This window comes from Mesorhizobium sp. CA10 (genome assembly GCF_020165285.1).
Classification (GTDB): domain Bacteria; phylum Pseudomonadota; class Alphaproteobacteria; order Rhizobiales; family Rhizobiaceae; genus Mesorhizobium.
The window spans coordinates 338449-394491 of sequence record NZ_JAIUHV010000003.1 but is presented as its reverse complement, the minus strand read 5'-3'; the positions used below and the strand labels follow the sequence as shown (position 1 = coordinate 394491).

Below are 56043 nucleotides of genomic sequence, written 5' to 3'. Positions count from 1 at the left end.
CGGCCGGCGAGAATATAAGACAGCGTCGACTTGCCCGAACCGTTCGGCCCCATGATGGCGGCGACCTCGCCGGCTTTCACCGAGAGATTCAGCCCACGAATGATCTCGGTGCCATCATCGACGATGCGGGCGTGCAAATTCTTGATCTCAAGCATGATTTCTTCCTGAATGTCTTTTGCGGTCAGCCGACCGAACCCTCTAGGCTGATTCCGATCAGCTTCTGCGCCTCGACGGCGAACTCCATCGGCAGCTGCTGGATGACGTCCTTGACGAAGCCGTTGACGATCAGCGCGATCGCCTCTTCCTCGGGGATGCCGCGCTGCATGACGTAGAACTTCTGGTCCTCGGAGATCTTCGAGGTCGTCGCCTCGTGCTCGAACTGCGCCGTCGAATTCTTGGCTTCCATGTAAGGCACGGTGTGCGCGCCACACTGGTCGCCGATCAGCAGCGAATCGCAATTGGTGAAGTTGCGCGCGTTGGTCGCCTTGCGATGCGCCGAGACCTGGCCGCGATAGGTGTTCTGCGAGAAGCCGGCGGCAATGCCCTTGGAGATGATGCGGCTCGACGTGTTCTTGCCGAGATGGATCATCTTGGTGCCGCTATCGACCTGCTGATAACCGTTCGACACCGCGATCGAATAGAATTCGCCGCTGGAATCGTCGCCGCGCAGGATGCAACTCGGATATTTCCAGGTGATCGCCGAACCGGTCTCGACCTGCGTCCACGAGATCTTCGAGCGGTCGCCGCGGCAGTCGCCGCGCTTGGTGACGAAATTGTAGATGCCGCCCTTGCCCTCGGCGTCGCCGGGGTACCAGTTCTGCACCGTCGAATATTTGATCTCGGCATCGTCGAGCGCGATCAGCTCGACCACCGCGGCGTGCAGCTGGTTCTCGTCGCGCTGCGGCGCCGTGCAGCCTTCGAGATAGGAGACATAGGCCCCCTCCTCGGCGATGATCAGCGTGCGCTCGAACTGGCCGGTGTTCTTCTCGTTGATGCGGAAATAGGTCGACAGCTCCATCGGGCAGCGAACGCCCTTGGGCACGAAGACGAACGAGCCGTCGGTGAACACTGCCGAATTCAGCGTCGCGTAGAAATTATCGGAGGTCGGCACGACCGAGCCGAGATATTTTTTCACCAGCTCCGGATGCTCGCGGATCGCTTCCGAGATCGAGCAGAAGATGACGCCCGCCTGCGCCAGTTCCTTCTTGAAGGTGGTGACCACCGAAACGGAATCGAACACGGCGTCGACCGCGACGCGGCCCGATTTGTAGACGTTGTCGCTGGCTTCCTCGAGCTCCGAGGCATCGGTCTTCTGCACGCCGGCCAGGATTTCCTGCTCCTTGAGCGGAATGCCGAGCTTCTCGTAGACCTTGAGCAATTCGGGGTCGACCTCGCTCAGCGACTTCGGCCCCGGCGTGCTCTTCGGCGCGGCGTAGTAGTGGATGTCCTGGAAATCGATCTTCGGATAGTGGACGCGCGCCCAGGTCGGCTCTTCCAGCGTCAGCCAACGGCGATACGCCCCCAGACGCCATTCCAGCATCCAGTCCGGCTCATCCTTCTTGGCCGAGATGAAGCGAATGATGTCCTCGCTCAGGCCCTTGGGGGCCTTGTCCATCTCGATCTCTGTCTGGAATCCGTATTTATACTGGTCGACGTCGATCTTTCGAACCCGATCGATCGTCTCCTGCACAGCAGGCATAAGCGTTCTCCATCCACGCCGGGGTCAAGGCCCGGCAGTTTTCAAACTATGGCACCGCCGAAATCGCGTCCCAGGGAGGGACTCGCGGCGGAGTAAGCTCCATATAGTGCGTGTCCGCCGGAAATTCACCCGGCCAGGACAAAACGCACTGCTCTACCAGGCTCTAAAGCCTGAATTCTTGTTCAGGCAGCGGAAATCCGAGAACCGCAAGGCGTTTCTCGCTCCGATGCTCCGCCGTCAGGCGGCTTCTTCCTTGCCCGCGCGGCGGGCGACGATGCCGGCCAGTGCCGCCCGGAACGCCGCTATATCGTCGGCGCCGGTCGCACGGCCGATCGAGACGCGCAAGGCGCCCAGGCTGTCGCCATGCCCCATCGCCTTCAGCACATGGCTTGGCCCGACCTTTCCCGACGAGCAGGCTGAACCCGCAGACAGCGCGACGCCGGCGAGATCGAAAGCGATCTGCGCCGTTTCGGCCTTGACGCCGGGAATAGCGAAGAATGTCGTGTTGGCAAGCCTGGGAGCGCCATTTCCGAAAATTTCCGCGTCTGGCGCGAGGTCGCGCACGATCGCCTCGACCTCGTCGCGCCGGCTCGCGATGGCGTCCATGTCGGCGAGACCGGCCAGCGCGGCACGCGCCGCAGCGCCGAAACCGGCGATCCCGGCGACGTTTTCCGTGCCGGCGCGGTGGCTCTTCTCCTGGCCGCCGCCATTGATCAGCGGGCGCGGCATCATCAGGTCGGATGCGGCCACGATCGCGCCGACGCCCTTCGCGCCGCCGATCTTGTGCGAGGACAGGATCAGATAATCGGCATAAGGAATTGACACATCGAGCGGAATCCGCCCGGCAGCCTGCACGGCGTCGACGACCAGCACCCCGCCGGCGGCCTTGACGATCTCGCCGATGCGCCCGATCGGCTGGATAACGCCGGTCTCGTTGTTGGCGGCGTGGATCGCCACCAGCGGCAGGCCAGCGGATTTGTCACGCGCGCCGAGCGCGGCGGCCAGCGCCTCGATATCGGCAATGCCGTGCCGATCGACGCCGATCTTCGTCACCTGCGCCGGCGCGAAGCGTCCACCATTCAGTATGCAGGGATGGTCGGCTTCGGAGACGAAGAGATGGCTCATGCGGATCGATCCGCGCCCCATCTGCCAGTCGGACGTAAGCAGCGTCGAGGCGGCTTCGGTGGCGCCGGAGGTGAAGACGATATGTTCAGGCTTGGCGTTGACCAGCCGCGCCACGTCGCGGCGCGCGTCCTCGACCAGCCGGCGCGAGGCGCGCCCTTCCGTGTGGACCGATGACGGGTTGGCGGCATCGAGCGCGGCGACCATCGCTGCCCGCGCTTCCGCAATGAGCGGCGCGCTGGCATTGTAGTCGAGATAGGCGCGGGCTGCGGCCATTTTCGCTCAGTTCGTCCTTCCGCCGGCTATCCCGCCAGGATAGCGCGTTATTTCCTTGAAATTGCAAGGCAAGCCGTCCTATTTACCCGGCTTGCGGCGCGGGCGGCCGGACCATAGGGTTTCGGCCTCCCAGTTTTGAACAATTCTAAACTAGCTTCTAGGAACACGCTCGCCCGGCGTCAAGGCCACAGAAGATGTGGGGCCGCGGGTGAGTCGGGATCAGGAAAGTTCCGGGCGAGCGCATTCATATGCCACGTGGAGTATTTTATGCCTGAGGTCATTTTCGCCGGTCCGGCTGGTCGCCTGGAGGGACGTTATCAGCCCTCGAAGGAAAAGAGCGCCCCGATCGCCATCGTGCTGCATCCGCACCCGCAATTCGGCGGCACGATGAACAACAAGATCGTCTACGACCTCTTCTACATGTTCCAGAAGCGCGATTTCACCACGCTGCGTTTCAATTTCCGCGGCATCGGCCGCAGCCAGGGCGAGTTCGATCATGGCACCGGCGAATTGTCGGACGCGGCCGCCGCGCTCGACTGGGTGCAGTCTCTGCATCCGGATTCGAAGAGCTGCTGGGTCGCCGGCTATTCCTTCGGCGCATGGATCGGCATGCAGCTCCTGATGCGCCGGCCCGAGATCGAGGGTTTTATTTCGGTCGCGCCGCAGCCCAACACCTACGACTTCTCGTTCCTGGCGCCCTGTCCGTCGTCCGGCCTCATCATCCATGGCGATGCCGATAAGGTGGCGCCGCCGAAGGATGTGCAGGGCCTGGTCGACAAGCTGCACACGCAAAAGGGCATCACCATCACGCAGAAGACGATCCCAGGCGCCAACCATTTCTTCGCCAACGATTCCGAACTGCTGATCCAGGAGTGCGCCGACTATCTCGACCGTCGCCTGGCGGGCGAGCTGGCCGATCCGAGGCCGAAGCGGCTGCGCTAAGCGCGGAAGGCCGCCAGTCAGGGCGTCTTAAGGAATCTGGGTTTGATCGACTCCGGCCTCGACCGTATCGGCTGTCGAAGCCCTGCCTCTTGGCGCGCGGGACGGTACCAACCGGAACGTCCGCTTGCGCACCGGCAGCTTCGAACCGGCCTGGCCGAAGATGAAGCCGAGCCGGGCAAACACCAGCCCCGATAGCACCGCGAACGCCAGCCCGAGCCCGAAGCCCGCGACCGTGTCGCTGGGATAGTGCGCGCCGACGAAGATGCGTGTCGAAGCGATGCAGGCCGTGACCGCCAGCGCGATATACCAGCGCCGCGGGAACAACAGCAGCAGGATGCCGAAAACGGCGCCCATCGTCGTGGCATGGCCGGACGGGAAACCGGCAAAGCGCGCGTCCATGGCGAAAGGATGCAGCGACAGGACGCCAAAGCTGTCGAAATAAAGCGGCCGGGCGCGGCCGATTCCGTATTTCAGCACGTTGACCGCAAGACCGGAAAGGCCGACGGCGCATAGCACCAGGAACGCGAAACACGTCCAGTTGTAGACGATCATCCGGCCATGCCGGGACAGGCCGCGCCAATCCGTCAGATTGGCGGCGACGAGGCAGAGTGCCGCTGGAATGAGATACCAGCCGCCGAGGCCGAATTGCGTGAAGAAATCGGTGAAGCGCGCAAATCCGGAGGACCATTCGCCGCGCATCTCGCCCGCTCCGGCGTCGAGGCGCAGGAAGATCGCCACGGTGAGCAGCGCCCAGGCCATGAGCCAGACGCTCCACAGAATTCTCGGATAGCGCGCCGGCCGCACGGCAAAGCGTCGCCTCACGATCGACATCGTGTCGCGGAAATTGCCGAGCGAGCGGCGGTAGAGGGCAAGGGGCGGCGCGGCGGACATGGCTGGGCGCTTATAGGGACATTCGACGCCCGACGCTATTCATCACGGCGCCACCCGGTAAAGCCCGAGCGACAGCTTGTCTCCCGACGAATAGTTGATGCCGTCGATCTCGGTCAGTCGCTTTGCCGACTTGCCTTGAGCGGTCAGCACATCGGTAAGCTTCTGCTCGTCCTTGATCGGCGCCAGCCCAAGCGCGCAGGATGGATCGGCGAGCAGATGTTGCCCCACGCCCTCGATGTCGGTCAGCACGGTCCTGGTGCCGACCAGGAAGACCAGGCTTGGCTCCTGGAACTTCGCCGAGGCAAGCACCGTGGTGTCGCAAGGGCGGTTGGCGTCGACAGCGGCCTTGACGGCGGGGCTCAGCCAGATCGGTTTCAGCGACGGCGCGATCACCCCGAACAGCAGGCTGAAGGTGATGCCGGCGCCGACCGCGATGGCCGCGATGCGCGGCAGCGGCACCTGCAACTGCCTGGGGAAGGCAAGATAGCCGGTAACCAGAGCGGCGATCCCCGCCGGTATGCTCCACCAGGAGAAGGTCTTGGCGAGGTAAAGCGGCGCGGCGACGCAGACGACGGCAAGGCCGATCGCCACCACGGCAAGGCCGAAGGCTGTCGCCCACCACAGCCATGTCTGCCAGCGCTTCAGCGGCGCGTTGGCCTTGTCCGCCGGCAAGGTGAGCAGCCAGCCGACCAGAAGCGCCATGCCCGGATAGGCCGGCATCACATAATGCGGCAGCTTGGTCGGGATCGCCTCGAAAACCAGCCAGAACGGGATGTACCAGGCCAGGCAGAAGCGCAGGCGCGGATCGTCCCAAAACCGGTTGATGGCTTGGAGCCCGGCGCCGACCGCGATCAGCCCGAAGGGCCACACGAACAGCGAATAAGTCAGCATGTAGAAGCCGGGCGGCAGGCCGTGCGATTCCTCGCCCTGCGCCACCTTGTTCAGCATGTCCTTGCCGACCGCTTCCTGGAAGAAGGCCCCGCCGCTCTTCCAGGTGATGAGGATCAGCCACGGCAGCACGATCGCCAGCACGATCAGGACGCCGCGCACCAGCTTCATCTTGAGGAGCCAGCGCCAGTCGCGGTCGAAGGCAAAGAGTGCGCCGGCGGTCAGCAGCGACAAAAGCGGTGAAACCGGGCCCTTGATGAGTATGCCGAAGCCTTGCGCGATCCAGAAGATCCACGGCAGATGCCCGGGAACCGGTTCGTTGCGCTTCGAAACCCAATAGACCTGCGCCAGCGCGCCTTGCGCTATCACGCAGCAGGCGAGAAGCATGGCATCGGTCTTGGCGTCGCGCCCCTCGAAGGCGGTGGCGAAGATCGCCGCCATCATCAGGCCGGCGGCCAGCCCGGCACTGGCGCCGAAGAGTTTCGTCCCGGTCCAGCCGATGCCGACGACAGCGAGCGCGATGCCCAGCATCGAGACCAGGCGATAGACCCAGATCGGCGCCGCAGCCCCCTCGCCGCTCAACGCCACGGCGGCCGACTGCAGCCAGTAGATGCCGATCGGCTTCTTGTAGCGCGTGACATCCTGCAGGCGGATATCGACATAGTCGCCGGTCTCGACCATCTGCTTGGTCGACTGGACGAAACGGGATTCATCGCGGTCGACCGGCGGCAGGCTTGCCAGCCCGCTGACGGTCATGACGATGCTGAACAGAAAGAGGATGAGGGTGTTCCTGTTCATCGCGGGAGCTTTTCCGATCTGAAACTGCGGGATGGCCCCGTCGCGGTGCATGGCGCCGTGTCTTTGCGCGGCGCCTCATTACGCCAGCAAAAAGGGCGAAGCAAGGACGCGCCGCGCCGTATGCGATTCCAAGCAAAACCGGAAACCACTTTTGCTGATCGCGTGTTTGTTGGTTGAAGCGCGATCGGACGCAAAACCGGAAACCACTTTTGCTGATCGCGCTTGGATGCTAAACGCGCGCCTTCATATCAAGCATGGCCAAGCGCCCGGCGACCTCCAGGAAGAAAAAATGTCCGCCTTCAAATCCGATTTCCTGCGCATCATGAGCGAGCGCGGCTTCATCCATCAGATTTCGGATGAATCCGCCCTCGACCAGCTCTTCGCCAAGGAAACGGTGAGCGCCTATATCGGCTTCGACGCCACCGCCAAAAGCCTGCACGCAGGATCGCTGATCCAGATCATGATGCTGCATTGGCTGCAGCAGACCGGCCATCGGCCGATCGCGCTGATGGGCGGCGGCACCTCGATGATCGGCGACCCGTCCTTCAAGGACGAGGCGCGCAAGCTGCTCACCCCGCAGGACATCGACGACAATCTCGTCGGCATCCGCCGCAATTTCGCGCCTTACCTGAAATTCGGCAGCGGCCCGGGCGACGCGGTCATGGTCAACAACGCCGACTGGCTGATGCAGATCAACTACGTCAATTTCCTGCGCGATGTCGGCCGGCATTTCTCTGTCAACCGCATGCTTGCCTTCGATAGCGTGAAGCTGAGGCTCGACCGCGAGCAGTCGCTGTCCTTCCTCGAATTCAACTACATGATCCTGCAGGCCTACGACTTCGTCGAGCTCTACAAACGCGTCGGATGCCGGCTGCAGATGGGCGGTTCGGACCAGTGGGGCAATATCGTCAACGGCATCGATCTCGGCCACCGCATGGAGGGCGTGCAGCTCTTCGCCATGACCACGCCGCTGCTCACCACCTCCTCCGGCGCCAAGATGGGCAAGTCCGCCTCGGGCGCGGTCTGGCTCGATGGCGACATGCTCTCGCCTTACGAATTCTGGCAGTACTGGCGCAACACCGAGGACGCCGATGTCGGGCGCTTCCTGAAGCTCTACACGACCCTGCCGCTCGACGAGGTGGCGCGCCTTGAAAAGCTCGGCGGCTCGGAGATCAACGAGGCGAAGAAGATCCTCGCCACCGAGATCACCGCCATGCTGCACGGCCGCGATGCGGCCGAGACCGCAAGCGAGACGGCGCGCAAGACTTTCGAGGAAGGCGCGCTCGCAGACACTCTGCCCAGCATCGAAGTAGCCAAATCGGACCTCGAAGCCGGCATCGGCATCCTGGCGCTGTTCGTAAGCGCTGGTCTGGCCGGCTCGAACGGCGAAGCGCGTCGGCATGTCCAAGGCGGCGCCGTACGCGTCAACGACCAGCCGCTGACCGACGACCGTCGCGTCGTCACGCTTCAGGATCTCGGCCCGGAAGGCCTCGTGAAGCTTTCGCTCGGCAAGAAGAAGCACGTGCTGGTGCGGCCGAACTGATCGGCCGAACCTTACTGCGCAGTTTGGGACGGTTGCTGCCTGTACTCGAAGATCGAGCGGAATATGCCCGGCGCCACCACCGATAGCGGATTGATGTTGAGCGTCGGCTTGTTGGCATTGCCGCGCAGCCGGTAGGTGACGCCGATCAGTCCGCGGTCGCGTCCGTTGCCCAGCAACGGCCCGAACAGCGGCAGTTCGCCGAAGATGCGGTTGAGGCCATAGACCGGCATGAAGGTGCCGGTCATGTCCATGTTGTTGTTTGGATCGTAAAGCGTGCCCTGGAAGGTCGTACCGATGCGCGGGCCGCGCAGCAGGCCGTTCGCCAGTTTCAGATAGCCGGAGCCCTTGTCGATCTCGGCAAAGCCACGCTCGAACTGCACCCTGGACGTGTCGATGTTGCTTTTGACGGCTTGGTTCAGGCTGCGTGTATCGCCAGCCGGCGTCGTCGACACGATCGAGGCCAGCTTGGGCTCGTTGACGACATAGAAGTTGCGGGCATCCACCTGTCCCTTCATCGGCCCGTCGCCGGCGCCCGAGAGCGACAGCGTGATCGCGCCGCCTTCCATATGCTCGTAGACATTGAGGAAACGCAGGATCGCGCCGGCATCGGCAGACTTCACCCTGAGCACGCGGCCGCCTTCGCTGGTGGTGTTGTTGATCGTGATCGCGGCGCCCGAGCTTGCCGCGGCGGTGACGTTTAGCCCATTCACCCGCGATCCGGCGGCGCTGTATTCGAGCTTGAGATTGGAAAGCACCTCGTCATGAAAACCGGTCAGCGATGCCACATCGGCGCTCACCGAGATCGCGTCGCTGCCGGCGCCCTTCGTGGCTGTATCGACATCCGAGGTGAACTGCTTGATCAGCGAGCGGGCGTCGAGCGACGCGCCGCTGACATCGACAGCGTAGCTCTTGCCGGAACGCTTGACCGAAACGGCGATGTCGTCGCCTCTGTTCAACGCGACTTTGCTGAAGCGGGCCGCGGACAGCGAGCCGTTGACCAGCGTCACATTGCCGTCGATCGAGAAGCTTTTTCCGTCGAGAGCGAAATCGGTCAATGTGGTGGTGCTGCCGGACTTCGCCATGTCGAAAGCGACCTTGGCGGGAATGCCGGCGCCCTTGCTCCAGCCTGCCCACGGAATGTCGAGCCTGGCATTGGTCAGGTCCGCCGAAACCTGCTGGGCGCCCTCGCCGCTCTTGTCGATCGCCACCTTGATGGTTCCCGAAAGCAGGGCCGACAGTCCAGGCATGCTGGCGTTGCGCGTCTTGTCGTCGAGGACCAGCGTAACCTTGCGGCTTCGCGCCGGCCCGTCGTCGGCGAGCGGCTCGACGAGATCGAGCTCGGCCGGAATGCCGTTGAGCTTGGCCTCGGCGGAAATCACCGCCTGCTTTGGCCCGACGGTGATCGAGCCATCGGCCTCGGTCACGGTCTGGTCCTCGAAAGGCTTCGCCAGCGACAGGTCCCGGCAGTCGAGCGAAACCAGCCAATCGAGCTTCGAGGTGTCCATTCCCTTGGTCAGCGGAATGTCCGCCCTGACATGGCCGGTGACGGTGCCTGACAGGTCTTCCGGTGCCAGTCCGACATGGCGCATGGCATTGATCGGCTCATAGGAGGCCAGCTCGGCGATCGCCGGCGCCTCGCCCGCCACGTCGATGTCGAGCCCCCCGATGACAATCGGTCGGTTTGCATTCTTGACCGTCAGCGTGCCGCCGCTTGCCGCCACGGTGCGGCCGCTCGGCATATAGACGCTGCCCGAGGAGAGCGCGATATCGACATCGTTGCCATGGAACGCAACCGCGCCGACGGCGTCGCGGACCGGCGGGATGCGCCCGGCGGTATCGAAGCGCGATCCTTCGATCTGGAAACGGCCGAACACTTCGTCACCGGTAAGCGGCACGCCGTTGCCGAGGCGCCCCGGCGCGACCTGGAACTGCAGATTGGCGTCGGTCACCGTGCCGCCGAACAGGTTGCCTAGCACCCAGAGCCGCGCGTTGCGGGCCGAGAACCACGGCCACAATTGCTTGACATGCGAGACCGGCATGTCGTGCACGTTGAGCGACAGCGATACCCCTGGCGGGCCGTTGTCGATGAAGGCGACGGTGGCCGCGCCCAGTACCTCGCCCGGTCCGCCCGAGCGCACGCCGATCTGCTCGGCAACGAGCTTGCGGCTCTTCGGTTGGTAGACCCCGGCGATACGGGCCAGGAACTGAAGCGCCGGTTCCGGCGATTCCGAAGGCGCCAGCGTCGAGCCGTCGCTGGTGAGATCATAGCGGTAGGCGGGCTCCTCCCCCGCAGCTGCCGGCTTCGGCCCGATCGATCCGGCAAAGTTGAAGCTGGAGCGGCTGCTCCTGATCAGCAGCCGGTCGACCGAGATCTTGTTCGAACCGGCGACCAGCGTGGCATCGGCATCGACATCGGTCGGCAGCAGCCCGCGCTCGTCCAGGTCGAGCACCGAACCGTTGAGGGAGAGCGAAGCCGCGAGGCGCGACGGGTTGTCGCCCGACGCTTCCGAGCCCGAAAGCTTCAATGCGATCGAACCCAGCTTGGCGCCATCGGCCGGGGCGGCCTCGGTCGAACTGCCCTTGCCGGGGGCGCCTTCTATCTCGAGATTGGCGTCCAGCGACGAAATGCGCCTTGCCGTCGCATCGCGCGTCGCCGAGGCGGTCAAAGTCGCGTGCCGGCCATCGACATCGGCATCGTAGGAAACCTGCATGCGTCCCGCGCCTGTCTGCGCGACGGTCGCCGAGGCGATGGTCACGCGCTTGACCGGTCCGGCGTCCGGCAGCTTGAACTCGACATTGCGCAGATCGATCTGTCGCATCGAGTCCTCGCGCACGGCATCAAGCGCGTCGTTGACGCCTGAAAACACTGCCGCCGACACTTTCTCCGGGTCGACAAGGCCATCCGCGTTGCGCAGCGCCGCCGTCCAGTCGCTGCCGCCGGAGGGCATGGCGGCCACCACGATATGGGCATCGGAAAATCTGGCGCTCGTCAGCCGGACGTCGCCCGAAAGCAGCGGCAGAAGGCGCATGCCGAAACGCACGCGCCCGATATCGGCCATCGGCTTGCCGTCGGCCGTCTTCAGGCTGACATCGTTCACCTGCAGGGCGACGAAGCTCGACCCGTCGAGCGTCAGCCGAGCCGCGCCGACGGCGACGTCGACATCGATGCCGGCCAGCTTCTCGATGGCTGTCTCCGCCTCGGTCCGCAGGCGCTCCGTGCCGATGCCGGAGGCGCCGAGGACATAGACACCCGCCGCCGCCAGGAGCATGAGCGCGCAAAACCCGGCAAACACTCGGCCGAGGACGCGGAAACGCCGCCGCACTGCTGCCCGGCCGAGCGGCGGCACGCTGCACGCGGACGGAAGCCTCGCCAGGTCGGTGATCTCGTCACGCCTGAACCTGATCTTCTCGTGCTGCGGTTCTTCCTGATCCAAGCAATATTCCGTTGTGACGAACTCGTCGTGGACGAATCCCCGCCTCACGTTATATCGATGATTTCCCGCGCGTAACCGCAAACAAGGGCATCGATATGGCTGACCTCGAGGTGGGCGACGCAGCGCCGCAATTCGATCTTCCGCGTGACGGCGGCGGCTCTCTCAGCCTCGCGGCGTTCCTGGGCAAGCCAGTTGTACTCTACTTCTATCCGCAGGACGACACCACAAGTTGCACCGCCGAGGCCATCAGCTTCTCGCAGTTGAAGCCGGAGTTCGAGAAGGCCGGTGCCGTGGTGATCGGGCTGTCGCCTGATAGCGCGAAGAAACACGACAAATTCAAGGCGAAGCACGATCTCACGGTCGATCTCATCGCCGACGAGGAGCGCAAAGTGATCGAGGCCTATCATTTGTGGGTCGAGAAGACGATGTACGGGCGCAAATATATGGGCGTCGAGCGCGCCACCTTCCTGATCGGCAAGGACGGGCGGATCGCCCGCGTCTGGCGCAAGGTTCGCGTCAAAGGCCATGCCGAGGCCGTGCTGGAAGCCGTTCGCGCGCTCTGAGCGTCGCCAAAGCCCGTTCAAGCAATCGACAACTACTCGTCAGATGCCTCGGTCTTCGGCTGCCGCCGCGTCCTCCAGGATTTCGAAACATGGCTCACTTGATCGGCCAGCGCGGCAAGATGGCCACGCAAGCCGCGCGCGCCCATCATGGACGACAGCGTGACTGATTGCGTGGCAAAGCGCCGCTTGAAATCCTCGCCGCCGCAGAGAAAATCAATCGTGGCAAGGCCGCGGTCGAACGACCATTGGATATAGTCCATCATCAGTACCATACCCGGCGAGGCGCGCTCGTATTCGGGATCATAGGTGGTGACGAAAGCCATCATCGTGCCGTGCTGCTCGAAATTGATCGAGACGGCGACGATCGTGTCGTCAAGCTCCAGCACGAAGATGCGCAACAGCCCGAGGTCGGCCAGCACCGAAATAAGCGCGGCGAGAACCGGCGAGCCCTTGTCGAACAGATCCGAGGCACGACCATGGCGAGCGAGCCAGAGGCGCTTCAACGTCGCGACGCGCTCGAGCACCGGTTCGCGCGGGTCCTCCGCATCCAGCAGCCGGAAACGCAATGCACCGCTTTCTTCCATGAACTTGCGGCCGCGACGATAATTCTGCCGGCCCTTCTTGGACAACGTCTCGAACCATTCCGCCCCATCCTGCCAGGAGCCAGCGACACGATAGCTAAGTTCAGTGCGGTGGTTGGGCCGAAGCGCCTTGCCATGAGCCGGTTCCAGCAGGGCATGAACACCGGCATCCGGTAGCAGACGGTTGAGATAGATCAGGTCGAAGCCACCCTGGTCAAAAACATACTGCCAGAGGCGGAAGATCGCCCGCGGGTCGCTGTCAGGTGCAACCAGCGCGTCGCCATAGTCACTGTGATCCTTCGCCGCCCATTCGAGTACGCGGACGCCGGAACGCCTGAAGGTCGCGAGCGCTATCACGCCATCGAGCCGGTCGCCGTTCCAGGCAAGCCCAATCCTGAGCGCGCGCCGCTCCTGCTGCGGGGTGGTGCGCCACCAGGCCGCGATCCAATCCGGGTGCTGGAAGACAAGCCCGCCAGCCCGCTGCCAGAGCGCGCTCCAGGCCGGTGCGATCTCGGCAAGGCGCGCCGCCGTTGTCACAACTTCGAAGGTGCGTGTCCGCGGGATTGCGAGAACAACGGGAGCGTTCATGGCCGTGTCCCCTCCGAGGCTCGCGAGGTGCGTGACCGTGGCTTTCCGGGCCGGATGCGCCTGGCAATATGTCCCCACATCCGCCTCAGCGGCATGACATAAAGGCCTGCGAGCGACTGATAGTCGCGCACATCGCGGTCGACCAGTCCGAACTTGAAGTCCTCGTCAGGCCTCGGCACACACAATGTTCCGAAGAGCCGGTCCCAGAACGAGAAGAGCAGCCCGAAGTTCTTGTCGTAGTGGCGCGGATCGACGCTGTGATGCAACTGATGCCAATGAGGACACAGGATCAAATTGTTGAGCGGGCCGAACGAGATCTTGAAATGCGTGTGCCGGACGAAATCCATCATCAGGATGTTACGCATGACATAGACGTTGACGCCAAAAACGGTCAGTTCGACAAGGTTCAGCGAAATCAGCGACCAGATGCCGAAGCAGAGCCCCACGACGATGCCGTCCCAAGCTCGGTTCATCAACTCGTCGAGCGGATGGACCCGGTCCTTGGTGATCCCGACCATCACCTCGGCCGAGTGATGCACCTTGTGCAGTTCCCAAAGCAGCGGATAGCGATGCTGGGCGACGTGATAGAGGTAATAGGAAATGTCGTAGGCCAGGAGCATGCTGACGGTGAAGATCAGAACCGTCACCGGCCCTGCCGGCCCCTCGGTCAGAGGCGGCTGGAAGTGGAACAGTGTCGAAAACAGCCAGTTGGTCCCGTACCCCACCACCGTGACGAAGACGATTCCGGCGGGCAGCATCAGGAAAGGCATCAGGGCCTTCTTCGTGATCCAGAACAGCAGGTCGGCCTTCGCGGAAGGATGGGTGATGACCTCACGCGGGATGGCGAACTCGAAAAACTCCTTCCAGCTCTTCTCCTCGACCGCGCGCCAATAGGCCACAAGCGCGCTGACAAAGGCAGTCAGCAGCAAAAGCCCGGTCGCCAGCAGACTGGTGCCCGAAATCTTGTCGAGGATCTTGCCAACCAGATCGCCCAGCATTCCCACCGCCACGTTGAATCCCAAATACCAACACGCCTTTACTCTAAAAACGTCAACTAAACGCAATCGAAGACAGTTAAGAAACCCGAGCCTTGCTCTGCGAGCTCCAGGCTGCTCCTGGCAGAACTTTGGTGCTCATCGCCAACGCGACATGGCGTCCGCGTCCTGAAGATTTTCGCGCAACCTCGTGCCCGCACTGCGTGCATCCGGCGTCGCGCGGTCGACACGGCAAGCCTTTGTTAACCCTAATAATGTGTAATCAGGCTTGTCGTTGGTCCGTAACGAAAGCTTGGTCCCCGTGAAACCAACCGGTCAGTCAGCTGTCTTCGGCAGGCGTAAGGAACCGCACACGGTCATCATCGCCCGGGGCGACGAGATCAGGCATTTCACCATCCGCCCCTGGCTCGCCGCCTTCATCGGCTCGGCTCTGGCGGCGATCGCCATCGGCTATCTGCTCGCGACTTCCTATCTGGTGCTGCGCGACGACCTGATCGGCGCCACGACGGCAAGGCAGGCGCGCATGCAGCAGGCCTATGAGGACCGCATCTCGGCCCTTCGTGCCCAGGTCGACCGCATCACCAGCCGCCAGCTTCTCGATCAGCAGCTGATGGAGACCAAGGTCAGCGAGCTGCTGGCCAGGCAGACCCAGCTCAGCGAGCGGCACGGACGGCTTGGGCCGATCCTCGAGCGCGCCGAGAACGAGGTCGGTGACGCACCTGCAACGGGCGCAACGGCACCCAAGCCCGACGAGCACGCCGAGGTCACCGGCAGCCTTTCGCAGGCGTCGACCTATTCCGTCGCATCCTTGGACGCCGGCGATACAAGGCCCTTCTCGCTCTGGTCGACACGGTCCGATCCGCTTGACGGCGAAACGGCGGCCGATCGCGCCGACAAGCTGTTCGTCTCGATCAATGCTTCGTTGAAGGCCATCGAGGGCCAGCAGCTTTCGCGCATCGCCACGCTTGCCGACAACGCCTACAAGAATGCCGATGCCATAGCGCAGGCACTGGAAGCGGCCGGCCTGCCGGTCGACGGCGAACTGAACAAGAGCGATGTCGGCGGCCCGCTGGTTCCGCTTGATCCCACCATGGGTTTCGACAGCAAGGTCAAGGAGTTGGACGAGGCGCTCGATGCGCTCGACCAGATCAAGAAAGAGGCGCGCAAGCTGCCGCTCGCCAATCCCGCCCCGGGTCGCACGGTGACCAGCCCCTTCGGCGTGCGCACCGATCCGATCCTGGGCAGCGCCGCCCTGCATACGGGAATGGATTTCAGGGCGCCGATCGGCATGCCGGCCAAGGTCACCGCCGCCGGCGTAGTCACAAGAGCCGGCTGGGCCGGCGGCTACGGCCGCATGGTCGAGGTCGACCACGGCAACGGCTTTGCCACACGCTACGGACATCTGAGCGAGATCGATGTGAGTGTCGGCCAGAAGCTCGCCGCCGGCGACGTCATCGGCAAGACCGGCAGCAGCGGCCGCTCGACGGGTCCGCACCTGCACTATGAAGTCCGCCACGATGGCGAAGCGGTCGACCCGCTGCGCTTCCTCACCGTTGGCAAGAAGGTCGCGCAGTACCTTTGACCGGCTGATCCAAACCGGCGCCGTGCCCGATCTCGATCATCCGATCGACAATCCCGGCGTCGATATCGGCCGCGGCTCGCGCCGGCCAGTCAGGCTTTGACATGGATATCCCGCGGGAATCTCGTCAGCGTCTCGTTGCCGGCATCGGTCACCAGAATGGTTTCGCTGATCTCGATGCCCCAGCCGTCCATCCACATGCCCAGGATGGAATGAACGACATTGCCGGGCTGGAGCACCGTCTTGTCGCCCGGTCTCAGGCTGATCGTATGCTCGCCCCAATCCGGCGGATAGGCGACGCCGATGGAATAGCCGATGCGCGATTCCTTCTTCAGCCCGTGGCGCTCTATGACCTTGCGCCAGGCAGCTTCGACCGCCTCAGCGGTCGTTCCCGGACGTGCGGTTTCGAGCACCGCATCCATGCCCTCGATCACCGCCTTTGCCGTGTCTGCGACGCGGGTCGGCATCCTGCCGAGCTGCATGGTCCTGGCGAGCCCGGCGGCGTAGCGGCGGCAGACGCCGGCCAGCTCGAGCGCGATCGTTTCGTCCTTTCCGAACCGCCTGTCGCTCCACATGATGTGCGGTGCGGACGCGTTTTCGCCGCCGAGGATCGTCGGCGGCAGCGCCGTGATGTCGCCAGCGAAATCCTGGCTGCCGGCAATCTGCGCTGCCTGGATGGCGGCGATTGCATCGCATTCGCGCACGCCCGGCGCGATGACTTCGTAGGCTCGCGCGACCGCCGCCTCGGCCAGCCTCGAAGCCTTGCGCAGATAGGCGATTTCCGGCGCCGACTTCACCGCGCGGATCCAGTTCACGAGCAGATCGGCATCGTGCCATTTTGCATTGGCCAATCCGGCGATGAGCCGTGCATGGGCCTTCGGCGAGAAATAATAGGCTTCGAGCTCGATGCCGATGTTGCGGCTTCCCCATCCCTTGGCGACGATCCAGGCAGCGATCCAGTCCATGGGATGACGATCGGCGCGCTGAACATGGTCCTCCGGGAAGCCGACGACGTTTTCCGGCTTCATCCAGGCCGTCAGCAAGCCGCCCGCCGCATCCATGGCGCGGCCTATCCAGACAGGCTCGGCATCCTCGATGGGAACAAGCACGACCTGCGGCGTGTAGAACGACCAGCCGTCATAACCGGTGATGTAATGCTGGTTGGCGACGTCGTTAACGATCAGGAGTTCGATGCCGCGCCTGGCCATCTCGGCGCGGATTTTTCCGAGCCGCTGCTGGTACTCTTCGCGGGCAAAGGGCAGTTCAATCATCTTTTCTCCTCACCGGATCGATCTGGTCGGCACGAAGCCCTGTCGTCCACCATTGCGGTGGATTTGACCGGCGACAATCGGCCAGGACGATGCATGGGCAGGGCCTAGCCGAACGGGGAGCCATTGACTCGAAGCAAGTTGTAGGATGATATGTATCACCCGATATCCAGACATGGACCTTCATGACCGTTCATCGCCTCTCGCCGGAAATCCTCAGCGCCATGGAAGGTGCCGTCGGACAAGACGGTATTGCCGTCGAGCCGGCTGGAATGGCGAAATACCTGGGCGACTGGGCCGGCGACTATCGGGGTGACGCTCTTGCCGTGCTGCGACCTGGTTCGGTAGCCGAGGTGCAGGCGCTGATGCGCCTGTGCAATGAGCTCGGACTCGGCGTCGTTCCACAGGGCGGCAACACCGGCCTGGTGTCAGGCGCGATCGACAGCAAAGGCGGCGGCCTGGTTGTCTTAAGCCTGGAGCGGCTGAACGCCATCCGGCAGATCGATGCGGATAATTTCACGCTGCGTGCTGATGCAGGCTGCGTGCTGCAGACGATCAAGGACGCCTGCGAGGCGCGGGATTGCCTTTTCCCGCTCGCGCTCGGTGCGCAAGGCAGCTGCCAGATCGGCGGCAATGCGGCCACCAACGCCGGCGGCGTCAACGTGCTGCGCTACGGCATGGCGCGCGACCTGATCCTGGGCCTCGAAGTGGTGCTGGCGGATGGCGAGCTGTGGAACGGCTTCTCCGGTCTGCGCAAGAACAACAGCGGCTATGATTTGAAGCAGCTTTTCATCGGCTCGGAAGGCACGCTGGGGATCATCACCGGTGTCGAGGTCAAGCTGTTTCCGAAGCCGGCCAAGACAGAGACCGCCTATCTCGGCCTGGCCTCGTTCGAAGCGGCCGTCACGCTCTTCAACCGGGCACGCCGCGACTGTTCGGACCTGATCTCCGCTTTCGAGATCATCGGCGCCGAATGCATCGAGCTTGCCCGGCTGGTCGACCCCACGACGAGAGCGCCGGTCCCGGCACCCGTCCAGGTGCTGATCGAATTGTCGTCCAGCGCCGCCATCGATCTCAACGGCCTGCTGGCCGGGTTCCTCGGCGATGCGGTGGAGAGCGGCCTAGTGACCGACGCGGTTCTCGCCGCGAGCACCGCGCAGGCCAGGAGATTTTGGGCGGTCCGCGAAGGCCTGGTCGAAGGCCAGGCCAAGCGCGGCTATCATGTGCGCACCGATCTGTCGGTGAAGATTTCCGATATCCCGGCCCTGATCAAGCAGGCCCGCCGCTTCGTCGCAAACGATCATCCCGGCTGGCTTCCCCTCGCCTACGGCCACGCCGGCGACGGCAACATCCATTTCAACGTGCTGCCGCCGGCCGAACTTGCCGAGCACGAGGCTCGTGCGCGTGGTGCCGAGGTCGTCGCCGGGCTCTATGAAATCGCCGCCGGCCTCGGCGGCTCGATTAGCGCGGAGCACGGCATCGGCCGCAGCCGCCGCAAGGAGTTCTGGGCCGGACTATCGCCGACGCATCGCCGCATGGTCGCGGCGCTGAAGAATGCCCTCGACCCCAAGGGCCTGATGAATCCCGGCTGTCTGTTGCCCGCGACGGAGACTTTTCCATGAAGCAGAGACTGGCCGCCATCGGCACCGTCGAGACATTGCCGCATCGGGTAGCGGCCTTCCTCAGCCGCGAGATCGAATCCGGCGAATTGAACCCCGGCGCGCGCCTGCCGACCGAGCAGGAACTGTCCGAAAAATTCGGCGTCAGCCGCAACGTGGTGCGTGAGGCGATCGCCCAGCTCAGGGCCGACGGTATGATCGAGGCGCGGCAAGGCATCGGCGCTTTCGTGCTGGCGCCCGAGCAGCGAGCGGCGATCCGCATCGACCGCGAGGCGCTCAAGGACACGCACAACATGGAGCGGCTGTTCGAGCTGCGCTGCATCCTCGAGGCCGAATCGGCAGCGCTTGCCGCGGCGCGGCGCAATCAGGGCCATCTCGATTCGATCAAGGCTGCGCTCGACCGCATGGGCGGCGAGGAGCGTTGGGAAGAAGGCAGCATCGACGCCGATCTGCTCTTCCACCGTGAGATCGCGCGCGCCACCGGCAACAGCTACATCCACACCTTCATCTCGTTCGTCTGCGAGCAGATCCGCCACTCGATCCACTACGCGCGCATGACCAATCCGCTGCACGATCTCGTCGAGATCAATGTCGGCGAGCATGTGCGTATCTATGAGGCTCTGGTGGCGGGCGATCCGGCGGCGGCGGAAGCGGCGATGCGGGCGCACATCGTCGGCGCCGCCAACCGCGTCGGCGTCAAGCTGCCGCTCTCGAAAGCCAACAGAGCGAAATAGCCATGCCGGCGAGCATTACCCGCATCTCCGATGTCTGCCTTATGGTCGAAAACATCGAAAGGACGGTCGACTTCTACGTTGGAAAGCTCGGCTTCCGCCTGCGCCGCCGCGCCGAAGGCTTTGCCGATTTCCATGGCGAGGGCGTGACGCTCGCCGCTTGGGAGCTCGACCACATCAACCGGCATACCGGCGTGTCCAACCTGAGATCGCCGCGCCACGCGCACAAGATCTGCGTCGCCGTGCAGCTCGACACGCCGGTCGATATCGACCGGCTGTATGGCGAACTTAGCGCCAAGGGCGTGCCCTTCTACGGCCCGCCCGAAAACTACGTCTGGAACGCGCGCTGCGCCTATTTCACGGACCCGGACGACACGCTTTGGGAGCTTTACGCCTGGCTCGACGGCGGCCCTGGCGACTACCACGACGAACAGCCGTAGACGACGCCGAGCCGAAGGGAACGGCGCCTGGAGAAGAGACGAGAAAAGTCTGCAACAGGAGCGAAAAATGAGTGGGAACAGGGACTTCGAATTGAATCGCCGCGCTTTCGTGAAAGGCGGCATGGCTGCCGTGGCGGCCGTATCTGCCGGCATGCAGCTGGTGCTGACGCCCGGCGCCAAGGCCGCCGGCAAGGTCGTCATCCAGTATGACTGGCTGATGTCCAACGGCCAGATCGGCGACATCACGGCCGTCGCCAATGGCTACTTCAAGGACGCCGGGCTCGAGGTCGAGTTCAGCCCCGGCGGTCCGAATGCGTCGACCGTGCCGCCGGTGATCTCGGGCGCCGCGCAGCTTGGCCAGTTCTCGGAAACGCCGCAGCTCTATTCGGCCCGCGCCAGCGGCGTGCCGATCAAGATCATCGCCTGCGGCTTCCGCACCGGTCCTTATGCATTGACGTCCAAGCCCGCAAAACCGATCCGCGGCGTGGCCGATCTCAAGGGCAAGAAGATCGGCATCCAGCCGACGGCGCGCTTCGTCATCGACGAGATCCTGGCCAAGAACGGCATCGATCCGTCGGAGGTGACCATCGTCAATGTCGGCTTCGACAAGGCGCCGCTGGTTCGCGGCGATGTCGACGCGATCGGCGGCTGGATTACCAACACGCAGGCGCTCAGCGTCGTCGGCGACGACCGCATCGACCTCTTGACGCGTGACCTCGGGCTGAGCTCCTACGCCGATGTCTATTTCGCGACCGACGCGGCAATCGAAAAGGATCCTGAGACGCTGGCGAAGTTCATCGGCGCCGTCGGCAAAGGCTGGGGCTGGGTCCACGCCAATCCGCAGGAAGCGGTCAAGAAGATGGTCGCCGCTTATCCCGAAATGGATCTCGGCTGGGAGGAAAAGACCGTCAATCTGGTGCTGAAACTCTCCTTCGACGGCGCAACCGCCAAGGATGGCTGGGGTACGTTCGACCCGGCCTCGATCGAGGAGCAATTGGCGCTGCTCGACAAGGTTGGCCAATATCCGAACGGCCGCCCGGCGACCGCCGATGTCTACACCACCAAGATACTCGAACTCTCGGCCGCCGACCGGCCCAAGCTCGACGCGCCCGCCGCGTGATGCCGGACGCGATCGAAGCGCGACAGCTGGATGTCGGCTATGGCGGCGGCCGGAAGACAGCCGTCAAAGTGCTCGCCGGCCTCGACCTCACCGTCGCGGCCGGTTCCTTCCTGTCGATCCTGGGGCCGTCCGGCTGCGGCAAGTCGACCTTGCTCAGAGTGGTGGCCGACCTGCTCGACCCGCTTGGCGGCTCGATCAGCGTGCTGGGCGAAACGCCGCATACGGTGCGCTCGCGCCGCGATGTCGGCTTCGTGTTCCAGGATTCGACCCTCCTTCCCTGGCGCACGGTGCGCGACAATGTGCGCCTGCCGCTCGGCGTCGGTCAGGGCAGCCTGACGCGCAAGATCGAGGATCGCAGCACGGAACTGCTGGAATTGATGGGGCTCGGCGGCCTCAGTGAGCGCCTGCCGCATCAGCTCTCCGGCGGCCAGCGCCAACGCGTGGCAATCGCGCGTGCCTTGCTCGGCGAGCCCAAATTGCTTTTGATGGACGAACCCTTCGGCGCGCTCGACGAGATCACGCGCGACCGGTTGAACGACGAACTGCTGTCCCTTTGGCGGCGCAGCGGCACAACTATCCTTTTTGTCACCCATTCGATTGCCGAAGCCGCCTATCTTGGTGAGCGCGTCATCGTGCTGGCCGCCAATCCTGGGCGCGTGGTCAAGGACCTCGACATGCGGCCCTTCAAGCAGGAGGGCAACCGCTGCAAGCGCGAGGATCCGGCGATCGTCGCCGCCATGGCCGACCTGCGCGTGGCGCTGGAGCGCGCATCGTGAGACAGGCGCCGCTCTCCCCGCAAATGACGGTCGCGCTTCCCATCCTGGGCGCGGCTTCGATCCTGCTTGCCTGGCAATATCTTTTGCCGTTGCTCGGCGTGCCGGCCTATATCGTGCCGACGCCGACAGCGATCTTCGGCGTGTTCCAAAAGAATTTTGCGCTCCTCATCGACAATCTGAGGCCGACGCTGATCGAGGCGCTGGCCGGCTTCGTCATCGGCAATCTCGCCGCCGTGCTGCTCGCCGTGCTCTTCGTCCACAGCCGCGTCCTGCAAGCCGCCTATTTCCCGATCGTGCTCTTCTTCAACACCATTCCGATCCTGGCGCTGTCGCCGATCATCATCCTGATCTTCGGACTCGGCATGACGCCGAAGATCGTGATTGCCGCGGTAATCTGCTTCTTCCCGACGCTGGTGAACATGATCCGCGGCCTCGATTCGGCGAGCGACAACGAGCACGAGCTGTTCCGCGTGCTGTCAGCGACACACTCGGAGATTTTCTGGAGCCTGCGTCTGCCCCGTGCCCTGCCGATGCTGTTCTCTTCGCTGAGGATCGCGTCGGCCACCGCCGTGATCGGCGCCATCGTCGGCGAGTGGATCGGCTCGGACAAAGGGCTCGGCGCGCTGATCATCCAGGCGACCTTCAACTATCAGTCCGATCGACTTTATGCGGCGATCGTGCTGTCGTCGTCGCTGTCGATCGCGTTGTTTTGCCTCGTCGTCCTGATCGAGCGGCGAATCATCAAATATTGAGCAAGACGGCGGCCCACGCGCCGTGTGCTCACGCATCGAGATAGGAACATCCTCCCGAGCAGGCATTCATCGCGCATTTATTCGGCCTGCGGTAGGATGCCGGCGTGCAACCAAACCGGGAGACAATTCGTGTCAAAAGCTTTTCACGTCTCGATCCGAACGATGCTGGCGTTCATATGTCTGGCCGGGCTGGTCGCCGTGGCGTCCGCCCTTTTCCCCGCCTCCGCCTCGGCGCAGCAACTGCGGCGATGCGCGAATGAGGGCGGCATATGCCGCTTGCCCTACCCCACCCAAGTGATCTACGGCGCCCGAGGCCGAACCACCGCACGGTTTTTCGACCGTCGGGCTGTGCCCTGCTCGAACCGCCTGTTTGGCGACCCCGCCCCCGGCCGCGAAAAGGCCTGTTATTTCGTGGCGCGCGGTGGCGGCGGCTATGGCGATGACGACGACTACGGGGACGACGATTACGGCTCACGCCCCTACCGTGGCGAATGGGTCGCCTGCGCCAGGGAGGGTGAGTTCTGCGATTTCAGCGGCCGCGCGATGGTCAGATACGGCGCACGCGGCCAGTACACGCAGGATGTTTTCAGGAACGGCGTCAGATGCGGCAACGACGCCTTTGGCGATGACCCCGCTCCTGGCGCTCACAAGCGCTGCTACGTCAGGCAGTAGCCGTGCCTGAACCCGGCGCGCAATAAGGTGGCGGCCCCAGCAAGGGCCGTCGCCGCATTCTGCTTCAGCTTGTCCGGCAGGCTGGTGGGCGATGACGGGCTCGAACCGCCGACATCTTCGGTGTAAACGAAGCGCTCTACCAACTGAGCTAATCGCCCGCTTGAGCGCGGACCTTTAAGCAGTTAGGGCCGCATTCGCAAGGCTAAATGAACAGACGGCGCACCCGTCGGGGCGCGGATTTCCCCAGCCTCGGCGCCGCTGTCAAAAAACCTTCTCCTGATTGCTGTAATGCTTGAATGCCGCGCTTGACACCCGCAGGCGAACCCCTTATCCACCGCCCCAACGACGAACACGCCTGACACGTGCTCGTCAAGTGCGCGGGTGTAGCTCAGTCGGTTAGAGTGCCGGCCTGTCACGCCGGAGGTCGCGGGTTCGAGCCCCGTCACTCGCGCCATTTAACTTCCTGACACAGGTATATTTTTCTGAAGTGGCTCTCCTGACACTTGGGGGAAGCGTCGGACCGTGTCGGCGCATCTTGCCGGCAGCCGAATGAGAGTGCTTCGCCGTCTCTCCTTGGTCTTTATATCAGCATCTGCTAAAATTTATTTTCGCAGGTGCCGTAATGCGAGCCAACGTTCCGCGCTTTCCCGGCAGTGATGTCGACCCGAGGCGTGATTGCACGCGGGCCAACGCTGGAACTACCGATTGATTCTGCTCGCAGATGGAGGGCCCACAACACAGGGAGGACACGATGGTCAGGCCAAGCAAGTGGGTGATAGCGGCTTTGTGGGTTCTTTGGCTTTTAAACCTGCCCGCCCAGGCAAGCAGCCTGGGCGATCTTGTCAAACATGGCGATCTCTCGGGGGTGGCTTCTGCCTTGGATAAAGGCGCTGCTGTCAACGAAGTTGACGGTGTTACGGCGCTCTATATCGCCTGCGAGGGCGGGAATGTGGAAATAGCAAAACTTCTGATCGATCGTGGGGCGGACGTTAACATGCCCGTCAGCTGGCAAAGAACGCCACTCTACGCGGCCAACAAGGGTGGCTATTCTGACGTCGTGAAGCTGCTGCTCGATAACGGCGCCGATCCAAATCAGGTGGCGAAATCGCAAACCCCGCTGCACGTGGCTGCCGAGAAAGGCTGTCTTCATTGCGTGATCCATCTTGTGGATGCTGGAGCAGACGTCAACGCGCTGACGTCGAATGGAAACCCACCTATACATTTGGCCAAGCTCAAGGGTCATGAAGACGTTGTGGCCTACTTGCGCGGTCACGGCGCCGGACGACCGGCCGTTGCGCCGATTTCGGCGCGACTTGCATCGGCAAACGCCGAATCGGGCAAAAGAATTTTCGACGAAACGTGCGGGGCCTGTCATCTTTCAGCGCCGGATCGCAAGATTCCCAAACGCGTCAATCTCTGGGGCGTGGTAGGGAGACCGAAAGCAGCACAAAGCGACGTCCCGTATTCGTCGGCTCTAAGGGAAGCTGGCGGCACATGGACTTTTGAAGATCTCAATTCCTTTATCTCAAACCCGGCATTCGCATTGCCTGGAACAGACATGATTTTCCCGGGCCTGCGAGACGAGAACCAGCGAGCAAACCTGATCGCTTACCTACGGACCTTGAGCGACAGGCCGTTGCCGCTTCCCGAGAATTGATTGCTCCTGCGAAAATGCGGCGCGACTGCGCTTCGGGGAGGCCCGCGCCCTCCTGGCTGAAGAAGACCGGCCGATTGTCGTCGTCGCAGAGCTGGTCGGTATCCAACGTTGGCAAATTTCAGGCGTCAATTCAAAGCGTTGAAGGGGCCGCCAGGCGAATGCCGCAGCAGGTTTGCCGTCTGAGATTTTTGATCCCGGAACCATTCCAATCTTGTCCCGTTCAGCCAACGGGCGAAAAGACGGGAGAGATAAGATGGCTGTGAGATGCCGGATTTCCATCGACGATGAGAGGGATGTCGACGAGCTCGCCTTCCAGGAATTGCCGCGGGTTGGCGAAAGCGTGTCGATACCGGTCGGAGAGTCGAGCAGGGACCTTCGTGTGCTTCGTGTCGTGCATGTGCCCGGCAGCGAGCAAGGCGCAACGACGATGCTGGAGCTGACCAGCAGGATTCTTTAGCGCTGCCCCCTCGGAATCATTCGCCCAGCACAACCCCGGAAGCGACGATCTGGGCCGTCCGTTCGGTGAGCTTCTGGCGCTTTACCAGCGTGGGCTTTTCGTAAGGCTTTTTCATCCTACCGTTCCAAATCGGCGCGCAGACAGGACGATGAACGCGCTCGCCTCAGTTGCGTTCCGCAATAAGGGGCCGCTAAAAAGCCGCAAAAAATGGAAGGCGGGAGGTCTCAGGCCCTGGCGAGCAGCGCCTCGACCTCCTGCGATGTCGGCATGGAAGGCGCAGTGCCGGGGCGGGTCACCGAGATGCCGGCGACCGCGCAGGCAAAGCGCACGGCCTCCAGCGGCTCGACGCCTTTTGCCAGGGCGGCCGCGAGACCGCCGTTGAACGCGTCACCCGCTCCCGTCGTCTCGATCACCGGACCGGCATTGACCGCGTCGACATGCTCCGAACGGTTCTTGGTGTGGAGCAAAGCGCCCTTCTCGCCGAGCGTCACGATGACTGCGCCGACACCCTTGGCCAGCAGCGCGTCGGCGGCGCGGCGGGCGTCGTCGATCGAGGAAACCTTGATGCCGGTCAGCCCTTCGGCCTCCGTCTCGTTGGGTGTGACATAGTCGCAGAGCGCGTAGACGCGGTCGGGTAGGCTGGCGGCGGGGGCGGGGTTGAGGATGGTCGTCACCCCTGCCCCGCGCGCGATCTCGAGCGCCTTCAATGCTGCGCCGATCGGCTGTTCAAGCTGGGTAACGAAGACGCCGGCGGACCGGATCAGGTCGGCATGCGCCTCGATGTCGGCGGGCGAGATCAGCATCGCCGCGCCCGGGCTGACGATGATGGCGTTGTTGCCGCTGCCTTCCTCGACAAAGATGTAGGCCGCGCCCGTATAGCTGTCCGGCGTGTCGATGACGGCGCTTTTCACACCTGCGTCCTTCCAGGTCTGCTTCGCCATGTCGGCAAAGGCATCGACTCCGAGCCTGGTCAGGAAGGTGATGTCGGCGCCGAGCTTGCCTGCCGCCACTGCCTGGTTCGAGCCCTTGCCGCCCGGGCCGAGCTTGAAGGAATTGCCGAGGATCGTTTCGCCCAGACGCGGCTGGCGGTCGGCGCGATAGGCTGTGTCGGCGACGAACACGCCCAGGATCACAACAGGCTTCATGATGACGGGCTCGCCTGTGGCCATGTCCTTACTCCGCCTCCGGCGGCACGACGCCCTTGCGGAAGGCAAAGCAGCCATAGAAGCGGCGCTCGCCGGTCTGGATCACGCAATAGGCTTTCTTGGAACGCTCGTAGAAGGCGTAGCGCTCGATCGAGATCATCGGCCAGGGCTTGCCCTCGGCGGCGTCGATCTCCTTCTGCACCTCCCTCTGCACCGGCGGGATTTCGTTTGGTTTGCCGACGATCTCCATGCGCGCTGCCGCATCGTCGACGAAAGTATCCAGCGGATAGAGCGACAGCACCGCCTTCACCACCTCCGCCGCCGTCGCGTCGATACGCAACAGCTTGCCGAGCACCGTCTGCCTGGCCACGGAATCGGACGGGAAATTGGTGTCGGCGATGATCAGGTCGTCGCCATGGCCCATCGCCCGCAGCGCCTGGAGCACATCGGCATTGAGCAGCGGGTTGATCCCTTTGAGCATGGTTTCCTCTTGAAGGGTTGTGTGCGGTCAGAGACGCTTGCCGGTTGCGGCGTCGAAGAGATGGACCTGGTCGAGACGCGGCTTGAGCTTGAGCGTGTCGCCCGGCTTGAAGTCGTGACGCTCGCGGAATAGCGCCACCATCTCGCCCTCGCCGAACCGTAGGAACACCAACGTCTCCGAGCCTGTCGGCTCGACCACCGAAATCGTCGATGCGACGCCATCGGGATGGATTTCCAGGTGCTCGGGGCGCACCCCATAGACGACGGCCTGGCCGTCCGCCGCGCCGATACTGGTCGGCATCGGAAACGCCGAGCCTGCAATGTCGACCACGGGCTTCTCGCTCTTCTTCACCGTGCCCTTGAGCAGGTTCATCGCCGGCGAGCCGATGAAGCCGGCGACGAACAGATTGGCCGGCCGGTCGAACAGCTCCAGCGGCGCGCCGACCTGCTCGATGCGGCCGTCGCGCATCACGACGATCTTGTCGGCCATCGTCATGGCCTCGATCTGGTCGTGGGTGACGTAGATGGTGGTCGTCTTCAGCCGCTGGTGCAGTTCCTTGATTTCGGTGCGCATCTGCACGCGCAGCTTGGCGTCGAGGTTGGAAAGCGGCTCGTCGAACAGGAACACCTGCGGATTGCGCACGATGGCGCGGCCCATGGCGACGCGCTGGCGCTGGCCGCCCGAAAGCTGGCGCGGGTAGCGCTTGAGATAAGGCGCGAGGTCGAGGATGTCGGCGGCACGCTTCACCCGTTCGGCGACGACGGCCGGATCGGTGCCGCGCAGCTTCAGCGCGAAAGCCATGTTCTGCTCCACCGTCTTGTGCGGGTAAAGCGCGTAGTTCTGAAACACCATGGCGATGTCGCGCTTCGCCGGCGGCAGGTTGTTGACGACCCGGTCGCCGATCGAGATCGTGCCGCCGGAAACCGTCTCAAGCCCGGCCACCATCCTGAGCAGCGTGGACTTGCCGCATCCCGACGGGCCGACCAGCACGACGAACTGTCCGTCGGCAATATCGACGCTGACCTCATGCAGGACCTTGACGGTTCCGAACGCCTTGGCCACACTGCTGATCGCGACTTGAGCCATCGTCTCCCCTTTATCGTTTGCGGTGAAGCTAGCCATTGCGAACGGCAACGGCAAGTCGGTATCTTATAGATAAAAAGCCAATCTTGTTGACAAGGTAATCGATTACGCGAATAGTGGCGAGTGCCAATCCGAGAGCAGGCCTGTTATCCTGAAATCGGAGATCCGGCGACGCAGGGTGGGGTCCCACGTCCGGTATGATCGAGGAGAACCGAGAGGCGTTTCGACGTCTGAGAGATTGGCACTTCAATTCAAGCATTGTTGTTCTGGGAGGAACCTGTAGATGAGAGTCGATCTATATGAAAAACTGATGCGCGCCGGCGCCAGCCGCCGCGATGTGCTGAAGGGTGCGGCCAGCATGGCCGCAATCGCCGCCGCCTCCGGCGCCGGGCTCGGAGCACTGACGAAGCCTGCGGCCGCCGACGACAGTCTGCGCGCGAAAATCCTGCAGATCCCGGGCGTCGGCAAAGGCCAGCCGACGGATGCCGACTTCCAGAAGGTCGGCGAGCTCTGCCTCGAAGCGACCAAGGCCAATGTCAAGGAAGGCGAGTTTGCCGGTGTCGAACTCACCTTCATGGGCCTCAACAACCAGAACCTCCACAACGTGCTGTTCCGCGGCTTCCTTAAGCCGTGGGAGGCCTATACGGGCGCCAAGATCAGCTGGATCGACCTTGCTCAGGCCGACTACAACGCCCGTCTGCAGCAGTCCATCGCAACCAAGACCGTCGACTTCGACATCATCGAGATGGGCGCGCCTTTCGAAGGCGATGTCTGCGGCAAGGGCCTTACCTCCGAGATGCCCGATTGGGTCAAGAAGCAGATCGATTTCGACGACCTCGTCAACTACCTGAAGCCGCCGGTCGGCACCTGGGACGGCAAGCAGTATCGCGTGACGATCGACGGCGACGCGCACAATTTCAACTACCGCACCGACGTGTTCGCGGATGCCGATCTCGCCAAAGCCTGGAAGGAAAGCGGCGCCACGACCGAATGGGGCGTGCCGAAGACCTGGCAGGAAGTGCAGGCCGTCACCAAGTTCCTCAAGGGCAAGCAGTTCAAGGGCCAGGACATCTATGGCTATCTGGACGCGCCCAAGCCCTGGGGCGGCTTCGGCTTCTATTTCCTCGGCAGCCGCGCCACCGCTTACGCCAAGCATCCCGATGACAAGGCCTGGCTGTTCGACGCCGACACGATGAAGCCGCGCATCAACAACCCGGCCTGGGTGCGCGCCATCCAGGACGTGATCGACGCCCTGCCGTCCGAACCCGCCGACCAGATCAATGCCGATCCGAACACCACTGCCTTCCAGCAGTTCCTGGCCGGCACCGGCTCGATGATCCCCTGGTGGGGCGACGTCGGCTCGAATGTGAAGACCAATGACTCGTCGGTCATCGGCGATGTCACCGGCTTCTCGATCCTGCCCGGCTCCGACGACGTCTACAATTCCAAGACCGGCAAGTGGGAAAAGCTCGCCAGCGGGCCGAACTATGCGCCGAACTGCGCCTATCTCGGCTGGGGCGTCTATGTCATGGCCCGCGTCGATTCCGACGAGAAGAAGAAGAAGGCCGCATGGTCGGCCGCCGCCCATCTCGGCGGCAAGGACCTGTCGATCTGGACGGCGATGTATCCGTCGGGCTTCCAGCCCTACCGCAACTCCCATTTCAACGTTTCCGAATGGGTGGCCGCCGGCTATGACGAGGCCTTCATCACCTCCTACCTGAAATCGGAAGGCGATTCCTACAACCATCCGAACGCTGCGATCGAGCCGCGCATCCCCGGCATCTTCCAGTACTACTCCGCCGCCGAGGACATCCTGGCCAACACCTTTGCCGGCAAGATGAAGGCGCAGGAAGGCGCCGACGCCATCGCCGCGGCCTGGGAAAAGCTGACCGACCAGATCGGCCGCGAGAACCAGATCAAGCTCTACAAAGCCTCGCTCGGCATGTAGGCTGGCTTATTAGACGTCGCGGCCCGGTGGCACATCGTCACCGGGCCGCATTTTTACCGGCTCGGCCGGTTTGACAAGTTTACAATTCCTGGAAAAGTGTGAGCGGTTTTCCGTCCGGAATTGCGTAAAAACAAAGAAATGGAGCGGTTCGCCGTTTCCGTGAAACGGTGAACCGCTCTAGAAGGCGAGAGGCGTGGCTGAGCAGACTTCGACCGTGAATGCGTGGCCGGCACATCCGGCCGACCTGATCCCGGCAGGCCGAAAGCGCCTCGGCTGGGGCCTGCTGGCCATTGCAACCCTTGGCCTGCTGGCGATCATCGTCGTGCAGATCCTCTACAAGACCGAGATGTCCACGGTCGGTTTCGACACATGGCGCCCTGTGGTCTACGCCTACATCTTGTGGGGCGCAGCGCTTGGCGCCTGGCAGGTGCTGACGCGCGGCGAGGACGGGCAGCGCGCGCTATTCCTTTTGCCGGCCCTGCTCTTCACCATCGCCATGGTGATCTTCCCGACGCTGTTCGGCTTCTACATCGCGCTGACCGACTGGAATCTCAGCTCTTTCAGCGGACGCAGGTTCAATGGCCTCGACAATTTCTGGCAGATGCTGGCCGACCCCTATTACCGCAACGCGCTGTTGAACATGGTGCTCTATGTGCTTGCGGTGCTGGTCGAATATGTCATCGCCTTCGGCCTGGCGCTGCTGCTCAATGCGCAGATCCGCGCCCGCAAATTCTTCCGCGTCGTCTTCCTGCTGCCGCTGATGCTGTCGCCGGTCGCGGTATCCTGGATGGTCGGCAAGTCGCTGATGGAGTACCGGTTCGGACCGGCGGCGACGCTGGCGCGTCATCTCGGCTGGGACAATCCGGCCTTCTTCTCCGATCCGATCACTGCCCGCATCTCGATCATGATGCTCGACGCCTGGACCTTCATCCCGTTCATGATGATCATGCTGCTGGCCGGCCTGCAGGCCATGTCGCGCGAGGTGCTGGAAGCCGCCCGCGTCGATGGCGCGACCGCATGGCAGACATTCTGGCAGGTGACCTTTCCGCTGATGCTGCCGGTATCGGTGACAGCCGTGATCCTGCGCATCATCTTCAAGCTGAAGCTTGCCGACATCATCATCACCCTGACCTCAGGCGGCCCCGGCGGCGCCACCGATTCCGTGTCGAGCTTCATCTATCGCGAGTACCGCGACCGCTCGAATGTCGGCTACGGCACCATGCTGGCCATGGCCTATCTGGTCATCATCGTCGTATTCGTGACCTGGCTGCTGAAATTCGCCAGTCGCTTCGTGCGCAACGTCAACTGAGCGGCATCATGAGCGTCCAGACCACCGACTACACCGTTTCCGAGATACGCTCGCCGGCGGCCTTCATCGCCAGCCGCGTCTTCATCTATGGCGCGCTTATCTTCTGGGCTTTCGTCTGCCTGTTCCCGATCTATTGGACGATCACCACCTCGTTCAAATCGGCGGTCGACGTCACGCAAGGTCATCTCATTCCCTTCGTCGACTTCACGCCTGACTGGAAGGGCTGGCGCTCGCTCGGCCTGTCGCCGGACTCGATCTCCCAGACCTCGACCGTGCGCGACGAATTCCTCAAACGCTTCATGAACTCGGTCATCACCTCGGTCGGCGCATCGAGCCTCGCCATCATCATCGGCAGCCTCGCCGCCTATGGGCTTGTCCGCTACCGCTACAAGTTCGCCTGGTTCAAGAACGAGGACATCTCCTTCTTCTTCCTATCGCAGCTGATCCTGCCGCCGGTCGTTCTGGCGCTGCCCTTCCTGGTGCTCTACCGGGAAGTGGCCCTCCTTGATACGCGCATCGGGCTCGTGCTCCTCTACACGCTGATGGTGCTGCCGATCGTCATCTGGATCATGCGCGACCAGTTCAACTCGATACCCGTCGAGTTGGAGGAGGCGGCTTTGGTCGACGGGCTGTCGATCTGGGGGGCCTTTTTCCGCATCGTCATGCCGATCGCGTTGCCCGGCATGGTCGCCGCCTTCATCCTGGCGATGGTGCTGTGCTGGAACGAGTATTTCTTCGCCGCGCTTCTGACATCGACCGATGCCAAGACCATCCCCGTCATGGTGGCGAGCCAGACCGGCTCGCAAGGGATCAACTGGTGGTCGATGGCGGCCTTGGCCACCGCCGCGATCACGCCGCTGGCGATCATCGGCATCGCGCTCGAGCGCTATCTGATCATGGGCATGACGGCCGGCTCGGTGAAGTAGGCGGCGCCCTTTCCTTCTCCCCTTGTGGGAGAAGGTGGATCGGCGCGAAGCGCCGAGACGGATGAGGGGTGCTCCAGCGGAGTGAGGCGTCTACGTTCCCTGGAGCACCCCTCATCCGTCGCCTTCGGCGACACCTTCTCCCACAAGGGGAGAAGGAAGAACCGCCTATCGCACCAGAATCGACCGCAAATGATCGAGGATCATCGCAACCCCGATCTTGCCGAGGCCCGCCGAGGCTTCCGCGGCACTTTTCGTATACCAGCCGGTGTTGTCGGCGAAATGCTTCTCGTCCACCGCCTCCGGGCAGAGCGCCAGCATCAGCGAGGTTTCGCCAATGCCGGCATGGTCGAACGGATATTTGCCGTTCATCGCGGCCGGCATCAGAGGGTGCACCTGGACCCAATTGAAGACATTCTCACCCTGCGCATGGCCGGCATAGTAATCGGCCATGGTGTTCGAACCCCACCAGCCTTCGCCGCGTTCCTTCTCCAGGAAGCGGAAGATCGCTTGCCGGCCGGCGGTCTTGAAGGCGAGATCGGTCGGCATGCCGGCCGCGAAATTCTCGGTCTGATGATGAATGATGGCGTGAATGTTGCGGAAGCCGATGCGCAGCAGCCCATAGAACAATTCCTCCGCGAAAGGCGAAAGCGCCGGGCCGCCTGCACCGAGCCGCTGCCTTCCGGCGCCGCCACCGCATAGCTTGCCGCGCCGTAATAGAAGGGCGGCAGGATGACGATCTCCCTTTCCTTCTCGATCAGTTCGACCGTCTTGATCACGGCCAGCGTGTCCATGCCGACCGCCATGTGCTCGCCGTGATATTCGAGCACGCCGAGCGGCAGCACCACCGGCCAGTTCTCCTCGATCGCCTTGCGGATCTGGTGCGGCAGCATCAGTTCGTAGCGCATCTCCTTACTCCATGTTGGTGTGCCTGGCGCGCATCGCTTCCGGCGTCGCATTGGTCAGCGCCTGGAGCTTCAGCACCATGATTTCGAACAGAAGAAACAGCGCGCCTTCGAACAGCGAGCCCATCGGCAGCACCGAGCTTCTCGCCTCGCCCTGGTCGCTGGCCATCGTCTGCGCCGGGATGACGAGCGTGAAATCGGCGAGTTTGGCGGCGCTGCTTTCCGGTTCTGCCGTCAAGAGCAGCACCTTCGCGCCGGCCTCGCGGGCAACCCGCATCAAGGTCAGCACCGTGGTGGTCTCGCCGGGACCTGAGCTCGCCAGGAAGACGTCGCCCTGCCCGAGCGGCGGCGTGGTCATGTCGCCGACGACCGAGACTGGCAGGCCGAGATGGTAGAGCCGCATGGCGAAGCCCTTCACCTGAAGCGCCTCGCGGCCGCAGCCATAGGCAGCGATCCTGCCGGCGCCGGCAAGCATTTCGCAGGCGGCGTCGATGCGAGCCTCATCCGTGCGCGCCAGCACCGCGCCAAGCTCGTCCAGCGCGGTCGCGAACATCCCTGATGCGGCTTTGGTCATGACGGCTCACCTTCCTGCCGGGGCGTCGCTTGCCTCTATGGATTTGCGGCTCGCGACCCCGAAAGGCTTGTTTTTGTTCATGCTACCATTGCGAAAATCGCTGTCCAACGAGCCTCGGCACTTTTGCTGGGCCACGAGCGTGATAGTGTCATGTCAGACAAATCACTCCGGGACATCGTCAGACATGAAGACACGGCACTTCGACCGCATCGGCAATGGCGGCATCACCTTCACCGAGCTCGGCTTCGGCACCGCGCCGCTCGGCAATCTCTATCGCGCCATCTCCGACGAGGACGCCAATGCTACCTTGGAAGCGGCATGGGCGACCGGCTGCCGCTACTATGATACGGCGCCGCTCTATGGCCTCGGCCTGTCGGAAACCCGCCTCAACCGGTTTCTGCGCGGCAGGAAGCGCGACGACTATGTGCTGTCGAGCAAGGTCGGGCGCATCATGCGCGTCGCCCCGCCGGACCAGCGCACCGGCATCGGCAAGTTCTTCGAGACGCCGTCGCGCCGGGAAGTCTACGACTACTCCTATGATGGCGTCATGCGCTCCTTCGAGGCCTCGCTGGAGCGCCTCGGGGTCGACCGTATCGACATCCTCTTCGTCCACGACGTCGACATCTTTACCCACGGCAGTAAGGAAGCCTCCGATGCCCGCATCGAGGAGTTCATGTCGTCCGGCTATTACGGGCTGCTTTCGCTGCGCGACCAGGGCGTCATCAAGGCCTTTGGCGGCGGCATCAACGAGTGGCAGGTGGCACAGACCCTCGCCGAACGCGGCGATTTCGACCTGTTCCTGCTCGCCGGCCGCTACACGCTGCTCGAGCAGGAGGCGCTTGCCACCTTCCTGCCGCTTTGCCAGAAGCGCGGCATCGGCATCGTGCTGGGCGGCCCCTACAATTCCGGCGTGCTGGCGACCGGCCCGAAGCCCGGAGCCTTCTACAATTACAGCGAGGCGCCGAATGAGATTCTGGATCGCGTGGCGCGCATCGAAGCCGTCTGCAAGCGCCACAATGTGCGCCTGATCGAGGCGGCTCTGCAGTTCCCGCTGCAGCATCCTTCGGTGGTGTCGGTGATCCCTGGCGGCCAGCGGCCATCCGAAGTCGAAAGCAACCGCGCCCTGCTCGACACCAAGATACCTGCGGCGCTGTGGGCGGATTTGAAACAGGAAGGCCTGATGCGCGCCGACGCGCCGACGGCCTGAATGTCCTGCGAACAGCCGTAAAAAAGAAAAGCCGGGCTTGCCCGGCTTTTCTGTTCTTAAAAGAAAAAGGTCTTAGTTGACCGCGTCCTTGAGGCCCTTGCCGGCCGAGAACTTCGGCACGGTGCGCGCCGGAATCTTCACTTCCGCGCCGGTCTGCGGGTTGCGGCCGGTCGAAGCAGCGCGTTTTGACACGGTGAAATTTCCGAAGCCGACAAGCCGGACATCGCCGCCCTTCTTCAGTTCGCCAGTGATCACGGAGAACACCGCATCGACAGCGGACTGCGCATCAGCCTTCGAAATGCTTGCGGAGTCGGCGACGGCGGACACCAGTTCGTTCTTGTTCATAAAAATTCCCTTCCATGAGAAAACCGGAACTACGACTCATCCGGCAGGAGACGGACTTTAGAAAGAAGCGCTCCGGAACCCAAGCCGAAAACCGCGGAATTCCGGGCTTTTTTCCACTTTTTCGTGGCTTTTCACACGAAAAAAGCCGGGCTTGAAAGCCCGGCTCTCTCTTTGTGCGCTGCAATATTAGCAAATGCTAATGAGCAAGCGACTTTCCAGCATCGTCGCCGCTGTCGACCGGAGCCGGCGCATTGACCGGTTCGACCCACTTGATCGGCTCCGGCATCCTGGTCAGCGCGTGCGCGAGCACCTCGCCGACCCGCGAGACCGGGACGATCTCCATGCCGTTCTTCACATTGTCCGGAATCTCCGCCAAATCCTTGACGTTCTCTTCCGGGATCAGCACCTTCTTGATGCCGCCGCGCAGCGCCGCGAGCAGCTTCTCCTTCAGGCCGCCAATCGGCAGAATACGGCCGCGCAGCGTGATTTCGCCGGTCATCGCCACATCAGCGCGGACCGGAATACCCGTCAGCACCGACACGATGGCCGTGGCCATGGCCGCACCGGCAGACGGGCCGTCCTTCGGCGTGGCACCCTCCGGCAAATGCACGTGGATGTCGCGCTTGTCGAACAGCGGCGGCTCGATGCCGAAATCGATGGCGCGCGAGCGGACGTAGGACGCCGCCGCCGAGATCGATTCCTTCATCACGTCGCGCAAATTGCCGGTCACCGTCATGCGGCCCTTGCCGGGCATCATGACGCCTTCGACCGTCAGCAACTCGCCGCCGACTTCCGTCCAGGCAAGACCCGTGACCACGCCGACCTGATCGTCGGCCTCGATCTGGCCGAAGCGGAAGCGCGGCACGCCGAGATAATCGGCGAGGTTGTCCGCCGTGATCTTCACCGTCTTCTTCTTCGTCCGCAGGATCTCGGTCACCGCCTTACGGCCGAGCTTCATCAGCTCGCGCTCCAGGCTGCGCACACCGGCTTCCCGCGTGTAGGTCTGGATGATGCCGCGGATCGCGTCCTCGCCGACCGAGAATTCGTTCGGCTGCAGGGCATGGTCGCGGATCACCTTGGGCATCAGGTGACGCTTGGCGATCTCGATCTTCTCGTCCTCGGTGTAACCGGCGATACGGATGATCTCCATGCGGTCCATCAGGGGCGCAGGGATGTTCAGCGTGTTCGCCGTCGTCACGAACATCACGCTCGACAGGTCGTATTCGACCTCGAGGTAATGGTCCATGAACGTCGAGTTCTGTTCCGGATCGAGCACTTCGAGCAGGGCCGAGGACGGATCGCCGCGGAAGTCCTGGCCCATTTTGTCGATCTCGTCGAGCAGGAAGAGCGGGTTGGACTTCTTGGCCTTCTTCATCGACTGGATGACCTTTCCGGGCATCGAGCCGATATAGGTCCGCCTGTGGCCACGGATCTCGGCCTCGTCGCGCACGCCGCCGAGCGCCATGCGGATGAACTCGCGGCCGGTGGCCTTGGCGATCGACTTGCCAAGCGAGGTCTTGCCGACGCCGGGCGGGCCGACGAGGCACAGGATCGGCCCCTTCAGCTTCTTCTGGCGGCTCTGCACGGCGAGATACTCGACGATGCGTTCCTTGACCTTGTCGAGGCCGAAGTGATCGGCATCGAGCACGTCCTGCGCAAAGCCGAGGTCCTGCTTGACCTTGGAGTTCTTGCCCCACGGGATCGACAAGAGCCAATCGAGATAGTTGCGCACGACCGTCGATTCAGCCGACATCGGCGACATCGAGCGCAGCTTCTTCAACTCGGCCTCCGCCTTTTCGCGGGCCTCCTTGGAGAGCTTGGTCTTCTTGATGCGCGCCTCGATCTCGGCGGCCTCGTCGCGGCCATCCTCGCCCTCGCCGAGCTCCTTCTGGATCGCCTTCATCTGCTCGTTGAGGTAGTACTCGCGCTGCGTCTTCTCCATCTGGCGCTTGACGCGCGAACGGATGCGCTTTTCCACCTGGAGCACGGAGATTTCGGCTTCCATGAAGCCCATCGCCTTCTCCAGACGCTCCTTGACGGAAAGCGTTGCAAGCATCTCCTGCTTCTCGGGGATCTTGATGGCGAGATGCGATGCAACCGTATCGGCGAGCTTGGAATAGTCGTCGATCTGGCTGGCGGCACCCACCACTTCGGGTGAGATCTTCTTGTTCAGCTTGACGTAATTCTCGAAGTCGGTGACGACCGAGCGGGCAAGCGCCTCGATTTCGACCTCTTCCTCTTCCGGCTCGGCGAGCGCCGTGGCGCGGGCCTCATGGAAATCGGCACGGTCGGTGAACGAGACGATCTTGGCGCGCGAGGCGCCCTCGACCAGCACCTTCACGGTGCCGTCGGGAAGCTTCAAAAGCTGCAGCACATTGGCGAGCGTGCCGATGTCGAAAATCGCACCGGGCTCAGGATCGTCGTCGGCTGCATTCATCTGGGTGGCAAGCAGGATCTGTTTTTCCTGACCCATCACCTCTTCCAGCGCCTTGATCGACTTTTCACGCCCCACGAAGAGCGGAACGATCATATGCGGGAACACGACGATATCGCGCAGTGGGAGGACTGCGAAAACGCCGTCGCCGGAAGCCTTGGATATCTTGGCCATTGTCCAACCTTTCATGTCGCGGCCGCTTATTTTAGCCAACCGCGAATCTCATATTAACGACCGAGCGTCGTTCCGCCTACCACCGTTTGTGACGGGAATTTTACAGCACAGAATTCGGCGCCTCGGCCTTCTGCTGTTAGGTGGATGTAACCGAGGCAAAGATCAAGGGTTAACACGGTCGTTCGAGCCCTTCCACTGCTCGCCCTCCCCGCCCTTGACAGCAAAACGGCGCCACGCGGGCGCCGTTCCATGGAAATTGTCGGGCGCAGTGCCATTTCAGGCGCTGACATTGCCCTTCTTTTCCTTCTGCTCGGAGTAGATGTAGAGCGGCCGGGCGTTGCCGGACACCACCTCTTCCGAAATCACCACCTCGCGCACGCCTTCCAGCGCCGGCAGCTCGAACATGGTGTCGAGCAGGATCGCTTCCATGATGGAGCGCAGGCCGCGCGCGCCTGTCTTGCGCTCGATCGCGCGCTTGGCGATCGCCGACAGCGCGTTCTCGTGGAACGTCAGGTCGACATTCTCCATCTCGAACAGCCGCTGATATTGCTTGACCAGCGCATTCTTCGGTTCGGTCAGGATCTGGATCAGCGCCGGCTCGTCGAGGTCTTCCAGCGTCGCCAGGACCGGCAGACGGCCCACGAATTCCGGGATCAGGCCGAATTTCAGGAGATCCTCCGGCTCGACCTGGCGGAACAGGTCGCCAGTGCGCCGATCCTCGGGCGAAGCCACGGTGGCGCCGAAGCCGATCGAGGTCTTGCGGCCGCGATCCGAGATGATCTTGTCCAGCCCCGCGAAGGCGCCGCCGCAGATGAACAGGATGTTGGCGGTGTCGACCTGCAGGAATTCCTGCTGCGGATGCTTGCGGCCGCCCTGCGGCGGCACGGAGGCGACCGTGCCTTCCATGATCTTCAGGAGCGCCTGCTGCACGCCCTCGCCCGACACGTCGCGGGTGATCGAGGGATTATCCGACTTGCGCGAGATTTTGTCGATTTCGTCGATATAGACGATGCCGCGCTGCGCCCGCTCGACATTGTAGTCGGCCGACTGCAACAGCTTCAGGATGATGTTCTCGACGTCCTCGCCGACGTAGCCGGCCTCGGTCAGCGTCGTGGCGTCGGCCATGGTGAACGGCACGTCGATGATGCGGGCGAGCGTCTGCGCGAGAAGCGTCTTGCCGCAGCCGGTCGGGCCGATCAGAAGGATATTGGACTTGGCCAGCTCGACGTCGTTGTTCTTGCCGGCATGCGCCAGGCGCTTGTAGTGGTTGTGAACCGCCACCGACAGCACGCGTTTGGCATAGGGCTGGCCGATGACGTAGTCGTCGAGGACCTTGAGGATTTCCTGCGGTGTCGGCACGCCTTCGCGCGACTTCACCATCGAGGTCTTGTTCTCCTCGCGGATGATGTCCATGCACAGCTCGACGCATTCGTCGCAGATGAAAACCGTCGGCCCCGCGATCAGCTTGCGGACCTCGTGCTGGCTCTTGCCGCAAAACGAGCAGTAGAGGGTGTTCTTTGAATCACCGCCGCCGTTGCTGACCTTGCTCATTTTTCTGTCCTTTCACCGACGCCCGCCGACCGTCTGGCTTTGAGTGACGTCTTCACCAATCTATCGCGGGAATCCGCCACCGCCAGTGTCCCGGCTCACACAGCGCATTCCGTACGAAACACAATCAGAAAACGCGGCAATGATTCGCAGCAACCCCACGCAAAGCTAAGCCGTCGAAAATCAACATAGCCTTAACGTAGGCAATCCCAACGCCTGAGGGAACAGCCAAATGTGGCCGAAATGCCGCAAGACGCGCCAAAACCGCGTTATACTACCATTTGCCGTCGAGGTCAGGCTGAAGCGGTGGCTGTCTCGACCGCCTCGCGGCTGGAAATGACCTTGTCGATCAGGCCGAAGTCCCTGGCCTCGTCCGCGGTCATGAAATGGTCGCGGTCGAGCGTCTTCTCGATCTCGTCATAGCTCTTGCCGGTATGCTTGACATAGACCTCGTTCAAGCGGCGCTTCAGCTTGATGATGTCCTGCGCATGACGTTCGATGTCTGAGGCTTGGCCCTGGAAGCCGCCGGACGGCTGATGGACCATGATCCGGGCGTTCGGCGTGGCAAAACGCATATCCTTGTGGCCGGCGGTCAGAAGCAGCGAACCCATCGAGGCGGCCTGGCCGATGCAGAGTGTCGACACCGCCGGCTTGATGAACTGCATGGTGTCGTAGATCGCCATGCCCGAGGTGACGACGCCGCCCGGCGAATTGATATAGAGGTTGATTTCCTTCTTGGGGTTCTCCGCCTCGAGGAACAAAAGCTGTGCACAAACCAGCGTCGCCATCCCGTCCTCGACCGGACCGGTGATGAAGATGATGCGTTCCTTCAAGAGGCGCGAGAAAATGTCATAGGCACGCTCGCCGCGGTTGGTCTGCTCGACCACCATCGGAACGAGGTTCATATAGGTTTCAACGGGGTTCTTCATGGACTACCCTTGTTGGAGATGGATTCCGGCACCTTGATATATCAGCAATCGCGCGGAATCGTTCTGGATTGGTTACGACCTAAATAGGATGCCGGCTCACCCTAGCGCAAGGCCGCCTCTCCTAGCCACCTGGTTAAGTCGAATCAAGCGCGGCAAGCCCGCGGAGCAGGGGCGCCCTGGACTAATGGAACGGGCCCGGTCTCGGCCGGCCCCGAAAGCCGCTCGCAAGGTAGCAATTCCTTAACCGCGATACTTAACGAAAAGCCTTGAAATCGCTGTCCGCCCCCGGAGCTTCCGTTACAGTCCTGCGTTGTGAAGGCGTCCTTTTCAACGGGGAATGTCATGATCCGCAAAAGCTCCGCATCGCTGGCGGCAGTCGCGATGCTTGCCAGCGTCTGTGAAACCGCCGCAGGCGGGCGCGCGCTCGAATGCTATGAGCCAATCCACAGGCCGGCACTTTACGATACCGTTTATGAGGATGTGATGCTGAGCCCCGGCGGACAGGTGGTCGACTACGACGCGCCGATTTACGGCACCTATCAAGGCGTGGAGCAGATCGCGCCGCCGCGCGTCACCTATGAGACCGCGCCGGCGGTCACACGCACGGTCTACCGCACGGTCAAGGTCGATGATGGCGGCTATGGTTGGGAATGGCGCGTCATCCATGGCCGCAAGGTGCTGTGCAAGGTATGGCGAAAGGCCCGCTATGCGCGCGTCGCCGAGACGGTCGTGGTCCAGCCGGAGCGCGTCCGGCGCGTCGTTCAGCCGGCGGAATATGAAGCGGTTGCCCACGAAGTGCTGGTGCGGCCGCAACAAGTCCGCATCCGAGAAATCCCGCCGTTTTACGGGACGGTAGCGCGTAGGGTGGTGGTGCGGGAAGGTTCGACCAGCTGGCGGCGCGTGCACATTCCGCGGCATTGCCAGGATTAGCCGGTACTTCGCCTACGGGTTGCAGCCGGCCGGGCGGTGGTGTCGCGCGCCGGCCGGAGCTGTCCCCGGGTCAGGCGAGGTCGATGTCGAGGATCGCCATTGAGAAATTGTAGTCGCCGTCGTCCTCGTCCTTGAAGACGATGCCGAGGAATTCGTCGCCGACATAGACTTCGGCCGAGTCTTCCTTGCGCGGACGCGCCTTCACCTGCAGCTTGGGATTCTGGAAGACGCGCTTGAAATAGGCGTCCAGCTTTCTGATTTCGTCAGGCTTCAAAAGACTTCTCCGAAATGTCGGCTTAATTCATGGGAACGCGCTTCTGACACGCCGACGATGGCGATGTAAAGGCAAGCCGACAGGATAACACGTGACAACCGGCACCTGAAAACCGTGGCCGGATTCCGGTCACCAGGCGGGCTGACAGTCTCAGATGTCGAAGCTGACCACGTGGTCCATGCTCTGCGACGGCAGAAGCTGGTCCATCTGCCGCGAGGGCTGGTCGCAGCCGGTTTCTCCCACGACCCGCGCCGGAACGCCGGCGACCGTCTTGTTGTGCGGCACGGGCGACAGCACCACCGAACCGGCGGCGATCTTCGAGCAGTGACCGACCTCGATATTGCCGAGAATCTTGGCGCCGGCGCCGATCAGCACGCCGCGACGGATCTTCGGATGACGGTCGCCATTGGCCTTGCCGGTGCCGCCCAGCGTCACGCCGTGCAGGATCGACACGTCATCCTCGATGACCGCCGTCTCGCCGACGACCAGCCCGGTGGCATGATCGATAAAGATACCCTTGCCGATGCGAGCGGCCGGGTTGATATCAGTCTGGAACACCGATGACGACCTGCTCTGCAGGTAGAGCGCAAAGTCCCGGCGGCCATGGTTCCACAGCCAGTGCGCCAGACGATGCGTCTGGATGGCGTGAAAACCCTTGAAATAGAGCACCGGCATGATGAAACGGTCGCAGGCCGGGTCGCGATCGTAATAGGCCTGGATGTCGACGCGCACCGTCGTGCTCCAGTCAGGATCATCATCCAGCATGGCTTTGAAGGTCTGGCGGATGAGATCGGAGCCGATATCCTGGTGATCGAGGCGCTCGGCAAGCCGGTGGATCACCGCTTCCTCCAGGCTCTCCTGGTTGAGGATCGTCGAATAGAGGAACGCGGCCAGCAACGGATCGCGGTTCACCGCCTCCATCGCTTCGTCGCGGATCGACCGCCAGATCGGATCGACCGGCTGCACCTTGCTGGGGCGGGCAATCGTAATGCTGTTCATCGACGCTCTCCGGCCTTCCTCATTCTCCGGCGGCACATATAGGCCACATCATAGCACGGTTGAACTCAATTTTCCTTAGTGCTTTGTCAAATGGACCTGGTTCACACAAATTCAAGCGACGATGGAAAACGAACCCTTGATCGGGAGCGCATTCGAAATCGCCTCGATTGTCGTCTCCCCAAACGTAGGAAACGGTCACAGTCCGGCGTCAGACCTCACTGCGGCAATGCCGTTCCGGCCTGTTCCGCCACCATGTAAGCGGCGTACCAGTCAGGCCAGTTCTTGTCGTACTGTCCGCCAGCGCGTTTCTCATGTTCGCCGTGTGCCGCCGCGGCCCGCCGCAGCGCGGCCGCAAGTTCCGGGGATGAAGTGAACGTCGTATCACCCGCATCGACGCGCCCGGGCAAGCGCTGGGTGATCTCCTGCAGCAGCCAGCCATTGCCGTCCGGATCGCTGAATGTGACGAACGAGGAATAGCTGCGCCCCTCCGGATGCCGGCCTTTGATCGGCGGCTGGCCGGGGCCGTTGCGGTGGAAGATGTCGCTTGCCTCGACGCCACGCGCCACGAGTTCAGCCCGGGCCGCTTCAATATCGGACACGATCAGATAAAGCACTTTCGCCGAACCAGGCGCGGCCGATGTGAGGCCCGTGCCGAAATGGATCGAACATGGCGAACCCGGCGGCGTGAACTGCACGACTCGGAACGCGTCGCCGACCGCGAAGTCAGCATCGAGCCTCCAGCCCAAGCCGGCATAGAAGCCCTTGGCTCGATCGACATCGGCAACTGGGATGACGACCGCCTCCAATTTCATGTCGATCGTGCCAGGTTTCGTCCCGCCGGTCATGTCACGCTCCTTGGGTTCGATCTCGGCAGCTTCCCTCCGTCGCGCATTTTGGTCAATCGGATACATATGCTCTTGAAGCCGGCGGCGACTTGCGTTGTCCTGCCAGCCTTAGCCGCCCGGAAAAATTCGTCATGGAAAAAGAGACGCTGATCGATGTTGCGCTGAAAGCCGAGCTTTGCGCCCTCTATCAGGCCGGGGACCGGCACTATCACAACCTCGCCCATATCGAGGCCATGCTGGCGCTGGCTGAAGAATACCGAGACCTGCTCGACGACCCGGGCGCCATCGAAGCGGCGATCTGGTTTCATGACGCGATCTATGACAGCCGCGCCAAGGACAATGAGGCAAAAAGCGCAGACCTGGCCGAGAAAAAGCTCGCCGGGCGCGTCGATCCTCATCGCCTAGCCCGCATAGCGGCGATGATCAACGCCACCGCCACCCATCAATTGCCGCCTTTGCGCGACGAGGGCGCGCTCAACGATGCGGCCCTTTTGCTCGACATGGATCTGGCGATCCTCGGCGCGGAACCGGCGGTGTTCGATGCTTACGAGAAGGCGGTCCGGCTGGAATATGGCTGGGTGGAGGAGCCGATGTGGCACGCGGGCCGGGCGGCCGTCCTGAAGAGTTTCCTCGCCCGTCCACACATTTTCTATACGACCGAGTTCAGGGATCGGTTCGAGGCGCAGGCCAGGGAAAATCTCAGCCATTCATTGCAGGCCCTGCAAGACCAGCCCTGATAGGCCCATACTCACGCAGGGCTTTGCCTCTATGCCCAAATTCAAGGCCCTGCGATCGCTATCGAACGTGAACCGCTCTGGGATGGCCGCCACCATGGAAAACAGCTTCCACCAACCCGTCGACGCAGCGCAGGTGCCGCGCTTTGCCGGGCTTTCCACTTTCATGCGGCTGCCGGCCGTGCCGGGCGCAAAGGGGCTCGACATCGCCCTTGTCGGAATTCCATGGGACGGCGGCACGACCAACCGGGCCGGCGCCCGCCACGGTCCGCGCGAAATCAGGAACCAGTCGAGCCTGATGCGCCGGGTCCACCATGTCTCGGGAACCGAACCGTTCTCCATCGCCAATATTGCCGATGTCGGCGACGTCTCGGTCAACCCGATCAACCTGCTCGATGGGTTGAAGCGCATCGAGGACGGCATTGCGGCGATCGTAGCGGACGGTGCCCTGCCGCTCGCCGCGGGCGGCGACCACCTGACGACGCTGCCGGTGCTGCGCGCCGTGGCCCGCAAGGCGCCTGTCGGCATGATTCACTTCGATGCGCATTCCGACACCAATGACCGCTATTTCGGCGACAATCCCTACACGCACGGAACGCCTTTCCGCCGCGCGATCGAGGAGGGGCTGCTCGACCCGAAGCGGATTGTCCAGATCGGGATCAGAGGCTCGATCTATGAACCGGGCGAACACGATTGGGCGACCGCTCGGGGCGTGCGCATCATCTATATGGAAGAATTCGTCCGGCGCGGCGTCGCTTCCGTCATGCAGGAGGCGCGCGATCTCGTCGGCGACAGCGCGACCTATGTGACGTTCGACATCGATTGCATCGATCCGTCCATGGCTCCCGGCACCGGCACGCCGGAGATCGGAGGTTTCACGACGCGCGAGGCGCAGGAGTTGGTTCGATTTTTGGACGGATTGAATTTCGTCGGCGCCGATGTCGTCGAGGTCGCGCCTCCGTTCGACGTCGGGGGCATGACGGCGCTGGCCGGCGCGACGATGATGTTCGAGCTGCTGTGCGTCATGGCGAGGTCTCTCGCCGACAGGAGGGCGCAGGGCTAGCGCGACGAGCAGATCGACCATTTGTCAGCCCAGCAGCGCCGCGCGCTCAGAGCGGGTTCTCGGCGTAGAACTCGAGCACGCGTTGCTTGAAGCTCTTGTCGCCGACGGCAAGCATGTGGTCGCGTCCCTCGATGTGAAAGGCCCTGGCGTTAGGCATGAGGGCGGCAAGCTCGTCCGGCGAGCCGCCGATGTCATCTTTGGTGCCGACGGCGATCAGTGTCGGCTGGGCGATGCGGGCCATGTCATCCTCGCTCAGCAGCTCGCGCGACTTTGCGATGCAGGCCGCAAGCGCGCGACGATCGCTGCGCGTCTGATCCGCGAAGGCGCGAAAGGAGCGCCCGCGCGGATGCGTGGTCTGGGAAGGGTCTTCCGCCAGCAGGGCCGCCGCGATCGGATCCCAGTCGCCAACGCCGTCGATCATGCCGATGCCGAGGCCGCCGAACACCAGCGTCGCAACCTTCTCCGGATCGGAGAGCGCCAGGAAAGCCGAGACGCGCGCGCCCATCGAATAACCCATGACATGCGCGCGCTCGATGCCGAGATTGTCAAGCAGCGCGGCCGCATCGGACGCCATCTTGGCCGGCGTGTAATCGGCCTCGTCATAGCTCTTCGACGACGAGCCATGGCCGCGATGGTCGAAGGCGATCGCCCGGTACCCGGCGTCGTTCAGCGTCTTGAACCAGCCCGGCGAGACCCAGTTGACGTAGTGGCTCGAGGCAAAGCCATGGATCATCAGCACCGGGTCGCCCTGCCCCGAGGCCGGCTGGCGATCGAGATAGGCAAGTTCGAAACCGTGATGGGAAAAGAACTGCATCGGCAGATTTGCTTTTCAGTTGGCGCCAGTACCGATAGCCGGGTGGCGCAACAGATCGCCTTCCTTGATGCCGTCCCTGGCGGCTGTGCCGGCCTTGAGCTCAAGCACGAAGCGCACGGGTTGTCCCGGCGAGATGATCGCTTCGGATTCGGGCTCGCCGCGCTTGATGGCTTTGATCCTGCCATCCTCACCGATGAAGATCAGGTCGAGCGCCATCGGCGTGTTCTTCATCCAGAAGTCCACCTCGTCCGTTCTTTCAAAGACGAACAACATGCCGTGATCGTCGGCCATGGTCTGGCGAAACATCAGTCCCGCCTCGCGTTCGGCAGAGGTATCGGCGATCTCGATGGAGAAGGAACGCTTTCCCGAACCGGTCGACACCACAAGCGGCGTCCGGTCGATCGGCAGCAGCATCGCATCCGCCGAACTTGGCTTCGCAGCGATGAAACAGGCGGCGAAAACGATCGCGGCGCAGAATATGCCCGCAGTCAGCCAATTGCGATGAACCATGCGTACCTCGTCCAGACGCTCGTCCTAACCCATGATCCGGACAAGTGGAACCGGTTTTCGGACAAGATGGTCGCGCCGCGGCAAAGGGGCTTTTCGAGTTGCGTCGAGAAGCCCTCAATGCGAGACCGACAAGGTACCCATATCGGGGTGGATTTCGGCGGCCATAAGGCCTTTGTCGCCGCGTCCGAAGCGAACGAGCACGACTTGCCCGGGCCGGAGCTCGGTTATGCCATAGCGCCGCAGCGTCTCCATGTGGACGAAGATGTCTTCCGTCCCCTCGCCCCGCGTCAGGAAGCCGAAACCCTTGGTACGGTTGAACCACTTGACCAAGGCTCGCTCAAGGCCGCTCTCCGGGTTGACGGTGACGTGGGTGCGCTGTTCCTGCTCTGCCGGGTGGACGGCCGTCGAAGCATCCATGGAAAGGACGCGGAAAGCTTGCAAGCCGCGCTCGCCCTGTTTGACCAGGCAGACGACCCGCGCGCCCTCGAGCGCCGTCTGGAAACCGTCCCTTCGAAGACATGTCACATGGAGGAGAATATCACCCGAGACGCCGTCGTCCGGAAGAATGAAGCCGTAGCCCTTGGCCACGTCGAACCATTTGATAGCGCCGGCGATTTCGACAAGCTCGGCGGAGTCGCCGCCATTGTCCCGTTGCAAGGCGTCGTCAAGGCTTCCGTCCCGCCTCGTGAAAGAGGCTTTTTCCCCCATAAGAATGCCCCCTTTTTTCCAACTGAACTGCAACTGATTCTTCCAAGAGATTAACACTGCGGCTTCCGGGGTGTGCAAGGGCTGACGTGCCTTTTTTCACCGTTCAGCACCGGAAAGGCTGAAATGTCCTTTGCCGGCGCTTCCGGAAGCCGAAATCGCAGGGCCTGAAGTCGACCGTGCCGCCGCTATTGTCGGACGATTGCCCTTTCCCAGGACGGCTCCTATGGTGCGTTCCAACCCCAACACTTTGAGGAAGCCGCCATGCGCTATCTGCACACAATGGTCCGCGTCGCCGACATCGACCAGTCGCTCGATTTCTACTGCAACAAGCTCGGCCTCAAGGAGGTGCGCCGCTACGAGAACGAGCAGGGCCGCTACACGTTGATCTTCCTCGCCGCGCCGGAAGACGAGCAAAGCGGTATCCATGAGAAGGCGCCGCTGATCGAATTGACCTACAATTGGGATCCGGAGGACTATAAGGGCGGCCGCAATTTCGGCCACCTCGCCTATGAGGTCGACGACATCTACGCAACCTGCCAGAAGCTGATGGACAATGGCGTGACCATCAATCGTCCGCCGCGCGACGGCAACATGGCTTTTGTCCGCTCGCCGGACGGCATCTCGATCGAGCTGCTGCAGAAAGGCCCGGCCAAGGCGAAGGCCGAACCATGGGCCTCGATGCCGAACACGGGCGTCTGGTAAATCCACCCCGATTTGACCGGGGGCAGCTAGCGTTTCGCCCGGCGCTGCCTATCTATCCGCAATTGGCGCCAGCCTCATCCAGGCTGGCGTTTCTTCATCCGCCAGGAGAATTTCATGCTGACCAGCCGCGCCGATGTCGCCACCGAACATGCCAGCCGCTACCTGCAGCAGCTCTGCAAGCACTGGTCGCATAAATTCCCGGTCGAGTTCGACCCGCAGCACGGCGCCATCCAGCTCTCGATCGGCCGCACCGTGATGGATGCCGACGATCGTGCCCTGCACATCGCTGTGGCCGCCGACGACGAAGCGTCGCTGGAGCGGCTGGAGAGCGTGGTCGCGGACCATATCAAGCGCTTCGCCTTCCGCGAGGAATTGAGCTTCGACTGGCAAAAGGCCGCCTGAGCCGGAGCAATTCCCGGAAAAGTGCCTCGGACAGTCAGCCGCCGGCCTTGCCGGCCATGTCGAGCAGGGCCAGCACGCTGCGCCAGTTGCGCGCCGTGCCCGGCACCTTCAAGGTACGCGGGATGAGGTTGGCGAACACCGATTTGCCGAGCCCGTCCGGCGCATGGAGGTAAAGCACGTCGCCCTTGATCTCGAAGCGCTCGGGGCCGGAGCATTTGTCGGCGAGCCGCTTCGTCTCCTCGGCGGTCGGCTCCCGTTCCAGCGCATAAGCGTGCAGCTTGGTCGGCTCGCCGGCGACCTCGGGATAGGGATTGTCCTTCACCAGCCGCTCGAACCAGCCGGCATCGCGCACCATGATGCGCGAATGAAAACCCCACTTCTTCTCGAAGGCAGCCTCGGTCTCCTTGGTCAGCACCGCCGCGTCCCCCTTCTTCGCCCGGAACACGACATTGCCGCTCTGCACATAAGTCGCGACATCGCTGAAGCCGAGACTTTCGAAGAAGGCTTTGAGCTCCGCCATTTTGACGATGCGGTTGCCGCCGACATTGATGCCGGAAAATAGCGCAACGAAAACCGGGCCCTTCATATGATGAATCCCGCCAGCGTCTCGTTGTCGGTGATGTCCTGATATTGCACGCCTTCGGCGTCGAAATTGGCTTTCAGCAGGTCGAAATTGCGCCGGTCCTTGGTCTCGATGCCGATCAGCACCGAGCCGAAATTGCGCGCCGACTTTTTCAGATACTCGAAGCGGGCGATGTCGTCGTCGGGACCGAGCATTTCGAGGAAATCGCGCAGCGCGCCCGGCCGTTGCGGGAAGCGGATGATGAAATACTTCTTCAGCCCCTCGAAGCGCAGCGCCCTCTCCTTCACGTCCGGCAGCCGCTCGAAGTCGAAATTGCCGCCGGAGACGACCGCGACGATGGTCTTGCCCCTGATCTCCTTGCGCGAAAAATCCTTGAGCGCGTCGATCGCCAGCGCGCCGGCCGGCTCCAGCACGACGCCCTCGACATTGAGCATCTCGATCATGGTGGCGCAGAGCCGGTTCTCCGGAACCAGCCGCACGGCATCGGCGGTGAAGTCCTTGAGATGGCGCAACGGCTCGCGTCCGATCTCGGCCACCGCGGCACCGTCGACAAAATTGTCGACCTTGGCGAGCTTGACCCGCTTGCCGCCGGCAAGGCTCTCGCGCAGGCTCGGCGCGCCCGCCGGCTCGCAGAACACGAAACGCGGATCGCGATGCTGGTCGGCGAAATAGTGGGTCACACCGGCGGCGAGGCCGCCGCCGCCCACCGGCAGCATGACGATGTCGGGCACGCGCCCGCCCGGCATCTGGGCCGCGATCTCGTAGGCAACCGTCGCCTGGCCCTCGATAATGTCCTTGTGGTCGAAGGGCGGCACCATATGCGCGCCGGCGGTTTCGGTGAATTCTAAGGCGGCGCGGTAGCAATCGTCGAAGAAGTCGCCGACCAGCCTGATCTCGACGAAATCGCCGCCGAACAGCCGCGTCTTGTCGATCTTCTGCTGCGGCGTCGTCACCGGCATGAACACGACGCCCTTCTTGCCGAAATGGCGGCAGACGAAGGCAAAGCCCTGAGCGTGATTGCCTGCCGAGGCGCAGACGAACAGCTCGGCATTGTTGCCGGCGGCGAGCGCCTTGCGGAAGAAGTTGAACGCGCCCCTGATCTTGTAGGAGCGCACCGGCGTCAGATCCTCACGCTTCAAAAGGATGCGCGCGCCTGTCTTCTTGGACAGGTAATCGTTCTCCTGCAGCGGCGTTTCCGGAAAGATTTCGCGGATCGCCTCGGCGGCAGCGGCGACGCGAGAAGAGAAGCTGTTCAATAGAAGTCCCTCATTTGGTCTCGGCGGTACGCCAGGACAGCCATATCCCGCGCCTGCAATCTTCCTGCCGCCGTTTTGGCTTTCGCGCAACAGTGCGATGGCCGTCGCCCGACGCTGAGCCTATTTCCGCTGGACACGACTTACTTTAGCCGCACTTCGGCTGTCCGGGAGATTTCCGCGGAGGTGGCCGGCCAATCGTGGTCGGAGTGGAATGCCAGTGAAAGTGTCGACGTGCGGTTGAAGACAATTCTGATCATCGCCTTTGCCCTGCTGATAGCAGGCTGCGCGGGCCAGCAGACGCAGGAAATCCTGGGCAGCGTCGTCGTGCCGACGACGGCGACCGAGATCGCCGGCAACCACTCGATCTTCATCGCCACCACACGCAAGCGCTCCGACGACCCGAACAAGGTTTTTGACGGCGAACGCTCGGCGACCCTCAACTATGCGCGTGTCAACGTCACTGTTCCCCCCATTCACCAGACCGGCCAGATCGAGCGCCGTTCGCGCGGCAAGTCGAACGACCCGACGAAATATTTCATGGCCTCCGAAGTCGTCGGCTACGACACGCAGCCGAAATTCGCCAGCGCCCTCAACACCGACATCGACGCTCGCGGCGGCCGCGTCATGGTTTTCGTCCACGGCTACAACACCGGCTTCGACGACGCCGTCTACCGGCTGACCCAGATCGTCCACGATTCCGGCTATCCGGGCACGCCGGTGCTGTTTTCCTGGGCCTCCGGCGCCAAGACCACCGACTATGTCTATGACAAGGAAAGCGCCGCCGCCGCCCGCGACCAGCTGGAGGTGACGTTGCGGATGTTGGCGCAGACCGGCGCCCGGCGCATCGACATTGTCGCCCATTCGATGGGAACCTGGGTGACGATGGAGACGCTGCGCCAGCTTGCCATCACCGGCGACCGCGATCTCGGCGGCAAGCTCGGCGACGTTGTGCTCGCCTCGCCCGACATCGATGTCGACGTCTTCAAGAGCCAGATGCGCCGCTACGGCAAGCCGGACAAGCCCTTCATCCTGCTCCTGTCGGACGACGACCGGGCGCTGCGGCTCTCCGGCCTGATCGCCGGCGCGCGGCCGCGCGTCGGCGACTATCGGGATGCCGCAGATCTCGCCTCCTATGGCGTCACGGTGGTCGACCTCTCCAAGATCAAGGGCGTCGACAGTTTCAACCACACCAAATTCGCCGACAATCCGATGATGGTGCAGATGATCGGACAGCGGCTGCGTGAGGACGATGGCTTTGCCAGCGATCGTGATGTGACGGACCGCATCCGTCAGCTGGCGGCGCAGTAACCGTATCGGTGCGGGTTCCGCGCCGGAGGGACTTTGAACTGGACCCGGCCGCTCTCTGGCTTTATCGCAGTAGCAAGAGATGTTGCCGCCCTTGGGGGACCCCGGGTGATTGCGCATGTGAAGATCGTTGTCGGCCTTGCCTTCACGCTCGCCCTCGCCGGCTGCGCCGGTCCCACGCATGATCTTCTCAACCGCAAAACAGTTACAGCGCCTGCCTCCGACATCGCCGCCACGCATGAGATCTTCGTCGCCACCACCCGCCACCAGGCGACCAAGGATCCGCGCCAGGTCTTCGACGGCGACCGTTCGCTGACCACCAGCTACGCCCGCGTCGACGTCACCGTGCCGAAGATCCACCAGGTCGGCGCGATCGAGCGCGCCAAGGGCTCGGCAGACTCCAATCCGGCCAAGCAGTTTACCGCCACCGATGTCGTCCACTATGGCGACGCGCGGCAATTCGCCAAGGCGGTCGGCGCCGACATTTCCATGCGCGGCGACCGTGCCCTGGTGTTCGTGCACGGCTTCAACAACGGTTTTGACGACGGCATCTACCGCGTCACGCAGATAGCGCATGACACCAAATATCCCGGAACGCCGGTGCTGTTCTCATGGGCATCGAGTGCCAAGGCGACCGGCTACATCTATGACAAGGACAGTTCGACCGCCGCGCGCGACGATCTCGAGGCGACGCTGCGGATGCTTGCCAAGACACGCGTCAAGAGCATCGACATCATCGCCCATTCGATGGGCACCTGGCTGACGATGGAGGCGCTGCGCCAGCTCGCCATCACCGGCGATCGCGATCTCGGCGGCAAGCTCGGCTACGTCATTCTCGCCTCGCCCGACATCGACGTCGATGTCTTCAAGAAGCAAATGATCCGCTACGGCAAGCCGGACAAACCCTTCGCCATCCTGCTTTCGGGCGACGACCGGGCGCTGAAGCTGTCGAGCTTCATTTCCGGCGACAAGCCGCGCGTCGGCGACTACGGCAACGCCGCCGATCTTGCCGATTACGGCGTGACGGTCGTCGACCTGACCCACGCCAAGGGCGGCGACGGCCTGAACCACGCCAAATTCGCCGATAACCCGATCCTGGTGCAATTGCTGGGCAACCGACTGCGCACACCGGCCGGGCTTGCGTCGGACGAGCCCGACCCGACGCAGCTCAACGATATCGGCCAAGGCCTCGGCAAGGCGGTCGGCTCGGTCGCCGAGGTCGTCATCACCACGCCGTTCAGGGTCTTGACCATCGCTACCGGCGGATAGCTGACGCTCAGATAAAAAGATCGACCTTCTGGAACGTCGTCACGTCGACCAGGCCGACGTCCGAGATCCTGAGCTCCGGAATGACCACGAGCGCCAGCAGCGAGTGCTGCATATAGGCGTTGTTGAGCGAGCAGCCGACCTTGCGCATCGCCTCGGTCAGTTGATCGGCCTTGGCCGCGACGATCTCGGCGCGTTCGTCGGACATCAGGCCGGCGATCGGCATCTCGACGAGCGCCAGTTCCTTGCCCTCGGAATAAAGCACGACGCCGCCGCCCACCTCGCTCAGCCGGTTGACGGCCAAGGCCATATCCCCCTTGTTGGTGCCGACGACGATTATGTGGTGCGCGTCATGCGCGACGCTGGACGCCATTGCGCAGTCTTTCACATAGCCGAAGCCGGAGACGAAGGCGTTGGTGACGCCGCCTGTGCCGCGATGCCGCTCTACCAGGGCGATCTGGCAGATGTCGTTGCGGCGATCCATGGCGACCAACCCGTCCTCGACCGCCAGATCGGCTTCCAGAGCCCGCGTCGGCGCCTGGTTCTCGATCACGCCGATCACCCGCGCCCGCACCTCGTTGGCGCCCTGCGGCGCAAAAATGTCAAAATCCTTCGCCGCGAGTTTCTTGCCGAGCCTGACGGTGTTCTTCGCGGATTGCGGATAGTCATAGGCGGGGATGTCGATCTCGAGCTTGCCGGCCTTGGCCAGCCGGACGCCGCGGGCATAGACCTCGTCGATGGTCATCCAGGCAAGGTCCGAAACGATCAGCAGATCGGCCAGCCGTCCGGGCGCGATGGAGCCGATCTCGCGCTCCAGCCTGAAATGCTGCGCGGTGTTGAGCGTCGCCATCTGGATCGCCGTCACCGGCTTCAGCCCCTGGCTGATGGCATGCCGCACCACGCGATCCATATGGCCTTCATGCACCAGCGTGCCGGAATGGCTGTCATCGGTGCACAGGATGAAGTTGCGCGGGTCGATGCCGCCTTCGGTCACCGCCTTGATCTGCGCCGCCACGTCGTACCAGGCCGATCCCAGCCTCAGCATTGCCTTCATGCCCTGGCGCACCCGCGCGATCGCGTCCTCCGCGCGCGTGCCTTCATGGTCGTCCTCCGCTCCGCCGGCGACATAGCCGTGGAACGGCAGGCCGAGATCGGGCGATGCATAATGGCCGCCCACCGTCTTGCCGGCCCTGACCGTCTCGGCGATCTCGCCCGACATCACCGGATCGTTGGCGGCAACGCCGGGGAAATTCATCACCTCGCCAAGCCCGATGATATTTTCCCAGGTCATGGCCTCGGCGACGTCGGCGACCGTCAATTCGGCGCCGGCATGCTCCAGCCCCGGCGCCGACGGCACGCAGGACGGCATCTGCACATGCACGTTGATCGGCATCGCGACCGCCTCGTCATGCATCAGGCGCACGCCCGGCAGTCCAAGCACATTGGCGATCTCGTGCGGATCGATGAACATCGAGGTCGTGCCGTGCGGGATGACCGCGCGGCAGAACTCCGTCACCGTCACCATGCCGCTTTCGACATGCATATGCGCGTCGCAAAGGCCGGGCACCAGATAGCGCCCGCCGGCATCGACGACCTTCGTCCCCTGCCCGATGGCATGGCTGGCGTTCGGCCCGCAATAGGCGAAGCGGCCGGCTGCGATCGCGATATCGGTGCCGGGGATGATCTCGCCCGAATGGACGTTCACCCAGCGACCGTTGCGGATGACCAGATCAGCCGGCTTTCGGCCCATCGCGACGTCGACCAGATGTGTCGCCACTTCCGTCCACGGCTTTGGCTTTGCGGCGCTGGTCGGCTTGGCGTTCGTCATGGGCTTGAGTCCTCTGCGTAGGTCACTTTGGCAAATGTCGGCGTCCGGAGCCAGAGCGTCAGGTCGTAAACCACTGTTGCAGAGATGCAATTCCGTTTCGCGGCGAATGGGGCTAGTCTGCTTCGAGGAGTCGTTCGAAACCGCCATTTCGGAGCGATCGATGCGTCGACTGACGCTTGCCAGTGCCGGTTTTCTTGTCCTGCTGTCCGGCTCCGCTTGGGCGGCGGATCTGGGGGCTGATCTGCCGATGACCGTGGCCGGCTTCGACTGGACCGGCTATTACGCCGGCCTGCAGGCCGGCTATGGCTGGGGCCGCTCCGACATCAGCGGCAACGATGGCGGTCCGTTTTCGGTCAAGCCCGACATCGACGGCGGTTTCGTCGGCGGCCATGTCACGGGGCTCTGGCAGTTCGACCAGGCTGTGATCGGCGCCGAGGCCGATCTTAGCTACGCCTCGATCGACGGCACCGCCGAGGCCGGCCCGGCAAACACATTCGGCACCGACATCAAATGGTTCGGATCGATCGATGCCAAGGCCGGCTACGCCACGGATCGCGTGCTGATCTACGGCATCGGCGGCGTCGCTTTCGCTGGCATCGAGACCTCGCAGGCAGCAGGCACGGCCTTTGCCCAAACCCACACCAGCACCGGCTGGACGCTCGGCGCCGGCGTCGACTATGCCTTGACCAACAATGTCGTCGTCGGCGCGCAATACCGCTACTATGATTTCGGCAAGGAGCATTTCGATGCGCCGGACACCTTCGCCGACCGCGATCAGGACGTGAAGCTGCAGACGCTAGGCGTGAATTTCAGCTATAAATTCTAGGGTTTGCGGCACCGCGACGACGCGCGCCCCCCTCTCGCATGTCTTGAAAATTCAGGGTGGCCGGCGCCCGCAGGGGGCGGGGGAATGGGTAGGGGCCTGATAGACGCCGGCCTCGGCGGATCGATCCGCCACGGCGCAAACAATAGGGCTCCCAGGGCAGGCCGTAATAGCGTGATCGCGCCACTTTCCCACCGCCCTGCCCCGCCTAGCGGACATGCTTGGCTGAACGGTCAGGATCGGTCCGAAGCCCTCTTTCCTTCAGGCATGACCTCGAGGCATTCCTCCAGCCGCCGCAGCCGGGCCTTTTGCCATCGCAACGTGTGCGCAACCTCGTGCAGGTTCCATTTGGCCTTCGAATTGGCGGCCTCGATCAGCCCTCGTTCGAGCCGACCGATCTCCCTGCGCAGCTGCCGCGCCTCCTCCTCCCGCAGTCCCCTGATCCAGCCTGGCCCACGCATGGTTCCACCATCAAAGCCGGCCATAGACTCGCACATAAAGGCTAATGGGATCAGTTCAGAGAAGTTGGCATTTTAAATATCACTAACATTAAATCTGCACTTGAGAACGGGCCGGACGGCGGCACAAAGCGCAGCCGATCCGAA

53 protein-coding genes, 2 tRNA genes and 1 pseudogene (1 of these 56 only partly in view) are annotated in these 56043 nt (G+C 63.0%); 26 read left to right on the top strand and 30 right to left on the bottom strand.

The genetic code is table 11. The features are described 5' to 3' along the window. The 3 genes from sufC to LB535_RS08865 all read right to left on the bottom strand — a co-directional run. Window positions 1-155, bottom strand: the 5' end (the start) of a protein-coding gene (gene sufC, locus LB535_RS08875; RefSeq protein ID WP_224601435.1) for a Fe-S cluster assembly ATPase SufC. The gene continues 601 nt to the left of window position 1, outside the view; the window shows 155 of its 756 coding nt (coding positions 1-155); its start codon is at window positions 153-155; its stop codon lies beyond the left edge, outside the window. Between the two features lie 26 nt (window positions 156-181). Further along, on the bottom strand, window positions 182-1699 hold the full coding sequence (sufB, locus tag LB535_RS08870; protein ID WP_140542626.1) for a Fe-S cluster assembly protein SufB: 1518 nt from the start codon (window positions 1697-1699) through the stop codon (window positions 182-184). A 237-nt stretch (window positions 1700-1936) separates the two neighbouring features. Further along, window positions 1937-3097, bottom strand: a complete 1161-nt coding sequence (locus LB535_RS08865) for a cysteine desulfurase family protein (protein WP_224631903.1) — start codon at window positions 3095-3097, stop codon at window positions 1937-1939. 267 nt (window positions 3098-3364) lie between these two features. Here LB535_RS08865 and LB535_RS08860 point away from each other — a divergent pair, with 267 nt between their 5' ends. Then, complete coding sequence (locus LB535_RS08860; RefSeq protein WP_095765174.1) at window positions 3365-4039, top strand: alpha/beta hydrolase; 675 nt, start codon at window positions 3365-3367, stop codon at window positions 4037-4039. A 27-nt stretch (window positions 4040-4066) separates the two neighbouring features. On the opposite strand, the gene LB535_RS08855 is transcribed toward LB535_RS08860, so the two are convergent. Beyond that, window positions 4067-4930 (bottom strand): phosphatase PAP2 family protein, encoded by an 864-nt coding sequence (locus LB535_RS08855; protein WP_224631902.1) that lies wholly within the window; start codon window positions 4928-4930, stop codon window positions 4067-4069. A gap of 42 nt (window positions 4931-4972) precedes the next feature. After that, window positions 4973-6616, bottom strand: a complete 1644-nt coding sequence (locus LB535_RS08850) for an ArnT family glycosyltransferase (RefSeq protein ID WP_224631901.1) — start codon at window positions 6614-6616, stop codon at window positions 4973-4975. Between the two features lie 289 nt (window positions 6617-6905). Here LB535_RS08850 and tyrS point away from each other — a divergent pair, with 289 nt between their 5' ends. After that, complete coding sequence (gene tyrS / locus LB535_RS08845; RefSeq protein WP_140840215.1) at window positions 6906-8159, top strand: tyrosine--tRNA ligase; 1254 nt, start codon at window positions 6906-6908, stop codon at window positions 8157-8159. An 11-nt stretch (window positions 8160-8170) separates the two neighbouring features. Here the strand turns inward: tyrS and LB535_RS08840 are convergent, their stop codons facing one another. Continuing rightward, a complete protein-coding gene (locus tag LB535_RS08840) occupies window positions 8171-11593 on the bottom strand; it encodes a DUF3971 domain-containing protein (RefSeq protein WP_224631900.1) in 3423 nt (1140 codons plus the stop codon). 95 nt (window positions 11594-11688) lie between these two features. On the opposite strand from LB535_RS08840, the gene LB535_RS08835 reads away from it, so the two are divergent. Beyond that, a complete protein-coding gene (locus LB535_RS08835; RefSeq protein WP_095765171.1) occupies window positions 11689-12156 on the top strand; it encodes a peroxiredoxin in 468 nt (155 codons plus the stop codon). Window positions 12157-12188: 32 nt separating this feature from the next. On the opposite strand, the gene LB535_RS08830 is transcribed toward LB535_RS08835, so the two are convergent. Next, window positions 12189-13325 (bottom strand): GNAT family N-acetyltransferase, encoded by a 1137-nt coding sequence (locus LB535_RS08830; RefSeq protein WP_224631899.1) that lies wholly within the window; start codon window positions 13323-13325, stop codon window positions 12189-12191. Beyond that, window positions 13322-14323 (bottom strand): sterol desaturase family protein, encoded by a 1002-nt coding sequence (locus tag LB535_RS08825; RefSeq protein WP_224631898.1) that lies wholly within the window; start codon window positions 14321-14323, stop codon window positions 13322-13324. Before LB535_RS08825 ends, LB535_RS08830 begins: the two co-directional genes overlap by 4 nt. Before the next feature lie 298 nt (window positions 14324-14621). Between LB535_RS08825 and LB535_RS08820 the strand changes: the two genes are divergently transcribed. Then, the gene (locus LB535_RS08820) at window positions 14622-15902 is read left to right on the top strand and encodes a M23 family metallopeptidase (protein ID WP_224525562.1); all 1281 of its coding nucleotides are present in this window, start codon (window positions 14622-14624) and stop codon (window positions 15900-15902) included. A gap of 89 nt (window positions 15903-15991) precedes the next feature. Here LB535_RS08820 and LB535_RS08815 read toward each other — a convergent pair whose 3' ends face one another. Next, a complete protein-coding gene (locus tag LB535_RS08815) occupies window positions 15992-17170 on the bottom strand; it encodes a M24 family metallopeptidase (protein ID WP_224631897.1) in 1179 nt (392 codons plus the stop codon). A gap of 182 nt (window positions 17171-17352) precedes the next feature. Between LB535_RS08815 and LB535_RS08810 the strand changes: the two genes are divergently transcribed. The 7 genes from LB535_RS08810 (at window position 17353) to LB535_RS08780 (ending at window position 23277) form a co-directional block, all read left to right on the top strand. Beyond that, on the top strand, window positions 17353-18789 hold the full coding sequence (locus tag LB535_RS08810; protein WP_224631896.1) for an FAD-binding oxidoreductase: 1437 nt from the start codon (window positions 17353-17355) through the stop codon (window positions 18787-18789). After that, window positions 18786-19520 (top strand): FadR/GntR family transcriptional regulator, encoded by a 735-nt coding sequence (locus tag LB535_RS08805; protein ID WP_224631895.1) that lies wholly within the window; start codon window positions 18786-18788, stop codon window positions 19518-19520. The genes LB535_RS08810 and LB535_RS08805 overlap by 4 nt, the downstream gene beginning before the upstream one ends. Before the next feature lie 2 nt (window positions 19521-19522). Next, complete coding sequence (locus tag LB535_RS08800) at window positions 19523-19957, top strand: VOC family protein (RefSeq protein WP_224631894.1); 435 nt, start codon at window positions 19523-19525, stop codon at window positions 19955-19957. A 67-nt stretch (window positions 19958-20024) separates the two neighbouring features. Further along, a complete protein-coding gene (locus LB535_RS08795; protein WP_224631893.1) occupies window positions 20025-21077 on the top strand; it encodes an ABC transporter substrate-binding protein in 1053 nt (350 codons plus the stop codon). Further along, complete coding sequence (locus LB535_RS08790) at window positions 21077-21853, top strand: ABC transporter ATP-binding protein (RefSeq protein ID WP_224631892.1); 777 nt, start codon at window positions 21077-21079, stop codon at window positions 21851-21853. Before LB535_RS08795 ends, LB535_RS08790 begins: the two co-directional genes overlap by 1 nt. Beyond that, window positions 21850-22605 (top strand): ABC transporter permease, encoded by a 756-nt coding sequence (locus LB535_RS08785; RefSeq protein ID WP_224543806.1) that lies wholly within the window; start codon window positions 21850-21852, stop codon window positions 22603-22605. The genes LB535_RS08790 and LB535_RS08785 overlap by 4 nt, the downstream gene beginning before the upstream one ends. 129 nt (window positions 22606-22734) lie before the next feature. Next, window positions 22735-23277 carry a hypothetical protein gene (locus tag LB535_RS08780; RefSeq protein WP_095765589.1) on the top strand — a complete coding sequence of 181 codons (543 nt, stop codon included), beginning with the start codon at window positions 22735-22737 and terminating at the stop codon, window positions 23275-23277. A gap of 82 nt (window positions 23278-23359) precedes the next feature. Here the strand turns inward: LB535_RS08780 and LB535_RS08775 are convergent. Beyond that, a tRNA-Val gene (locus tag LB535_RS08775) sits at window positions 23360-23435 on the bottom strand. Window positions 23436-23654: 219 nt separating this feature from the next. On the opposite strand from LB535_RS08775, the gene LB535_RS08770 reads away from it, so the two are divergent. From LB535_RS08770 to LB535_RS08760, 3 genes are all read left to right on the top strand, one after another. Continuing rightward, a tRNA-Asp gene (locus LB535_RS08770) sits at window positions 23655-23731 on the top strand. Window positions 23732-24028: 297 nt separating this feature from the next. After that, window positions 24029-24934 carry an ankyrin repeat domain-containing protein gene (locus LB535_RS08765; protein WP_224631891.1) on the top strand — a complete coding sequence of 302 codons (906 nt, stop codon included), beginning with the start codon at window positions 24029-24031 and terminating at the stop codon, window positions 24932-24934. Window positions 24935-25187: 253 nt separating this feature from the next. Further along, complete coding sequence (locus LB535_RS08760) at window positions 25188-25391, top strand: hypothetical protein (RefSeq protein WP_224602593.1); 204 nt, start codon at window positions 25188-25190, stop codon at window positions 25389-25391. Between the two features lie 16 nt (window positions 25392-25407). Here the strand turns inward: LB535_RS08760 and LB535_RS08755 are convergent, their stop codons facing one another. The 4 genes from LB535_RS08755 to LB535_RS08740 all read right to left on the bottom strand — a co-directional run bounded on the left by LB535_RS08755 (window position 25408) and on the right by LB535_RS08740 (window position 28103). Further along, entirely contained in the window at window positions 25408-25506 is a 99-nt protein-coding gene (locus LB535_RS08755; RefSeq protein ID WP_208648418.1) for a putative RiPP precursor, read from the bottom strand. A gap of 109 nt (window positions 25507-25615) precedes the next feature. Next, window positions 25616-26560, bottom strand: a complete 945-nt coding sequence (gene rbsK / locus LB535_RS08750) for a ribokinase (RefSeq protein ID WP_224525531.1) — start codon at window positions 26558-26560, stop codon at window positions 25616-25618. 4 nt (window positions 26561-26564) lie between these two features. Beyond that, window positions 26565-27017: an RbsD/FucU family protein gene (locus LB535_RS08745; RefSeq protein ID WP_224602595.1), complete on the bottom strand. Its 453-nt coding sequence runs from the start codon at window positions 27015-27017 to the stop codon at window positions 26565-26567. A gap of 27 nt (window positions 27018-27044) precedes the next feature. Next, a complete protein-coding gene (locus LB535_RS08740; protein WP_224631890.1) occupies window positions 27045-28103 on the bottom strand; it encodes an ABC transporter ATP-binding protein in 1059 nt (352 codons plus the stop codon). A gap of 280 nt (window positions 28104-28383) precedes the next feature. Between LB535_RS08740 and LB535_RS08735 the strand changes: the two genes are divergently transcribed. From LB535_RS08735 to LB535_RS08725, 3 genes are all read left to right on the top strand, one after another. Further along, entirely contained in the window at window positions 28384-30048 is a 1665-nt protein-coding gene (locus LB535_RS08735) for an ABC transporter substrate-binding protein (RefSeq protein WP_224631889.1), read from the top strand. A 193-nt stretch (window positions 30049-30241) separates the two neighbouring features. After that, window positions 30242-31357, top strand: a complete 1116-nt coding sequence (locus tag LB535_RS08730; protein WP_224628090.1) for a carbohydrate ABC transporter permease — start codon at window positions 30242-30244, stop codon at window positions 31355-31357. An 8-nt stretch (window positions 31358-31365) separates the two neighbouring features. Then, entirely contained in the window at window positions 31366-32283 is a 918-nt protein-coding gene (locus LB535_RS08725) for a carbohydrate ABC transporter permease (RefSeq protein WP_224601471.1), read from the top strand. Window positions 32284-32448: 165 nt separating this feature from the next. Here the strand turns inward: LB535_RS08725 and LB535_RS28980 are convergent. Further along, a pseudogene (locus tag LB535_RS28980) lies at window positions 32449-33188 on the bottom strand (creatininase family protein). Window positions 33189-33192: 4 nt separating this feature from the next. Next, the gene (gene hxlB, locus LB535_RS08715; protein WP_224631888.1) at window positions 33193-33759 is read right to left on the bottom strand and encodes a 6-phospho-3-hexuloisomerase; all 567 of its coding nucleotides are present in this window, start codon (window positions 33757-33759) and stop codon (window positions 33193-33195) included. Window positions 33760-33943: 184 nt separating this feature from the next. Here hxlB and LB535_RS08710 point away from each other — a divergent pair, with 184 nt between their 5' ends. Further along, complete coding sequence (locus LB535_RS08710) at window positions 33944-34966, top strand: aldo/keto reductase (protein ID WP_224631887.1); 1023 nt, start codon at window positions 33944-33946, stop codon at window positions 34964-34966. A 72-nt stretch (window positions 34967-35038) separates the two neighbouring features. Here the strand turns inward: LB535_RS08710 and hupB are convergent, their stop codons facing one another. From hupB to LB535_RS08690, 4 genes are all read right to left on the bottom strand, one after another. After that, window positions 35039-35311 carry a DNA-binding protein HupB gene (gene hupB, locus LB535_RS08705; RefSeq protein ID WP_027166452.1) on the bottom strand — a complete coding sequence of 91 codons (273 nt, stop codon included), beginning with the start codon at window positions 35309-35311 and terminating at the stop codon, window positions 35039-35041. A 196-nt stretch (window positions 35312-35507) separates the two neighbouring features. Beyond that, window positions 35508-37919: an endopeptidase La gene (gene lon, locus LB535_RS08700; RefSeq protein ID WP_224631886.1), complete on the bottom strand. Its 2412-nt coding sequence runs from the start codon at window positions 37917-37919 to the stop codon at window positions 35508-35510. 276 nt (window positions 37920-38195) lie between these two features. Continuing rightward, window positions 38196-39470, bottom strand: a complete 1275-nt coding sequence (gene clpX, locus LB535_RS08695) for an ATP-dependent Clp protease ATP-binding subunit ClpX (protein ID WP_040981372.1) — start codon at window positions 39468-39470, stop codon at window positions 38196-38198. A 290-nt stretch (window positions 39471-39760) separates the two neighbouring features. Beyond that, window positions 39761-40396, bottom strand: a complete 636-nt coding sequence (locus LB535_RS08690; protein ID WP_095765152.1) for an ATP-dependent Clp protease proteolytic subunit — start codon at window positions 40394-40396, stop codon at window positions 39761-39763. Between the two features lie 342 nt (window positions 40397-40738). On the opposite strand from LB535_RS08690, the gene LB535_RS08685 reads away from it, so the two are divergent. Then, a complete protein-coding gene (locus LB535_RS08685) occupies window positions 40739-41326 on the top strand; it encodes a hypothetical protein (protein ID WP_224631885.1) in 588 nt (195 codons plus the stop codon). A gap of 70 nt (window positions 41327-41396) precedes the next feature. On the opposite strand, the gene LB535_RS08680 is transcribed toward LB535_RS08685, so the two are convergent. The 3 genes from LB535_RS08680 to LB535_RS08670 form a co-directional block, all read right to left on the bottom strand. Next, window positions 41397-41600 carry a DUF3126 family protein gene (locus tag LB535_RS08680; protein WP_027166457.1) on the bottom strand — a complete coding sequence of 68 codons (204 nt, stop codon included), beginning with the start codon at window positions 41598-41600 and terminating at the stop codon, window positions 41397-41399. 150 nt (window positions 41601-41750) lie between these two features. Continuing rightward, entirely contained in the window at window positions 41751-42599 is an 849-nt protein-coding gene (gene cysE / locus LB535_RS08675; RefSeq protein WP_224631884.1) for a serine O-acetyltransferase, read from the bottom strand. 215 nt (window positions 42600-42814) lie between these two features. After that, window positions 42815-43444, bottom strand: coding sequence for a VOC family protein (locus LB535_RS08670; RefSeq protein WP_224631883.1), 630 nt, complete (start codon window positions 43442-43444; stop codon window positions 42815-42817). A 131-nt stretch (window positions 43445-43575) separates the two neighbouring features. Here LB535_RS08670 and LB535_RS08665 point away from each other — a divergent pair, with 131 nt between their 5' ends. Continuing rightward, on the top strand, window positions 43576-44181 hold the full coding sequence (locus tag LB535_RS08665; protein ID WP_224631882.1) for a hypothetical protein: 606 nt from the start codon (window positions 43576-43578) through the stop codon (window positions 44179-44181). 94 nt (window positions 44182-44275) lie between these two features. Further along, window positions 44276-45241 carry an agmatinase gene (gene speB, locus LB535_RS08660; protein WP_224631881.1) on the top strand — a complete coding sequence of 322 codons (966 nt, stop codon included), beginning with the start codon at window positions 44276-44278 and terminating at the stop codon, window positions 45239-45241. Window positions 45242-45287: 46 nt separating this feature from the next. On the opposite strand, the gene LB535_RS08655 is transcribed toward speB, so the two are convergent. The 3 genes from LB535_RS08655 to LB535_RS08645 form a co-directional block, all read right to left on the bottom strand. Then, entirely contained in the window at window positions 45288-46055 is a 768-nt protein-coding gene (locus LB535_RS08655) for an alpha/beta fold hydrolase (protein WP_224631880.1), read from the bottom strand. A gap of 15 nt (window positions 46056-46070) precedes the next feature. Continuing rightward, complete coding sequence (locus tag LB535_RS08650) at window positions 46071-46565, bottom strand: DUF192 domain-containing protein (protein WP_224631879.1); 495 nt, start codon at window positions 46563-46565, stop codon at window positions 46071-46073. Window positions 46566-46679: 114 nt separating this feature from the next. Beyond that, window positions 46680-47273 (bottom strand): cold-shock protein, encoded by a 594-nt coding sequence (locus LB535_RS08645; RefSeq protein ID WP_095765583.1) that lies wholly within the window; start codon window positions 47271-47273, stop codon window positions 46680-46682. 261 nt (window positions 47274-47534) lie between these two features. On the opposite strand from LB535_RS08645, the gene gloA reads away from it, so the two are divergent. Both gloA and LB535_RS08635 read left to right on the top strand, forming a co-directional pair. Further along, window positions 47535-47975: a lactoylglutathione lyase gene (gloA, locus tag LB535_RS08640; protein ID WP_095765146.1), complete on the top strand. Its 441-nt coding sequence runs from the start codon at window positions 47535-47537 to the stop codon at window positions 47973-47975. A gap of 114 nt (window positions 47976-48089) precedes the next feature. After that, window positions 48090-48377, top strand: a complete 288-nt coding sequence (locus tag LB535_RS08635) for a DUF2218 domain-containing protein (RefSeq protein WP_224525489.1) — start codon at window positions 48090-48092, stop codon at window positions 48375-48377. A gap of 34 nt (window positions 48378-48411) precedes the next feature. On the opposite strand, the gene LB535_RS08630 is transcribed toward LB535_RS08635, so the two are convergent. Together LB535_RS08630 and ilvA are read right to left on the bottom strand one after the other, a co-directional pair. After that, window positions 48412-48963, bottom strand: a complete 552-nt coding sequence (locus tag LB535_RS08630; RefSeq protein ID WP_224631878.1) for a DUF1697 domain-containing protein — start codon at window positions 48961-48963, stop codon at window positions 48412-48414. Beyond that, on the bottom strand, window positions 48960-50216 hold the full coding sequence (gene ilvA / locus LB535_RS08625; RefSeq protein ID WP_224631877.1) for a threonine ammonia-lyase IlvA: 1257 nt from the start codon (window positions 50214-50216) through the stop codon (window positions 48960-48962). Before ilvA ends, LB535_RS08630 begins: the two co-directional genes overlap by 4 nt. A gap of 231 nt (window positions 50217-50447) precedes the next feature. Between ilvA and LB535_RS08620 the strand changes: the two genes are divergently transcribed. Both LB535_RS08620 and LB535_RS08615 read left to right on the top strand, forming a co-directional pair. Beyond that, complete coding sequence (locus LB535_RS08620) at window positions 50448-51524, top strand: alpha/beta hydrolase (RefSeq protein WP_140840540.1); 1077 nt, start codon at window positions 50448-50450, stop codon at window positions 51522-51524. Between the two features lie 105 nt (window positions 51525-51629). After that, entirely contained in the window at window positions 51630-52790 is a 1161-nt protein-coding gene (locus tag LB535_RS08615) for an alpha/beta hydrolase (RefSeq protein ID WP_224631876.1), read from the top strand. A 7-nt stretch (window positions 52791-52797) separates the two neighbouring features. Here LB535_RS08615 and ade read toward each other — a convergent pair whose 3' ends face one another. After that, a complete protein-coding gene (gene ade / locus LB535_RS08610) occupies window positions 52798-54615 on the bottom strand; it encodes an adenine deaminase (protein WP_224631875.1) in 1818 nt (605 codons plus the stop codon). 160 nt (window positions 54616-54775) lie between these two features. Between ade and LB535_RS08605 the strand changes: the two genes are divergently transcribed. Then, the gene (locus LB535_RS08605; protein WP_224631874.1) at window positions 54776-55441 is read left to right on the top strand and encodes an outer membrane protein; all 666 of its coding nucleotides are present in this window, start codon (window positions 54776-54778) and stop codon (window positions 55439-55441) included. Between the two features lie 230 nt (window positions 55442-55671). Here LB535_RS08605 and LB535_RS08600 read toward each other — a convergent pair whose 3' ends face one another. Then, window positions 55672-55923 (bottom strand): hypothetical protein, encoded by a 252-nt coding sequence (locus LB535_RS08600; protein WP_224631873.1) that lies wholly within the window; start codon window positions 55921-55923, stop codon window positions 55672-55674. Window positions 55924-56043: the final 120 nt, after the last annotated feature.

Excerpts from the sequence above, each read along its gene's own strand:
- LB535_RS08740 (WP_224631890.1), bottom strand. The coding sequence starts at position 28,103 with ATGGCTCAAGTCGCGATCAGCAGTGTGGCCAAGGCGTTCGGAACCGTC.
- LB535_RS08760 (WP_224602593.1), top strand. The coding sequence starts at position 25,188 with ATGGCTGTGAGATGCCGGATTTCCATCGACGATGAGAGGGATGTCGAC.
- LB535_RS08865 (WP_224631903.1), bottom strand. The coding sequence starts at position 3,097 with ATGGCCGCAGCCCGCGCCTATCTCGACTACAATGCCAGCGCGCCGCTC.
- LB535_RS08860 (WP_095765174.1), top strand. The coding sequence starts at position 3,365 with ATGCCTGAGGTCATTTTCGCCGGTCCGGCTGGTCGCCTGGAGGGACGT.
- LB535_RS08755 (WP_208648418.1), bottom strand. The coding sequence starts at position 25,506 with ATGAAAAAGCCTTACGAAAAGCCCACGCTGGTAAAGCGCCAGAAGCTC.
- LB535_RS08655 (WP_224631880.1), bottom strand. The coding sequence starts at position 46,055 with ATGCAGTTCTTTTCCCATCACGGTTTCGAACTTGCCTATCTCGATCGC.
- LB535_RS08835 (WP_095765171.1), top strand. The coding sequence starts at position 11,689 with ATGGCTGACCTCGAGGTGGGCGACGCAGCGCCGCAATTCGATCTTCCG.
- LB535_RS08710 (WP_224631887.1), top strand. The coding sequence starts at position 33,944 with ATGAAGACACGGCACTTCGACCGCATCGGCAATGGCGGCATCACCTTC.
- hxlB (WP_224631888.1), bottom strand. The coding sequence starts at position 33,759 with ATGACCAAAGCCGCATCAGGGATGTTCGCGACCGCGCTGGACGAGCTT.
- LB535_RS08725 (WP_224601471.1), top strand. The coding sequence starts at position 31,366 with ATGAGCGTCCAGACCACCGACTACACCGTTTCCGAGATACGCTCGCCG.
- LB535_RS08805 (WP_224631895.1), top strand. The coding sequence starts at position 18,786 with ATGAAGCAGAGACTGGCCGCCATCGGCACCGTCGAGACATTGCCGCAT.
- LB535_RS08745 (WP_224602595.1), bottom strand. The coding sequence starts at position 27,017 with ATGCTCAAAGGGATCAACCCGCTGCTCAATGCCGATGTGCTCCAGGCG.
- LB535_RS08815 (WP_224631897.1), bottom strand. The coding sequence starts at position 17,170 with ATGATTGAACTGCCCTTTGCCCGCGAAGAGTACCAGCAGCGGCTCGGA.
- LB535_RS08765 (WP_224631891.1), top strand. The coding sequence starts at position 24,029 with ATGGTCAGGCCAAGCAAGTGGGTGATAGCGGCTTTGTGGGTTCTTTGG.
- LB535_RS08605 (WP_224631874.1), top strand. The coding sequence starts at position 54,776 with ATGCGTCGACTGACGCTTGCCAGTGCCGGTTTTCTTGTCCTGCTGTCC.
- cysE (WP_224631884.1), bottom strand. The coding sequence starts at position 42,599 with ATGAACAGCATTACGATTGCCCGCCCCAGCAAGGTGCAGCCGGTCGAT.
- LB535_RS08790 (WP_224631892.1), top strand. The coding sequence starts at position 21,077 with ATGCCGGACGCGATCGAAGCGCGACAGCTGGATGTCGGCTATGGCGGC.
- LB535_RS08830 (WP_224631899.1), bottom strand. The coding sequence starts at position 13,325 with ATGAACGCTCCCGTTGTTCTCGCAATCCCGCGGACACGCACCTTCGAA.
- clpX (WP_040981372.1), bottom strand. The coding sequence starts at position 39,470 with ATGAGCAAGGTCAGCAACGGCGGCGGTGATTCAAAGAACACCCTCTAC.
- LB535_RS08810 (WP_224631896.1), top strand. The coding sequence starts at position 17,353 with ATGACCGTTCATCGCCTCTCGCCGGAAATCCTCAGCGCCATGGAAGGT.
- LB535_RS08855 (WP_224631902.1), bottom strand. The coding sequence starts at position 4,930 with ATGTCCGCCGCGCCGCCCCTTGCCCTCTACCGCCGCTCGCTCGGCAAT.
- hupB (WP_027166452.1), bottom strand. The coding sequence starts at position 35,311 with ATGAACAAGAACGAACTGGTGTCCGCCGTCGCCGACTCCGCAAGCATT.
- LB535_RS08650 (WP_224631879.1), bottom strand. The coding sequence starts at position 46,565 with ATGGTTCATCGCAATTGGCTGACTGCGGGCATATTCTGCGCCGCGATC.
- speB (WP_224631881.1), top strand. The coding sequence starts at position 44,276 with ATGGAAAACAGCTTCCACCAACCCGTCGACGCAGCGCAGGTGCCGCGC.
- LB535_RS08735 (WP_224631889.1), top strand. The coding sequence starts at position 28,384 with ATGAGAGTCGATCTATATGAAAAACTGATGCGCGCCGGCGCCAGCCGC.
- gloA (WP_095765146.1), top strand. The coding sequence starts at position 47,535 with ATGCGCTATCTGCACACAATGGTCCGCGTCGCCGACATCGACCAGTCG.
- LB535_RS08645 (WP_095765583.1), bottom strand. The coding sequence starts at position 47,273 with ATGGGGGAAAAAGCCTCTTTCACGAGGCGGGACGGAAGCCTTGACGAC.
- LB535_RS08685 (WP_224631885.1), top strand. The coding sequence starts at position 40,739 with ATGATCCGCAAAAGCTCCGCATCGCTGGCGGCAGTCGCGATGCTTGCC.
- rbsK (WP_224525531.1), bottom strand. The coding sequence starts at position 26,560 with ATGGCCACAGGCGAGCCCGTCATCATGAAGCCTGTTGTGATCCTGGGC.
- sufB (WP_140542626.1), bottom strand. The coding sequence starts at position 1,699 with ATGCCTGCTGTGCAGGAGACGATCGATCGGGTTCGAAAGATCGACGTC.
- tyrS (WP_140840215.1), top strand. The coding sequence starts at position 6,906 with ATGTCCGCCTTCAAATCCGATTTCCTGCGCATCATGAGCGAGCGCGGC.
- LB535_RS08670 (WP_224631883.1), bottom strand. The coding sequence starts at position 43,444 with ATGACCGGCGGGACGAAACCTGGCACGATCGACATGAAATTGGAGGCG.
- LB535_RS08850 (WP_224631901.1), bottom strand. The coding sequence starts at position 6,616 with ATGAACAGGAACACCCTCATCCTCTTTCTGTTCAGCATCGTCATGACC.
- LB535_RS08825 (WP_224631898.1), bottom strand. The coding sequence starts at position 14,323 with ATGCTGGGCGATCTGGTTGGCAAGATCCTCGACAAGATTTCGGGCACC.
- LB535_RS08635 (WP_224525489.1), top strand. The coding sequence starts at position 48,090 with ATGCTGACCAGCCGCGCCGATGTCGCCACCGAACATGCCAGCCGCTAC.
- LB535_RS08800 (WP_224631894.1), top strand. The coding sequence starts at position 19,523 with ATGCCGGCGAGCATTACCCGCATCTCCGATGTCTGCCTTATGGTCGAA.
- LB535_RS08665 (WP_224631882.1), top strand. The coding sequence starts at position 43,576 with ATGGAAAAAGAGACGCTGATCGATGTTGCGCTGAAAGCCGAGCTTTGC.
- lon (WP_224631886.1), bottom strand. The coding sequence starts at position 37,919 with ATGGCCAAGATATCCAAGGCTTCCGGCGACGGCGTTTTCGCAGTCCTC.
- LB535_RS08630 (WP_224631878.1), bottom strand. The coding sequence starts at position 48,963 with ATGAAGGGCCCGGTTTTCGTTGCGCTATTTTCCGGCATCAATGTCGGC.
- LB535_RS08690 (WP_095765152.1), bottom strand. The coding sequence starts at position 40,396 with ATGAAGAACCCCGTTGAAACCTATATGAACCTCGTTCCGATGGTGGTC.
- LB535_RS08795 (WP_224631893.1), top strand. The coding sequence starts at position 20,025 with ATGAGTGGGAACAGGGACTTCGAATTGAATCGCCGCGCTTTCGTGAAA.
- LB535_RS08600 (WP_224631873.1), bottom strand. The coding sequence starts at position 55,923 with ATGGCCGGCTTTGATGGTGGAACCATGCGTGGGCCAGGCTGGATCAGG.
- ade (WP_224631875.1), bottom strand. The coding sequence starts at position 54,615 with ATGACGAACGCCAAGCCGACCAGCGCCGCAAAGCCAAAGCCGTGGACG.